The sequence below is a fragment of the Pseudomonas umsongensis genome (genome assembly GCF_012647205.1).
GTDB lineage: Bacteria > Pseudomonadota > Gammaproteobacteria > Pseudomonadales > Pseudomonadaceae > Aquipseudomonas > Aquipseudomonas umsongensis.
In genome coordinates this window covers 761,249-818,919 of the sequence record NZ_CP051487.1, presented here as the reverse complement: position 1 = coordinate 818,919, position 57,671 = coordinate 761,249, and the positions used below count along the sequence as shown (strand labels likewise).

At 61.3% G+C, this 57,671-nt stretch carries 51 protein-coding genes and 2 pseudogenes (1 of these 53 cut by a window edge); 33 read left to right on the top strand and 20 right to left on the bottom strand.

Annotated features, from left to right (window positions below; all coding sequences use genetic code 11):
* The first annotated feature begins 143 nt into the window (after positions 1-143).
* A complete protein-coding gene (locus HGP31_RS03575; protein ID WP_008066222.1) occupies positions 144-314 on the top strand; it encodes a hypothetical protein in 171 nt (56 codons plus the stop codon).
* Positions 315-322: 8 nt separating this feature from the next.
* Here the strand turns inward: HGP31_RS03575 and HGP31_RS03570 are convergent, their stop codons facing one another.
* Together HGP31_RS03570 and HGP31_RS03565 are read right to left on the bottom strand one after the other, a co-directional pair.
* Positions 323-1,519, bottom strand: coding sequence for a multidrug effflux MFS transporter (locus HGP31_RS03570; protein WP_020796344.1), 1,197 nt, complete (start codon positions 1,517-1,519; stop codon positions 323-325).
* A gap of 93 nt (positions 1,520-1,612) precedes the next feature.
* Positions 1,613-1,810, bottom strand: a complete 198-nt coding sequence (locus HGP31_RS03565) for a heavy-metal-associated domain-containing protein (protein ID WP_020796345.1) — start codon at positions 1,808-1,810, stop codon at positions 1,613-1,615.
* A 159-nt stretch (positions 1,811-1,969) separates the two neighbouring features.
* On the opposite strand from HGP31_RS03565, the gene HGP31_RS03560 reads away from it, so the two are divergent.
* The 3 genes from HGP31_RS03560 (at position 1,970) to cueR (ending at position 5,370) form a co-directional block, all read left to right on the top strand.
* On the top strand, positions 1,970-2,353 hold the full coding sequence (locus tag HGP31_RS03560; protein ID WP_020796346.1) for a hypothetical protein: 384 nt from the start codon (positions 1,970-1,972) through the stop codon (positions 2,351-2,353).
* 213 nt (positions 2,354-2,566) lie between these two features.
* Positions 2,567-4,960 (top strand): heavy metal translocating P-type ATPase, encoded by a 2,394-nt coding sequence (locus HGP31_RS03555; RefSeq protein WP_033045079.1) that lies wholly within the window; start codon positions 2,567-2,569, stop codon positions 4,958-4,960.
* Complete coding sequence (gene cueR, locus HGP31_RS03550) at positions 4,957-5,370, top strand: Cu(I)-responsive transcriptional regulator (protein WP_168757186.1); 414 nt, start codon at positions 4,957-4,959, stop codon at positions 5,368-5,370. Before HGP31_RS03555 ends, cueR begins: the two co-directional genes overlap by 4 nt.
* 161 nt (positions 5,371-5,531) lie before the next feature.
* Here cueR and HGP31_RS03545 read toward each other — a convergent pair whose 3' ends face one another.
* Entirely contained in the window at positions 5,532-6,425 is an 894-nt protein-coding gene (locus HGP31_RS03545) for a PA4780 family RIO1-like protein kinase (protein WP_020796349.1), read from the bottom strand.
* A 195-nt stretch (positions 6,426-6,620) separates the two neighbouring features.
* On the opposite strand from HGP31_RS03545, the pseudogene HGP31_RS30890 reads away from it, so the two are divergent.
* Positions 6,621-7,808: pseudogene (locus HGP31_RS30890) on the top strand (cache domain-containing protein); the annotation flags it as partial.
* 90 nt (positions 7,809-7,898) lie between these two features.
* On the top strand, positions 7,899-8,666 hold the full coding sequence (locus tag HGP31_RS30885; protein WP_404821821.1) for a methyl-accepting chemotaxis protein: 768 nt from the start codon (positions 7,899-7,901) through the stop codon (positions 8,664-8,666).
* A 101-nt stretch (positions 8,667-8,767) separates the two neighbouring features.
* Here HGP31_RS30885 and HGP31_RS03535 read toward each other — a convergent pair whose 3' ends face one another.
* Both HGP31_RS03535 and HGP31_RS03530 read right to left on the bottom strand, forming a co-directional pair.
* Positions 8,768-9,559 carry an AraC family transcriptional regulator gene (locus HGP31_RS03535; protein ID WP_168757185.1) on the bottom strand — a complete coding sequence of 264 codons (792 nt, stop codon included), beginning with the start codon at positions 9,557-9,559 and terminating at the stop codon, positions 8,768-8,770.
* Positions 9,560-9,710: 151 nt separating this feature from the next.
* Positions 9,711-10,988, bottom strand: a complete 1,278-nt coding sequence (locus tag HGP31_RS03530) for an acetyl-CoA C-acetyltransferase (RefSeq protein ID WP_020799209.1) — start codon at positions 10,986-10,988, stop codon at positions 9,711-9,713.
* Between the two features lie 119 nt (positions 10,989-11,107).
* On the opposite strand from HGP31_RS03530, the gene HGP31_RS03525 reads away from it, so the two are divergent.
* Positions 11,108-12,460, top strand: a complete 1,353-nt coding sequence (locus HGP31_RS03525; RefSeq protein WP_083350087.1) for a 3-oxoacyl-ACP reductase — start codon at positions 11,108-11,110, stop codon at positions 12,458-12,460.
* Positions 12,461-12,462: 2 nt separating this feature from the next.
* Positions 12,463-13,317 (top strand): MaoC family dehydratase, encoded by an 855-nt coding sequence (locus HGP31_RS03520; protein WP_168757184.1) that lies wholly within the window; start codon positions 12,463-12,465, stop codon positions 13,315-13,317.
* A gap of 132 nt (positions 13,318-13,449) precedes the next feature.
* Here the strand turns inward: HGP31_RS03520 and HGP31_RS03515 are convergent, their stop codons facing one another.
* On the bottom strand, positions 13,450-13,863 hold the full coding sequence (locus tag HGP31_RS03515) for a response regulator (protein ID WP_033044770.1): 414 nt from the start codon (positions 13,861-13,863) through the stop codon (positions 13,450-13,452).
* 70 nt (positions 13,864-13,933) lie between these two features.
* Entirely contained in the window at positions 13,934-14,164 is a 231-nt protein-coding gene (locus HGP31_RS03510; protein WP_168757183.1) for a Flp family type IVb pilin, read from the bottom strand.
* A 326-nt stretch (positions 14,165-14,490) separates the two neighbouring features.
* Between HGP31_RS03510 and cpaB the strand changes: the two genes are divergently transcribed.
* From cpaB to HGP31_RS03470, 8 genes are read left to right on the top strand one after another with little or no spacing between them, the layout of a single operon-like run.
* A complete protein-coding gene (gene cpaB, locus HGP31_RS03505) occupies positions 14,491-15,441 on the top strand; it encodes a Flp pilus assembly protein CpaB (RefSeq protein ID WP_168757182.1) in 951 nt (316 codons plus the stop codon).
* A gap of 21 nt (positions 15,442-15,462) precedes the next feature.
* Positions 15,463-16,725 carry a type II and III secretion system protein family protein gene (locus HGP31_RS03500; RefSeq protein WP_168757181.1) on the top strand — a complete coding sequence of 421 codons (1,263 nt, stop codon included), beginning with the start codon at positions 15,463-15,465 and terminating at the stop codon, positions 16,723-16,725.
* Positions 16,722-17,909: a CpaE/TadZ family protein gene (locus HGP31_RS03495; protein ID WP_020799217.1), complete on the top strand. Its 1,188-nt coding sequence runs from the start codon at positions 16,722-16,724 to the stop codon at positions 17,907-17,909. The genes HGP31_RS03500 and HGP31_RS03495 overlap by 4 nt, the downstream gene beginning before the upstream one ends.
* Positions 17,906-19,186, top strand: a complete 1,281-nt coding sequence (locus HGP31_RS03490) for a TadA family conjugal transfer-associated ATPase (RefSeq protein WP_020799218.1) — start codon at positions 17,906-17,908, stop codon at positions 19,184-19,186. Before HGP31_RS03495 ends, HGP31_RS03490 begins: the two co-directional genes overlap by 4 nt.
* Before the next feature lie 10 nt (positions 19,187-19,196).
* Positions 19,197-20,081, top strand: coding sequence for a type II secretion system F family protein (locus tag HGP31_RS03485; protein WP_020799219.1), 885 nt, complete (start codon positions 19,197-19,199; stop codon positions 20,079-20,081).
* A complete protein-coding gene (locus tag HGP31_RS03480; RefSeq protein WP_033044767.1) occupies positions 20,078-20,968 on the top strand; it encodes a type II secretion system F family protein in 891 nt (296 codons plus the stop codon). Before HGP31_RS03485 ends, HGP31_RS03480 begins: the two co-directional genes overlap by 4 nt.
* A 10-nt stretch (positions 20,969-20,978) precedes the next feature.
* Positions 20,979-21,674, top strand: a complete 696-nt coding sequence (locus tag HGP31_RS03475) for a tetratricopeptide repeat protein (RefSeq protein ID WP_168757180.1) — start codon at positions 20,979-20,981, stop codon at positions 21,672-21,674.
* 10 nt (positions 21,675-21,684) lie between these two features.
* On the top strand, positions 21,685-21,960 hold the full coding sequence (locus tag HGP31_RS03470; protein ID WP_168757179.1) for a DUF3613 domain-containing protein: 276 nt from the start codon (positions 21,685-21,687) through the stop codon (positions 21,958-21,960).
* 443 nt (positions 21,961-22,403) lie between these two features.
* Here HGP31_RS03470 and HGP31_RS03465 read toward each other — a convergent pair whose 3' ends face one another.
* Positions 22,404-23,177, bottom strand: coding sequence for a response regulator transcription factor (locus HGP31_RS03465; RefSeq protein WP_020797535.1), 774 nt, complete (start codon positions 23,175-23,177; stop codon positions 22,404-22,406).
* A 91-nt stretch (positions 23,178-23,268) separates the two neighbouring features.
* Positions 23,269-23,742, bottom strand: coding sequence for an A24 family peptidase (locus tag HGP31_RS03460; protein WP_168757178.1), 474 nt, complete (start codon positions 23,740-23,742; stop codon positions 23,269-23,271).
* A 74-nt stretch (positions 23,743-23,816) separates the two neighbouring features.
* On the opposite strand from HGP31_RS03460, the gene HGP31_RS03455 reads away from it, so the two are divergent.
* Both HGP31_RS03455 and HGP31_RS03450 read left to right on the top strand, forming a co-directional pair.
* A complete protein-coding gene (locus tag HGP31_RS03455; RefSeq protein WP_020797537.1) occupies positions 23,817-24,257 on the top strand; it encodes a TadE/TadG family type IV pilus assembly protein in 441 nt (146 codons plus the stop codon).
* The gene (locus HGP31_RS03450) at positions 24,254-27,016 is read left to right on the top strand and encodes a PAS domain-containing sensor histidine kinase (protein WP_168757177.1); all 2,763 of its coding nucleotides are present in this window, start codon (positions 24,254-24,256) and stop codon (positions 27,014-27,016) included. Before HGP31_RS03455 ends, HGP31_RS03450 begins: the two co-directional genes overlap by 4 nt.
* On the opposite strand, the gene HGP31_RS03445 is transcribed toward HGP31_RS03450, so the two are convergent.
* From HGP31_RS03445 to HGP31_RS03425, 5 genes are all read right to left on the bottom strand, one after another.
* Positions 26,986-28,953, bottom strand: coding sequence for a pilus assembly protein TadG-related protein (locus tag HGP31_RS03445; protein WP_168757176.1), 1,968 nt, complete (start codon positions 28,951-28,953; stop codon positions 26,986-26,988). The genes HGP31_RS03450 and HGP31_RS03445 overlap by 31 nt on opposite strands.
* Positions 28,954-29,076: 123 nt before the next feature.
* The gene (locus HGP31_RS03440) at positions 29,077-29,637 is read right to left on the bottom strand and encodes a DUF4136 domain-containing protein (protein ID WP_020797541.1); all 561 of its coding nucleotides are present in this window, start codon (positions 29,635-29,637) and stop codon (positions 29,077-29,079) included.
* Between the two features lie 55 nt (positions 29,638-29,692).
* Positions 29,693-30,310, bottom strand: coding sequence for a DUF4136 domain-containing protein (locus HGP31_RS03435; protein WP_033044797.1), 618 nt, complete (start codon positions 30,308-30,310; stop codon positions 29,693-29,695).
* Positions 30,311-30,322: 12 nt separating this feature from the next.
* On the bottom strand, positions 30,323-31,072 hold the full coding sequence (locus tag HGP31_RS03430; RefSeq protein WP_020797543.1) for a methyltransferase domain-containing protein: 750 nt from the start codon (positions 31,070-31,072) through the stop codon (positions 30,323-30,325).
* On the bottom strand, positions 31,072-31,374 hold the full coding sequence (locus tag HGP31_RS03425) for a MazG-like family protein (protein WP_020797544.1): 303 nt from the start codon (positions 31,372-31,374) through the stop codon (positions 31,072-31,074). Before HGP31_RS03425 ends, HGP31_RS03430 begins: the two co-directional genes overlap by 1 nt.
* Positions 31,375-31,548: 174 nt before the next feature.
* On the opposite strand from HGP31_RS03425, the gene HGP31_RS03420 reads away from it, so the two are divergent.
* Together HGP31_RS03420 and HGP31_RS03415 are read left to right on the top strand one after the other, a co-directional pair.
* A complete protein-coding gene (locus HGP31_RS03420; RefSeq protein WP_020797545.1) occupies positions 31,549-31,842 on the top strand; it encodes a hypothetical protein in 294 nt (97 codons plus the stop codon).
* Positions 31,843-32,001: 159 nt separating this feature from the next.
* Entirely contained in the window at positions 32,002-33,348 is a 1,347-nt protein-coding gene (locus HGP31_RS03415; protein ID WP_020797546.1) for an MATE family efflux transporter, read from the top strand.
* 24 nt (positions 33,349-33,372) lie between these two features.
* Here the strand turns inward: HGP31_RS03415 and HGP31_RS03410 are convergent, their stop codons facing one another.
* The 6 genes from HGP31_RS03410 to HGP31_RS03385 form a co-directional block, all read right to left on the bottom strand.
* Positions 33,373-34,170: a DUF4123 domain-containing protein gene (locus HGP31_RS03410; RefSeq protein WP_020797547.1), complete on the bottom strand. Its 798-nt coding sequence runs from the start codon at positions 34,168-34,170 to the stop codon at positions 33,373-33,375.
* Positions 34,167-35,495, bottom strand: a complete 1,329-nt coding sequence (locus HGP31_RS03405; protein ID WP_168757175.1) for a type VI secretion system Vgr family protein — start codon at positions 35,493-35,495, stop codon at positions 34,167-34,169. The genes HGP31_RS03410 and HGP31_RS03405 overlap by 4 nt, the downstream gene beginning before the upstream one ends.
* 231 nt (positions 35,496-35,726) lie before the next feature.
* Positions 35,727-37,640, bottom strand: a complete 1,914-nt coding sequence (speA, locus tag HGP31_RS03400; protein ID WP_020797549.1) for an arginine decarboxylase — start codon at positions 37,638-37,640, stop codon at positions 35,727-35,729.
* A 219-nt stretch (positions 37,641-37,859) separates the two neighbouring features.
* Positions 37,860-38,231, bottom strand: coding sequence for a translation initiation factor Sui1 (locus HGP31_RS03395; RefSeq protein ID WP_007914613.1), 372 nt, complete (start codon positions 38,229-38,231; stop codon positions 37,860-37,862).
* A 282-nt stretch (positions 38,232-38,513) separates the two neighbouring features.
* Positions 38,514-39,083, bottom strand: coding sequence for an NUDIX hydrolase (locus tag HGP31_RS03390; protein WP_020797550.1), 570 nt, complete (start codon positions 39,081-39,083; stop codon positions 38,514-38,516).
* A gap of 3 nt (positions 39,084-39,086) precedes the next feature.
* Complete coding sequence (locus tag HGP31_RS03385; protein ID WP_020797552.1) at positions 39,087-40,154, bottom strand: DUF2333 family protein; 1,068 nt, start codon at positions 40,152-40,154, stop codon at positions 39,087-39,089.
* A 411-nt stretch (positions 40,155-40,565) separates the two neighbouring features.
* On the opposite strand from HGP31_RS03385, the gene HGP31_RS03380 reads away from it, so the two are divergent.
* The 13 genes and pseudogenes from HGP31_RS03380 to HGP31_RS03320 all read left to right on the top strand — a co-directional run.
* On the top strand, positions 40,566-42,236 hold the full coding sequence (locus HGP31_RS03380) for a response regulator (RefSeq protein WP_033039401.1): 1,671 nt from the start codon (positions 40,566-40,568) through the stop codon (positions 42,234-42,236).
* Positions 42,237-43,727: 1,491 nt separating this feature from the next.
* A pseudogene (locus HGP31_RS30880) lies at positions 43,728-44,234 on the top strand (methyl-accepting chemotaxis protein); the annotation flags it as partial.
* Positions 44,235-44,332: 98 nt separating this feature from the next.
* Entirely contained in the window at positions 44,333-46,075 is a 1,743-nt protein-coding gene (locus tag HGP31_RS03370) for a protein-disulfide reductase DsbD (RefSeq protein ID WP_020797555.1), read from the top strand.
* A gap of 132 nt (positions 46,076-46,207) precedes the next feature.
* The gene (gene aroQ, locus HGP31_RS03365; protein WP_020797556.1) at positions 46,208-46,660 is read left to right on the top strand and encodes a type II 3-dehydroquinate dehydratase; all 453 of its coding nucleotides are present in this window, start codon (positions 46,208-46,210) and stop codon (positions 46,658-46,660) included.
* Positions 46,661-46,708: 48 nt separating this feature from the next.
* Positions 46,709-47,173 carry an acetyl-CoA carboxylase biotin carboxyl carrier protein gene (gene accB / locus HGP31_RS03360; RefSeq protein WP_007971363.1) on the top strand — a complete coding sequence of 155 codons (465 nt, stop codon included), beginning with the start codon at positions 46,709-46,711 and terminating at the stop codon, positions 47,171-47,173.
* A gap of 17 nt (positions 47,174-47,190) precedes the next feature.
* Entirely contained in the window at positions 47,191-48,549 is a 1,359-nt protein-coding gene (gene accC, locus HGP31_RS03355) for an acetyl-CoA carboxylase biotin carboxylase subunit (protein WP_020797557.1), read from the top strand.
* A gap of 286 nt (positions 48,550-48,835) precedes the next feature.
* Complete coding sequence (gene prmA, locus HGP31_RS03350) at positions 48,836-49,714, top strand: 50S ribosomal protein L11 methyltransferase (RefSeq protein WP_020797558.1); 879 nt, start codon at positions 48,836-48,838, stop codon at positions 49,712-49,714.
* Between the two features lie 30 nt (positions 49,715-49,744).
* Positions 49,745-50,977, top strand: coding sequence for a DUF3426 domain-containing protein (locus HGP31_RS03345; RefSeq protein WP_020797559.1), 1,233 nt, complete (start codon positions 49,745-49,747; stop codon positions 50,975-50,977).
* Between the two features lie 185 nt (positions 50,978-51,162).
* Positions 51,163-52,173 carry a tRNA dihydrouridine synthase DusB gene (gene dusB, locus HGP31_RS03340; protein WP_020797560.1) on the top strand — a complete coding sequence of 337 codons (1,011 nt, stop codon included), beginning with the start codon at positions 51,163-51,165 and terminating at the stop codon, positions 52,171-52,173.
* On the top strand, positions 52,170-52,490 hold the full coding sequence (gene fis / locus HGP31_RS03335) for a DNA-binding transcriptional regulator Fis (RefSeq protein WP_015093301.1): 321 nt from the start codon (positions 52,170-52,172) through the stop codon (positions 52,488-52,490). Before dusB ends, fis begins: the two co-directional genes overlap by 4 nt.
* A gap of 81 nt (positions 52,491-52,571) precedes the next feature.
* On the top strand, positions 52,572-54,179 hold the full coding sequence (gene purH / locus HGP31_RS03330; protein WP_020797561.1) for a bifunctional phosphoribosylaminoimidazolecarboxamide formyltransferase/IMP cyclohydrolase: 1,608 nt from the start codon (positions 52,572-52,574) through the stop codon (positions 54,177-54,179).
* 151 nt (positions 54,180-54,330) lie between these two features.
* Positions 54,331-55,623 carry a phosphoribosylamine--glycine ligase gene (purD, locus tag HGP31_RS03325; protein WP_020797562.1) on the top strand — a complete coding sequence of 431 codons (1,293 nt, stop codon included), beginning with the start codon at positions 54,331-54,333 and terminating at the stop codon, positions 55,621-55,623.
* 99 nt (positions 55,624-55,722) lie between these two features.
* Positions 55,723-57,671 carry the 5' portion of a hybrid sensor histidine kinase/response regulator gene (locus HGP31_RS03320; RefSeq protein WP_168757173.1) on the top strand. It continues 829 nt past the right edge of the window, so the window shows 1,949 of its 2,778 coding nt (coding positions 1-1,949); its start codon is at positions 55,723-55,725; its stop codon lies off the right edge, out of view.

The window sequence follows — 57,671 nt, the reverse complement described above, 5'->3', positions numbered from 1 at the left end:
GAGCTGCCGAAGGCTGCTCTCGGACTGCGATGTTTTTTGTTACAAACCGTCAGTCCGAGAGTTGAGCCTTGTCACAATCGCGCTCGTATTCAGGACTACAATCGAAGCCTCTGCGAGAAATCTTTTACTTGAGGAGGTCAGTAATGAAGATCCTGATAAAAGAATTGGCAAAGTCCCAGTGGCAGGTCCGCCTGGATCAACATGCCGTCACCTTCCGCAGCGAAGCCGAAGCCCGCGCCTTCACCAATACCCTTGAAGCGCGCCTACACGCCCCGCACCAGATACCCGACCGCCAACAGCGCGCTGTTGGCTGAGTCAGTCCTCAAACCTGGACTTGCACCAACGCCCGGGCATTTTGTATACGTCGGGTGAGCAGCGCCGCGCTCACCACCAGAATCCCGCACAGGCTGATGACCATGGCCATCGGCATGGCGGTGCCGTCGTGCAACACACCGACCAGCGCCGCAGCGCCTGCTGCGACACTGAATTGCAGGCACCCGAGCATGGCCGAAGCACTGCCGGCGCGGGCACCCTGGCCGTTCATCGCGCAGGCCGAGGCATTGGGAAGAATGCAACCGAGGCTGGCGATACAGACGAATAATGGAATCAGCAGCGGCCAAAGCTGTGCGGTGTGCAGCGCACTGACGGCGAGCAACGCCAAGCCGGCTCCGAGGTAGATCCACACTGTGCGTGTCAGCAGGAACGCCGGACCACGCTTGGCCAACAGTCGCGCGTTGACTTGGGCCACGAGGATGAACCCCGCCGCGTTGGCACCGAAGAACCAGCCAAAATGTTCAGCCGGAACGCCATAGAGCTTGATGAAGATGAACGGCGACCCGGCGATGTAGGAGAACATGCCGGCGATGGCGATACCGCCCGTCAGGGCATGGCCGAGGTATACCGGGTCCTTGAGCAAACGTGCGTACTGGCGCAACGCCCCCGCCAAGGGTTGGCGTGGCAAATGGGCGGGCATGCTTTCTGGCAGGCCCAGTGCCACGGCCAGCCCTGCCAGGGCACTGAAACCAGTCAGCGCGAGGAAGATCGACTGCCAGCCAGTGGTGTTGACCAGCAAACCGCCGAGCATCGGTGCAAGAATCGGCGCCAACCCCATCACCAGCATCAATTGCGAAAAGACTTTTGCCGAGCCCACCGCATCGCATTTGTCGCTGACCACAGCCCTCGAGATCACCATCCCTGCGCAACCACCCAGTGCCTGGATGAACCGCGCACCGATCAGCCACTCCAGGCTCGGTGCATACGCGCACGCCAACGAAGCGGCGGTAAACAGCCCGACCCCAATCAGCAACGGCATGCGTCGCCCGAACCGATCAGCCACCGGGCCGTAAGCCAGCTGACCAATGGACAAGCCGAGGAAATAGGCGGCCAATGTCAGCTGAACGTGTTTTTCGTCGGTGCCGAAGGCGAGCGCCATTGCCGGGAACGCCGGCAGATAAAAATCGATCGCCAGCGGACCGAAAGCGCTCAAGGCGCCAAGAATCAGGATTGTGCGAAAATTCATCAGGCATCCAATGGGACAGAAGTCGGCAGCCCGACAGTCTAGCCGCGCATGGACGCCTTGAACATTAAGTTAGCTCGCTAACTATTAAAAAATTCAGGCCAGCTTCACGCGGTAGCCTTCTTCACTGATGAGCTCGATCACTTGCTCGGCGCTCAATGCACTCTCGACGCCGACTTCCCTGGCCGCCAGGTCGACCCGCACACTCGCGGCCGGGTCCTTGGCCTGCACAGCCTGGGTGATCGCCTTGACGCAGTGACCGCAGGACATGCCTTCAACGTTAAACACTTGCATGGATGACTCCTTTACTGAGGTGTTTGAATGAGGTGAGCTACAGTCTCGAGCTTGCCCCCATGGCAAGGTCAAGTTCCGAAGTAACCTGCCGGGCTGGCAATCGGCTTCGCGCTCGGCCAAGCTGCGTGCATCTACGTCTTGATCCTAGGAGATTCAGCCATGCGCTGGTCAGCTTTCAGCCTGTTAGGCCTGCTCAGCCTTTTCACCGCCACAGCCCCGGTCAATGCCGCCGGTGAGGATTATGGCGTGCTGATCATTTCCCGCGAGCGCCTGGAAGTCGCAACCAGCTGCGAAATCGGCGTGTACATCCAGGACCAGCTGGCGGCGCGGCTGTTCCAGGAGCAGAGCACCTCGTTCAACTTGCCACCGGGCAATGTGTCGCTGCGCTTGAAGTTGCTGCCGGGCCAGGCGCCGGGGTGTAACCCGGGCATGTTGGCGCCGGGTTCGCAAGACATCCAGCTCAGGGCCGGTGATATGTTGAAATACCGGATTGCGATGACACAGGATGGGATGTATCTCAAGCGCGCAGGCCTCGGATACTGAAACATCCCCCTGTAGGAGCGAGCATGCTCCGGGCGGCGTTCCGACGAAGGTCGTCAACGATAACGCTGGAAACCTGACACCCCGCGGCGCTCTCGGGTTCATCGCGAGCAGGCTCGCTCCTACAAGGTTGATATCGCACTTTGATCTTGGTGCTTGACCTTGCCAGCATGGCAAGGTTGATCCTGTAGGCAACTACTACAGGGAGCGTGACCGATGTCCGAATCCATTACTTTCGATCTGCCAATTGCCGGCATGACCTGTGCCAGCTGCGCCGGGCGTGTCGAGCGCGCCTTGAGCAAAGTCGTCGGCGCCAGTGCCGTCAGCGTCAACCTGGCCACCGAGCAGGCCCGGGTTCAAGCGCCGGTCGACAGCCTCCCGGCCTTGATGGAGGCCGTGCAAAAAGCCGGTTATAGCGTGCCGCAGCAGCGCCTGGAATTGAGCATCGACGGCATGACCTGCGCCTCCTGTGTCGGCCGGGTCGAACGGGCACTGAGCAAGGTGGCGGGGGTCAAGAGCGTCAGCGTTAACCTGGCCAATGAACGCGCTCATGTGGAACTGTTCGGGCAAGTCGATCCGCAAGCCCTGATCGGTGCCGTGACCAAGGCCGGTTACGTCGCCAGCGTCTGGCAAGACGATCAGCCACATATCGACACGCAGCAAACCCGACTGTACCGCGAGCGCTGGGCCTTGATCGCAGCCATCGCCCTCGCCTTGCCCCTGGTTTTGCCGATGTTGCTGCAACCGTTCGGCGTGCACTGGATGCTTCCGGCCTGGGCGCAGTTCGCCTTGGCCACGCCGGTGCAATTCATCTTTGGCGCACGGTTTTATGTAGCCGCCTGGAAAGCCGTGCGTGCCGGCGCTGGCAACATGGATCTGCTGGTCGCGCTGGGCACCAGTGCCGGTTATGGCTTGAGCGTGTACGAATGGGCCACCGCCGCCGGGCGCATGCCGCACCTGTATTTCGAAGCCTCGGCTGTAGTGATTGCCCTGGTGTTGTTGGGCAAGTACCTGGAAAGCCGCGCCAAACGCCAGACTGCCAGCGCCATTCGCGCCCTGGAAGCGCTTCGCCCGGAGCGGGCGATCCAGGTCGTCGACGGCCGTGAGCAGGAAGTCGCCATCAGCGCCTTGCGCCTCAATGACCTGGTACTGGTCAAACCCGGCGAACGCTTTCCGGTGGACGGTGAAGTGGTCGACGGCCAGAGCCATGCCGACGAAGCGCTGATCAGCGGCGAAAGCCTGCCGGTGCCCAAGCAACCCGGTGACAAGGTCACGGGCGGCGCGATCAATGGTGAAGGTCGCCTGCTGGTACGCACTCAGGCACTTGGCGCGGAAACGGTGCTGGCTCGCATCATTCGACTGGTTGAGGACGCTCAGGCGGCCAAGGCCCCGATCCAGAAACTGGTGGATAAAGTCAGCCAGATCTTCGTGCCGGTTGTGCTGCTGCTGGCACTCGCTACCCTGATTGGCTGGTGGCTGTACGGTGCGCCACTGGAAACCGCGCTGATCAATGCCGTGGCGGTGCTGGTAATCGCCTGCCCTTGTGCCCTGGGCTTGGCCACGCCGACGGCGATCATGGCCGGCACCGGGGTGGCGGCGCGGCATGGGATTCTGATCAAGGACGCCGAAGCGCTGGAACGTGCCCATGAAGTCAGTGCAGTGGTGTTCGACAAAACCGGAACCCTGACCTCTGGCACCCCGCGCATCGCCCACTTGAGCGCCATCGACGGTGACGAAACCGCCCTGCTGCAACTGGCCGGCGCCTTGCAACGTGGCAGTGAGCATCCGCTGGCCAAGGCTGTGCTGGATGAGTGCGCACAACGCGGTCTGATCGTGGCCGATGTCAGCGACAGTCAGTCCCTGACAGGGCGCGGCATTGCCGGCAGTCTTGAGGGCCGTAGGCTGGCACTGGGTAATCGACGTCTATTGGAAGAAAGCGGATTGCGCGCAGGTGAATTGGCCGATTCGGCAACTGCCTGGGAAGCCGAAGGCCGGACCCTGTCCTGGCTGATCGAGCAAAGCCCGGCACCGCGAGTACTGGGATTGTTCGCTTTCGGTGACACGCTCAAGCCTGGCGCGCTGCAAGCCGTGCAACAACTCAGCGCACGCCATATCAGCAGCCACTTGCTGACCGGCGACAACCGAGGCAGCGCCAAAGTGGTCGCCGATGCACTGGGCATCACGAATGTACACGCCGAAGTGCTGCCGGCAGACAAAGCCGCCGAAGTCGCCATGCTGAAGAAAACCGGTGTGGTGGCGATGGTTGGCGACGGCATCAACGATGCGCCGGCACTGGCCGCGGCGGATATCGGCATTGCCATGGGAGGCGGTACCGACGTGGCCATGCACGCCGCCGGGATCACCCTGATGCGCGGCGATCCGCGATTGGTGCCCGCGGCGCTGGAAATCAGCCGCAAGACCTACGCGAAGATCCGCCAGAATCTGTTCTGGGCCTTTGTCTATAACCTGATCGGCATTCCGCTGGCGGCCTTCGGATTCCTCAACCCAGTACTCGCCGGTGCGGCAATGGCGTTGTCGAGTGTGAGCGTGGTGAGCAATGCGCTACTGTTGAAAACCTGGAAACCCGAGGATCTGGAGGACAAGCGATGAACATCGGCCAAGCGGCCCGCCATAGCGGCCTGAGCGCAAAGATGATCCGTTACTACGAGTCCATTGGCTTGCTCAAGGCGGCGCATCGCACCGACAGCGGTTATCGGGTCTACAGCGACGACGACCTGCATACGCTGGCGTTCATCAAGCGCTCTCGGGACCTGGGGTTTTCCCTGGAAGAAGTCTGCAAGCTGCTGACCCTCTGGCAGGATCGCCAGCGGGCCAGTGCCGATGTGAAGGCCCTGGCCCGCCAGCATATCGACGAGTTGAACCAGAAAATCCGCGAGTTGGGGCAGCTGCGCGATACGTTGCAGGATCTGGTCGAGCATTGTCAGGGCGATCATCGGCCGGATTGTCCGATTCTCAAGAGCCTGGAGTCGGGGTGTTGTGCAGAACCGTCGAATATTTAAGCGCCTGTGACACACCGTATCGCCCACGATCGTTCCCACGCTCTGCGTGGGAATGCATCCCGTGACGCTCTGCGTCACATTCAGAAGCGGAACGCGGAGCGTCCCTGGCGGCATTCCCACGCAGAGCGTGGGAACGATCATGTGCACCTACAAAAAACCGATCACTGCATCCAGGGCGGAGGCGGCTCTTCGGTTTTGCCCGGTGGCGTGTCGTCTGCGGCACGCGCCGCTTGCTTGCGCTCTTCATCCAGGCGCGCGGCCTCGATCTCGCGCATGATGCCGCCGACGTCGGCCAGCTCTTCCGGCTCGTCGAATTCGCCAGTCAGGACGCTGGCCGGGTGCAAAGTGCCCGCCTCGTACAAAGCCCACATTTCCTTGGCGTACCGAGTCTTTTTCAACTCTGGCGCAAACCGTCCGAAATAGGACGCCATGTTGCCCACGTCCCGCTCCAGCATGCTGAACGCGTGGTTGTTGCCCGCCGCGTCAACCGCTTGCGGCAAGTCGATGATCACCGGGCCGGTCGGGGTCAACAGCACGTTGAACTCGGACAGGTCACCGTGCACCAGGCCGGTACACAGCATCAGCACGATCTGCGAAATCAGGAACGCGTGATACTCGCGCGCCTGGTCCGGCTCCAGCACCACGTCGTTCAGGCGCGGTGCCGCATCGCCGTACTCGTCGGCCACCAGTTCCATGAGCAGCACGCCCTCAAGGAAGTCATAGGGCTTGGGTACCCGCACACCGGCATTGGCCAGGCGAAACAGCGCCGCCACTTCGGCGTTCTGCCAAGCGTCTTCGGTTTCCTTGCGACCGAACTTGGAGCCCTTGGCCATGGCCCGGGCCTGTCGGCTGTTGCGCACCTTGCGGCCTTCCTGATACTCGGCCGCCTGACGAAAACTGCGTTTATTCGCCTCCTTGTAGACTTTCGCGCAACGTAACTGGTTGCCGCAGCGCACCACATAAACAGCTGCTTCTTTACCACTCATGAGTGGGCGCAGCACCTCGTCGACCAGACCGTCCTCGATCAGGGGTTCAATGCGTTTTGGAGTCTTCATCAGCTTTTATTGTGGGTCCTTTATTACCAAACACGCGAAAGTCCTTCGTTATACGGCAATCCATCCATTCGGGGGAGGGGGTGCCGACGTACCGTTCGTGTCATTTTTCAAAACAGCCCTCAATTTCCGCAGGCAACAGCCGAAGTCCTAAGTGACAAAGTGATTTGTCCGACAATCGTTTTTACAACAATAACGATGCCGCATTCAGGGAACAGGGATCCATTACGTTTACGGCTGCCAAAAAACCGCGAGTCATCTGCACTGCGTGGGCCTACAAGAAAATCTGGAGCGCGGATGAACATCAAACAGAAACTGACCTGGGCGTTTGCAATCATCGCCTGCTTGCCGGTGGTGCTGGTCGCCACCCTCGTCGTGCTGAACTTGCGCAGCGATGCCAAGGACGAATTCGTCGACAACAGCGGTCGCGAAATCCGTCAGGTCAGCAATGCGATGCAACTGTTTTTCGACGGCATCAGCCAGAACGTCGAATACCTGGCCAGGCAACCGCTGATCACGAACTCCGACGACAGCCTCAAGACCTACATGAACGCCAACGCCGCCAGCATTCCCCAAGGGGAAATGGACAAAAAAGTCTTCGGCTTCCTGCAGGACCTGGGCAACGCCCATCCGTCATACGCCTACGCCATCCTCGGCACCGCGGCCGGTGGTTACGTGTCGTGGCCGGACGATGCCAAACTGGCCAACTACGACCCACGCCAGCGCCCCTGGTACAAGGCCGCCCAAGCCAAACCGGGCAAGCCATTCCGTACCGAAGCCTATTACTGGGCCGAAAACGATACGTCCTACGTCAGCACCGTGCGCACCATCGACAACAAGCTGGGCACCAACGGTGGCGTCGTCAGCATCGACGTGTCGCTCAAACAGCTCACCGAACTGGTCAAGCAGATCAAGCTCGGCGAGACCGGCTACCTGATGCTGCTGGAAAATTCCGGCACCGTGCTGGTCGACCCGAAACAACCGGAACATAACTTCAAAGCCCTGGGCAGCCTCGGCGAGGGCTACGCGCAACTGGCCAAGGCCGGCAAAGGCCTGGTCGAGGTTGAACTCAATGGCGAGCGCTACATGGCCAACGTCTGGCCGTCCGAGCAGTTGGGCTGGACCTTCATCGGCTTGATCAAGCAGAGCGATGTGATGAGCACCGCCACCCAACTGACCTGGTTGATCGCCATCATCGCCGCGGTACTGGCCGTGGTTTTCGCCGTTGTCGGCGCCAGTTTCGCCAGCGTCATCGTGCGACCGATCCGCAGCGTGGCCGACGGTCTGGAAGGCATCGCCCAGGGCGAAGGCGACCTGACCAAGAGCCTGCAAATCCGCGGCAGCGACGAAACCGCGCAACTGGCCAACTGGTTCAACCAGTTCCTGACCGCGATTCGCAACCTGATCCAGAGCATCGGTGGAGCCGCGACCAGCATCCTGGCCACCTCCAAGAGCTCGACCCAGGTCTCCAGCGACATGGCCGAAGCCGCTGGGCGCCAGCGTGAGGCGGTGGACATGGTGTCCACGGCATTCCATGAAATGGTCGCCACCGCCAACGAAGTGGCGCGCTCCTGCAGCCAGGCGGCCGAGTCCGCCGACAGCGGGCAGCGCCAGGCCCGCGAAGGCCAGCAACAGATTGACGCGGCCGTCAGCAGTGTCGATCGCCTGAGCCAGGAAATCGAACAGTCGGCGCAGTCGATGCAACAGCTGGAACGCGACAGCAATGATATCCAGTCGATCCTGGGGACCATTCGCTCAATCGCCGAGCAAACCAACCTGCTGGCACTGAACGCGGCCATCGAAGCGGCGCGGGCCGGTGAACAGGGTCGTGGTTTTGCGGTAGTAGCCGACGAAGTACGCGCGCTGGCCAAGCGCACGGCCGACTCCACCGCAGAAATCGACGGGCTGCTGGGCAACCTGGCCAAGCGCACCAGCCAGGTGACCCAGCAGATGCATGCGAGCCTGGAGGTGTCCCAGCAATCGGTGACGCGCATCGGCGAAGCGCGCAACAGTTTCGGGCAGATCCGCGAGTCGGTGGATGTGATCCGCGACATGAACACCCAGATTGCCACGGCGGCGGAACAACAGCATCAAGTGGCCGAAGACATCAACCGGCACATCAGCCAGATCCATGGCGATGCGCAATTGGTGGCGGAACTGGCGAACTCGGCGCGCCTGGATTCCCAGAGCCTGGCCGGGTTGTCGAATGAGCTGGATGGGTTGGTGCGCCGCTTCCGTACCTGATTGAAATCCCGGTGCCCGCTTCGCGACCATTCGCGAGCAGGCTCGCTCCCACAGGGTTTTGCACTGCCCTTGTGGGAGCGAGCCTGCTCGCGAAGCGGCCCTCACTGTCGGAACAGCTCTCCCGGGGTAAATCCGAACAGGCTTTTGAACGCCGCAATAAACGCTGACGTCGAGTCATACCCACAGGCCAGCGCGGCATTGGTCACGCTGTCTCCCTCCTCCAGCAGACTCAACGACGACAACAAACGCATACGCTGGCGCCAGCCACGAAAACTCAACCCGGTTTCCCGCTGGAACAGGCGCATCAGGGTTTTCTCCGATGTACCCAGGCGCTCGGCCCATTCGTGCAAGGTCACATTGCGCTCGGGATTTTCGATCAGCTCGTTGCACAACCCCAACAACCGTTCATGACGGGGCAACGGCAGGGAAAACCCGACTTCCGGCAACGTCGCCAACTGATCGAGCAATACACTCACCAGCCGCGCTTGCGGGCTGTCGCCCTGTGGATATTCCACTGGCAGCAGGCAGAAACTCTTGATCAGCTCCCGGGCCAGCGGCGTCACTTCCAGTACCCGGCAACGCCCGTCCGCCCACTCGCAATCTTCCCGACGCACATACAGGCTGCGCATCTCGGCGCGCATCGAGGTCACGACCTGATGATCGAGATCCGCCGGAATCCAGATTCCCCACTGGGGCGGCGCGAAGAAACTGCCCTCGGCGGTGTGCACGCCGAGCACACCACTGATGGCATAGGAAAACTGCACCCAGTCGTGTCGATGGGACGGCGTCCACGACCCGGCATTGAGGCTCTCCACCCGGGCATACAGCGGACGTGGCAGTGTGATGAGCGGTGGAATGCTGCGTTCGAGGGAAACCTGTCCGTTAGTCGGCATTGAACGGCCTTGTGTTGCGAGATGGCTGATGGGGCGACGTTAGGCCATGCCTCGGATCTATTCAACACTAAACCTATCTGTAGGAGCCGGCTTGCTGGCGATGGCGTCCGAGGGATCGCCATCGCCAGCAAGCCGGCTCCTACAGGTATCGTTAACGTTCGATGATGGCGGTTACCCCCTGGCCGCCTGCGGCGCAGATCGAGATAAGCCCACGCCCCTTCCCCGCCGCATCAAGCAACTTGGCCAGGTTGGCGAGGATGCGACCGCCCGTGGCCGCAAACGGGTGCCCGGCCGCCAGTGAACTGCCTTTGACATTGAGCTTGCTGCGGTCGATGGCCCCCAGCGGCGCGTCGAGGCCCAGGCGGGTCTTGCAGTACTCGGGGTCTTCCCAGGCCTTCAAGGTGCAGAGCACTTGCGCGGCGAACGCTTCATGGATTTCGTAGTAATCGAAGTCCTGCAAGGTCAGGCCATTGCGCGCCAGCAACCTTGGCACGGCATACACCGGCGCCATCAACAAGCCCTCGGCGCCATTGACGAAATCCACTGCCGCTGTCTCGCCATCGCGCAGGTAGGCCAGGATCGGCAAGCCACGTGCTTGCGCCCATTCCTCACTGCCTAGCAGCACTAGCGAGGCGCCATCGGTCAGCGGCGTGGAGTTACCGGGAGTCAGGGTGCCTTTTGCGCTTTTTTCGAAAACGGGCTTGAGCGAGGCGAGTTTTTCCAGCGTCAGGTCCGGGCGTAAATTGTTGTCGCGGGTGAGGCCAAGAAACGGCGTCATCAAATCATTTTGCCAACCTTCGGCATAGGACGCGTCAAGATTCTGATGGCTCAGCAGCGTCAGCTGATCCTGCTCTTCGCGAGGAATGTTCCAGGTCTGCGCCATCAACTCGCAATGCTCGCCCATGGACATTCCGGTGCGCGGCTCGCCATTGCGCGGGAACTCCGGGATCAGGTGCCAGGGGCGCAACTGCAGGAAGGGCTTGAGTTTTTCAATGGTCGTGTTGGCCCGATAGGCTTGCAGCAGAATCTTACGCAACCCGTCGCTGACACTGATCGGCGCGTCCGAGGTGGTATCGACGCCACCGGCAATGGCGCTGTCGATTTGTCCCAAGGCAATTTTGTTAGCCACCAGCAGCGCCGCTTCAAGTCCGGTGCCACAAGCTTGCTGGATGTCGTAGGCCGGAGTAGCGGGCGACAGTCGCGAACCAAGCACGCACTCACGCGTCAGGGCCATGTCCCGCGGCAACTTGAGGACGGCCCCGGTGACCACTTCGCCAAGGCGCAGGCCATGCAGGTTGTAGCGTTCGATCAGGCCTTCGAGCGTGGCCGTGAGCATGGCCTGGTTACTGGCGGTGGCGTACGGCCCGTTGGATCGAGCGAAGGGTATCCGGTTACCGCCGATAATCGCGACGCGACGCAGCTGAGTCATGAAAAGCTTCCTATTCTGTGAAGGCCATTACCCGCAAGCGTAGGCCTTTTCCAGTGAATCGAACGACTGATTGCCATTCATGGTCCACACTTTGAACCTCATCTGCTGGAGCGCGTTCCATGTCCGACCGCTATATCGACTTCGCCAATTCGTCCATCGGCCATCGACTGGTCGGTGCCATGGGCCTGCCTTCACCGGTACGCCTGGAACGCTGGCAAGCGGGCCGATTGCGCCCTGTCGAAGGCGCTTTGCTGATTGGCGGCGGCCCATTGGCGGAAAAGGTCAGCGCCTTCGCCAACCGCCTGACGGACGCGATCTACACCTACGGCACCGATCCCTCGATGGCGGCCGCGTGGATTCCCGGACACGGCCCGAAACTAAAGGCGGTGGTATTCGATGCCAGTGATCTTGTGCAAACCGACCAGCTCAAGCAACTGCGCGAATTCTTCCAGCCACTGATGAAAAATCTCGACCACAGTGCACACCTGGTGATCCTGGGGCGTGACCCGCGGACCTTGAGCGACCCATTCGCCGCCAGCACCCAGCGCGCCCTCGAAGGTTTCAGTCGCTCGCTGGCCAAGGAACTGCGCAGCGGTGGCACTTTGCAGCTGATCCACGTTGGCGAGGGTGCCGAGGATCAACTGGAAGGACCGCTACGGTTTTTCCTCTCACCGAAAAGCGCCTTCGTGTCCGGGCAAGTGATTGGCCTGCAGGCCTGCGACACCCAGGTGACGGACTGGACGCGGCCGCTGGCCGGGCGCAAGGCGCTGGTCACCGGCGCTGCGCGTGGCATCGGCGCCGCCATCGCCGAAACCCTGGCCCGTGACGGTGCCGAAGTCATCCTGCTCGACGTGCCCCCGGCCAGGACCGATCTCGACGCCCTCGCCGCACGCCTCGGCGGGCGTGGTATCACGCTGGACATCTGCGCCGAGAATGCGGCGACGGAGTTGGTGGAACAGTTGCCCGACGGCATCGACATCGTGGTGCACAACGCCGGCATCACCCGGGACAAAACCCTGGCCAACATGACGCCGGAGTTCTGGGACGCAGTGCTCGCCGTCAACCTCAACGCCCCGCAAGTGCTGACCAAGGCCCTGCTCGATAGCGGCACCCTGCGCGACAATGGCCGGGTGATCCTGCTGGCGTCGATCAGCGGCATCGCGGGCAATCGCGGACAAACCAACTACGCGGCGAGCAAGGCCGGGCTGATTGGCCTGGCACAGGCCTGGGCGCCGCTGTTGCATGGGCGGGGCATCAGCATCAACGCCGTAGCCCCGGGTTTCATCGAAACGCAAATGACCGCGCACATTCCATTCGGCCTGCGCGAAGCCGGGCGACGCATGAGCTCACTGGGCCAGGGTGGCCTGCCGCAAGACGTCGCCGAAGCAGTGGCCTGGCTCGCGCAACCCGGCACGGGCGCATTCACCGGCCAGGCATTGCGTGTCTGCGGGCAAAGCGTTCTGGGGGCCTAGGCATGATCATCGACTGGCACACACTCAACCGCGAACCCAGCCTGCCGGGGCTGTATGTGCAGGCGGCGACGCGGCGCAAAATCACCGGCACCACCCTGCCCCATTCGGGTTTGCGCTGCTGGCTCGATGTCGACCCAAAGCGCCTGGCGGCCTATCGCAAGGTCTGCGGCTTCGCCGACAACAGCCTGCTGCCACCCACCTACCCGCACATCCTTGCATTCGCCTTGCAGATGCAATTGCTCACCGCCCGGGACTTTCCGTTCCCGCTGCTGGGGCTGATTCACCTGAGCAATCGCATCCGCGTGTTGCGGCCCATGGGCGGAGTCCATCGGGTGCGGGCCGGCGTGTGCCTGGAGAACCTGCAACCCCATGCGAAGGGCGCGACCTTCGATCTGGTGACGACGCTGGATGATCAATTGGGACCGCTCTGGGAGGCGCAAAGCCAGATGCTGTGCCGGGGCGTGAAGCTTGAAGGCGAGCCCGTCGAGGAGGTACTGGCCTCGACGCTGGCACTGACGCAAGTTGCCCAATGGACAGCGCCCGCGGACATCGGCCGGCAATACGCCAAGGTATCGGGCGACTACAACCCGATTCACTTGAGTGCTGCCAGCGCCAAAATGTTCGGTTTTCCATCGGCGATTGCCCATGGTTTATGGAACAAGGCCCGCACCCTGGCCGCCCTCGCCGAGCATCTGCCGGCCGCGAACGTCGAGATCGTGGTGCAATTCAAAAAGCCGGTGCGCCTGCCCAGCGAGGTGACATTACTGGCCAGCGCCGCAGGTTCCAGCGGGGATCTGCAACTGGTCGGGGCTGGTGATCTGGAGCACATGGTTGGCCACTGGCGGCCGATTGCCTGACCCTGGCGAATGTATCTCGCTCCTGTAGGAGCTGCCGCAGGCTGCGATCTTTTGATCTTGTTTTGCCCCCGGGAAGATCAAAAGATCGCAGCCTGCGGCAGCTCCTACAGGGCAATGCGTTTACCAAGCTACTTAGTGCCTGCCAAACTCCCCCAGCGGCTGCGGGAACAGGTTATTGAGCGTCTCCAGCAACCGCACGTGATAGATCGGCTTGCGAAACAGGTCCAGAACCTGCAACCGCAGCATGTCACTGACATCCTCCATGTCGGCATGCCCGGACATCACGATCACCGGCAAATGCTGGCGCGCCGTGTGCTCGCGCAAGCGCTTGATCAACGACATCCCGCTCTCCTCCGGCATGCGCAGGTCGGTGATGACCAGCGCTATATCCGGATTGCGCGTCAGGTGCTGCAGCGCCAGCTTGACCGAGGTCGCGGTGAAACAATTGAAACCTTCACCCTCCAGCAATTCCGCCAGCTCAAGCAACGCATCCTCTTCGTCATCGACCAAGAGAAGCTGTTGGCGCGGCAGTGCGGAAACGTTCATAGGCAACACCTGGAATAGACTAAGCGCTGACATTAGAACCCACCTTGTGCATTAGCAAGTGACGGTCACCTTAACTTCCGCCGCCACCACCGGTGGGGGCACCCACCATTGCAGAGGTGATTTTTCCAAAGATTGTGGTGATCGTCGTACCCATACCGCCACTGAGCCCGGCAATCACCACCGCGACCATGGCAGCGACGATGGCGTACTCGATACCCGACGCTCCCTCGGTATCCTTGGCCAGCCCTTTGTAAAAAGCGATTTCGGATTTGACCTTCTGAACCAGCTTGGCGAAAGACATGACGTTCTCCTCGACGACACCGAGTGTTGCACCGACGCAACATGATTCCCCTGTGCCAGCATCAGCATTGTCGGCATTCCTCCACCAAACAACTGTAAAAACGCATTAACACGAAAGTATTAATCGCTTTGTTGACGTCAAAAAACCTTTGAATTGAGCTGGTCGTCGATTTTTCGTTAGAAAATTTTCCCCGGGTAATGGCGTTTTGCTCTAGCTGCGCTACCTTCCAATAGCGAAATAGTTCCATGTTCATAGCTACCTGATTGCGAAGTTGTCTCGTTGCGGAACGAGTTCTTTGTGCAGCAGGAAAGAAGGGAAGCGCCGTCATGAACAGTCGTGTCATTCTTGGCCTAGCGGGACTGTCCCTGGCGGGTGCGGTCATTGCCGGTTACTGGGGCTTCACCTTGACGCGTGAACCGACCGCCACTCCCGTTGCGCAAGCCGCCATCGCCCCCACGTCCCTCAGCAACCCTGCACCTGTTGTCCAACCAGAAGAGGACACGCGCCAACCGATCGTGGTGTTGCTGCATGACATCGCGCCGTTTGTGCAAATCACTGCCGCCGACGTGGTCGTGGAAAAACTGCGAACCGTCCCGGCCGGCAGCCTGACCCGCCTCGATCAAGCCATCGGCCGTACGCCCTGGCGCGCCCTGAGCGCCGGCAGCTGGCTCAACGACGAGAGTTTCGAAGGCGGCGGCAAGCTGGCGCGGATGATTCGGCCCGATGAGCGCGCGCTCGCCGTTGCCGTGGATGAAGTGATCAACGCTGGCGGTCAATTGACCCCGGGGGACTATGTCGACGTGCTGCTGTTCTTGCGCATGGACACCCTTAATCTCCAGCCCTCGGCCCAGCTCGCGGTCCCGGCCTTGCGTGTACTGGCGGTGGGCGAGCAAATGGGCCTGACCAACGACGGCCAGCCCTCCAGCCCGGCCCAGGGCAACGATGAAAAACTCCGGCAGGAGCAACAGCGCGCCAGTGCCCGTACCGTGCTGCTCGCCGTTCCCGAACCACTGGTGAGCCGCTTGATGCTCGCCACCCAGGCCGGGGTGCTGCGCCTGGCGGTGCGCAGCGCCGAGGAAAAACGCCTGGCGCGTTACTGGGCCGGTGAGCGCGATTCCGCAGCCAACCTCGCCAACGCCAATCGCGACTTGATCCAGTTCAACCAGCTGGCCATGACAGCGCCGCCCAAACAGCTGGTTGCCAGTAACGCAGTCGCGCCGCGCCGGTCGGGTGTGGAAGTCATCCGCGGCAACGAAACCACGCCAAAGTCCCCCTGAATCGAGCAAGGAAACGCTTTAATGCGCAGACGTAGTACGCCGTTTTTGAACGGCTTGATCTGGGCCACCTTGCTGAGCGGCATGCCGGTGACGACAGTCATGGCTGCCAACGGTAATTGTGCAGCGCTGGGCCCCTTGCCAGCGGTGCTGGAAGTGGGCGAAGGCCTGCAACAGGAAGTGCAATCGCCCGTGGCAATCACCCGGATCGCAGTGGGTGACCCGAAAATCGCCGACGTGCGAGTCAATGGCAACCAGGCATTCCTGCTCACCGGCATGGGCGCCGGTGCCACCAGCCTGATGGTCTGGACCGCCTGTGCCAGCGCGCCGCGCCAAAGCATGGTGTTCGTCCAGGGCCGGGCGACGGCAGCCATGACCAGCGCCAGACAGTCACCCTCCGATGACCCGCTGCTGCCATCGCAAGTGCAGACCGACATCCGCTTCGTCGAAGTCAGTCGTACCAAGCTGAAGGAAGCCAGTACTTCGATCTACGGCAAAAATTCGAATTTCCTGTTCGGCTCTCCCGGTACCGTCCCCAATACTGCAGTGACACCGCGGGTGTTCCCGCTGCGCAACCTTGACCCGCGGATTGCCGTGCCGAGCATTCCGCTGGCCAACGACATGTTCAACATCGTCGCCGGCGGCGGCAACTTCCTGGCCATCATCAATGCCATGGAAAGCAGTGGTTTTGCCTACACCCTGGCGCGACCGAGCCTGGTGGCGATCAGCGGACAAAGCGCAAGCTTCCTGGCGGGCGGTGAAATCCCTATCCCGATTCCCAGCGCCAACAGCAACAGCTACTCCATCGAATACAAGGAATTCGGCATCCGCCTGACGCTCACGCCAACGGTGGTCAGTAACGACCAGATCGCCCTCAAGGTCGCTCCGGAAGTCAGCGAACTGGATTACAACAACGCCGTGACCATCGGCGGCACCACAGTGCCGGCGTTCACCATTCGCCGTACCGACACCAGCATCTCCCTGGCCGATGGCGAAAGCTTCGTCATCAGTGGCCTGATCAGTACACAAAACACCTCGCAGGTGGACAAGTTTCCGGGACTGGGCGATATCCCGATCCTCGGCGCGTTCTTTCGCAGCTCCTCGATCAATCGCGAAGAACGGGAACTGCTGATGATCGTCACGCCGCACCTGGTGCAGCCGTTGGCGGCGAATGCGCAACTGCCGTCGCTGCCGGGGGAAAAGCTGCGCAATTACGACCCCAACTGGTACCGCCTGTACTTCCTCGAAAACGGCGACTTCGATAAACGCAGCGGGCTATCGCAATGAGCCAGAACCTGAGCCAGACCTTCCTCGCGATCACGCGTAACAGCACCGACCTTGAATGGTTGCAAGGCGCGCTCGCCCCCTTGGGCCAAGTGGTCAGCGCCGGTGGCGGCAGCCTCGACGAACTGCTGGCGCTGGTGGACGTGACACTGGCCAGCCTGGTGTTCGTGGGCCTGGACCGTGAGCATGTGGTGGCCCAGTGCGCACTGATTGAAGGCGCTCTGGAAGCCAAGCCAAGGCTGGCTATCGTCGCGCTGGGCGACGGCATGGACAACCAGCTCGTACTCAATGCCATGCGCGCCGGGGCCCGGGACTTCGTGGCCTATGGCTCGCGCTCCAGTGAAGTCGCCGGGCTGGTGCGGCGCCAGAGTAAACGCCTGCCACCGGTGGTGCCCAATACTCACCTGGGCGGCCTCACCGTCCTGTACGGCGTGCAGAGCAATGCCGACGGCGCACTGTTGGCCAACCACATGGCACAGGTGGTGCAAAAAAGCGGTCAGCAAACGCTGCTGCTCGACCTCGGCCTGCCCCGGGGGGACAGCCTGGCCTTGCTGGGCCTGGAGAGTTCGTTTCATTTCGGCGATGCCCTGCGCAACTTGCGCCGTCTCGACGCCACCCTGATCGACAGCGCCTTCACCCGTTGCGAAGCCGGGCTGCGGATCCTTGCCTATGCCACCCAGGATGAACCGCTGGAACACACCAGCGCCGCCGAGCTGTACATGCTGCTCAGCGCGCTGCGCCAGCACTTCCAGCACATCGTCGTGAACCTCACCGGCCAGCCCGACAGCGAAGCCTTGCGCACCTTCGTCAGCCATTGCGACAAGCTGCTGTGGTACACCGACCAGAACGTGCTCGACTGCCGCCGCAACCTGGCGGTACTGAATCTGTGGCGCGAAAAAGGCATGAAACTCGATCACGCCACGCTGCTGGTGGATCGCTACCTGCGTAGCGTCGCGCCAGACTCCGAGGCCTTGAGCAAAAGCTTCGGCATGGAAATCATCGCCACCCTCGCCTACAGCCCCGAAGTCCGTTTGAACGCCAAGAACCAGGGCGTCACCCTGTTCGAACTGGCCCCCCGGGAAGTGCTCACCCAAAGCCTGCGCAACCTCGGCGAACGCTTGGCCAAACGCTCCGAAAGCCTGGCCAAGCCCAAGTCCTGGTTCAGCCGTTTGAGAGGTACGCCATGAGCGGCGAAAAACTGTTCGGCGCAACGCACCGCGGGGTGGCCGGCAATACCGACCACGACGGCCTTAAACTGGTGCTGCACCGCTACATCATCGATGCCATCGAGGAGTCCGGGAAAAACCTGCTGGAGGGCTCGCGCCAGGTGCTGGCGCAGTTCGTCATCGACAAAGTGGCCGAATACATCGCGCGCTTGCACCTGGCGATTTCGCGCTACGAGATGGAGCGCCTGGCCGAAGAAATCGTCGACGAACTCACAGGCTTCGGCCCGCTGGAAGTGTTGCTGCGCGATTCGGCCGTCACCGAAATCCTGGTCAACGGCCCGCACCGCGTGTTCATCGAGCGCGATGGCGTCCTGCATCAAAGCGACTTGCGTTTTATCGATGCGCACCATGTCGAGCGCGTCATCCAGCGCATCCTCGCGCCCCTGGGCCGGCGGCTCGACGAGTCTTCGCCGATGGTCGACGCGCGCCTGCCCGACGGCAGCCGGGTCAATGCGATCATTCCACCGATTGCGCTCGACGGCCCGTGCCTGTCGATTCGAAAATTCCGCCAGGACATGCTCAACAGCACCGACCTGATGGCCATGCAAACCATCGACCAGGCGATCTACGAATTCCTCCAGGAGGCCGTGGGCAAGCGTTGCAACATCCTGATCAGCGGCGGCACCGGCACCGGCAAGACCACGCTGCTGAATATTCTCAGCCAGTTGATCGACCCCCACCAACGGTTGGTGACCATCGAAGACGTCGCCGAATTGCAACTGGGCCACCCCCACGTGGTGCGTCTGGAAACCCGACCGCCGAATGCCGAAGGCCATGGCGAGGTGAAAGCCAGCGACCTGATTCGCAACGCCCTGCGGATGCGCCCGGACCGGATCATCCTCGGCGAAATCCGCGGTGTCGAAGTGGTCGACGTACTGACCGCGATGAACACCGGCCACGACGGCTCCATGAGCACCGTGCACGCCAACAACGCGCAAGATGCGTTGTTGCGCCTGGAAACCCTGGTCGGCCTGACCGGTCGCAGCATTGCCGAACGGACCTTGCGCCAGATGATCTGCGCGGCGCTGGACGTGGTGATCCAGTTGACGCGCATGCCCGATGGCCGCCGCTGTGTCAGCGAAGTAGTCGAGGTGATCGGCATTCGTGAAGACGTGTACGTCACCAATACCCTGTTTCGCCTCGACCGCCGCAGCGGTTTCGGTTTCATGCGCGAGGCGGTCAACCCCGCGGGTGACAAACTGCGCCGCGAATCGGCGCTCTCTTCCTCGGTGTATTGAAGGCCACGGCATGCTCAAACCGCTGCTGCTTATCTTTGTTTGCCTGGCGTTGCTGGGGCTCTCGGCCCACTTGTTCACTCGCGGCTTACGCGAGCCCGGCACCCGGCGCGTGCTGGAACGCCTGAGCCAGGGGCAACCGGAGCGGGTGGTGCGCAAAACATCCTGGACGGGACTGGATCGCGCCTTTTTGCGCGCTGGCCTCGGGCGGCCCACCGAACGCCTGGGTGTGTGGCTGACGCTGTGGGGCTTGAGTATCCTGCTCGGGTTTTTCGGCGGCGGCTGGCCGGGGTTGCTCGCCCTGTTGCTGTTGCCTCCCCTGCTCCTGCGCCTGTATGTCAACTGGCGTTACCAGCGTCGGCTCAAGCGCATGATCGAACAATTGCCCGCATTGCTCGATCACAGCGTGCGCAGCCTGAAGTCCGGGCGCACCTTGGCCGACGCGGTATTGGGCGCCATCGACGCCGCCGAAGATCCGCTGAAAGATGCCTTGGGCCGCGTGAAGCGCCAGGTGCACATGGGCATCAGTCTGCCGGACGCCACCTCGGACTTCGCAGAACTCTACGACAAAGACGAACTTCGCCTGTTTGCCCTCGGCTTGAAGGTCAACCACCGCTACGGTGGCAACGCCAGTGAACTGCTGGAAAACCTGATCAAGATCATCCGCGAACGGGAACAGGCTGCTCGCCAACTGAGCGCCATGACCGGTGAAACCCGAGTCACGGCGGTTGTCCTGGCGCTACTGCCGGTCACAGTCGCCGGCTATCTCCTGGTGTCCAATCCAAAGTACCTGATGACCATGTGGGACGACAGTTCAGGGCAATCGATGCTGATGGGAGCGCTCGCCCTGCAGGTGTTCGGCTGCCTGGCACTGTGGCGGATGTTGCGCAGCCTATGAACGCGTCCATGCTGCTGAGCTCGCTATTGTTCCTGCTGGCATCGGGATTGTTTATCTGCGTCATGGTGCAACTGCGTCATCGTGCTCGCCAGGTGGTGCAGCGCCTGGACGGCAAGGCGCCGGGCGAAAGCCGCTTGAGCCAATGGCTGCAGGCGCTGGGCACCAGCCGGGTCGGCCAGCAGTCGGTCAAGCTCGACAACGAAACCCAGACCCTGCTCAATTGCCTGGGCTGGCGTACCGCGCGGCAACGGGCGTTATTTGCCGCCTTGCAGGTTGGCGTCCCGGTACTGGCGCTGGCGTTGAGTGCATTGGTGCAGGGTCTGTTCTTCCCCCAGGTCATTCACCCATGGCTAGTCCCGGCGTTCGCCCTGGGTATCGGTTATCTGCTGCCCAAGCGTCTGCTGGCCGCTGCTGCGCACCATCGGCAGAAAAAACTGGCGATGGAAATCTCCACCTTCATTCCGCTGCTGCGCATCCTGTTCGAATCAGGCATGGCCGTGGAGCAATCGCTGCGAGTCTTGAGCAATGAAGGCAAACAACTGATGCCCACATTGACCCAGGAGTTGCGCCTGGTGCTGGCCCGTGTCGATTCGGGCCTGGAGCTGGGCGATGAACTGCACAAGGTCACCCGCTTGCTGGCGGTCGACGAGTTCACTGACACCTGCGTGATCCTGCAACAGCTGATCCACCAGGGCGGCGGTGCGATGAAATCCCTGCTGGCGCTCAAGTTGTTGCTCGATGACAAGCGCCTGGCGCGCCTTCAGGAATACATCTCCAAGATGTCCGCAAAAATGTCCGTCGTGATGATGCTGTTCCTCTTCCCGGCGTTGTTGATCGTACTGGCGGGCCCGGGCTTCACCGCCCTCGCCCGGGCTTTTGCTTCTTAGGGGAATCGTGATGAAAGCAATGTTTGCAGGTTTTTGTCTGCTGATGCTGGGGGGTTGCGCGAGCAACGGACAGACACCCTGGAGTGCCCTGACCCCCGTCAGTTGCGGAAAATTGAACGCCGAACAACAGTTGTCGCTGAACCTGGCCGATGACATGGCCAATAACGGCAAGTTGCACGCCAGCCTCGCCAACCTGCAGAGCCTGCCGGACAATGTTGCCGACGTGCGCCTGCGCAAGGCCAAGGTGTATCGTCTGCTGGACCGCAGTGAAGCCGAACCGCTGTACCGCAGCCTGCTCGGCGGCTGCCTGGCCGCCGAAGCCGAACACGGCCTGGGCCAACTCGCCGCCGCCCGAGGCGACCATGGCCTGGCCCAGGCGCACCTGCAACGGGCCGCCCGGCTGGCGCCCACCGACGAAAAAATCCGCAACGACCTGGGTGTGGTGTACCTCAATCAATTGCGCATTGAAGACGCAAAATTCGAATTCCTCACCGCCATCGAGCTCAAGCAAAGCGACCAACTGGCCGCCGTGAACCTGGTGACCCTGTTGATCTACCAGGACGACTGGAACCGCGCCGCCGAGCTGGTCAGCCGCCTTGGCCTGAAACCGGCACAAGTCACCCAGGCCCAAGCCCGCGCCGAGAAGCTCAAGCAGCCCACCAAGCCTGGCTCGACCATCGCCGCGCAAGTCGCCGCCGTTCAGTAGGGAGCCCCTGATGAAATCGACCACCTTTTTTTGCCTCGGCTTGCTGACCCTGCCACTGGCCGCCCACGCCATCGACGCAGGCCCCGCTTCGGCACAACAACAGGAAACCGAAGGCTGGCTGCAACTGCAAAGCAACAACACCGCCGCCTCCACCAAGCCGCAAACCGCCAGTGCCACCGAGCGCGAACTGGCAATGCAGCGCTGGCTGAAAAGCTTTCAGCATGAGATTCCGGAGTTCTTTGATCAGGATGTAGGTGGATCGGTGGACAGCGGATCGCAAGAATAGCGCTAAACCACATCCCCCTCTGTAGGAGCGAGCATGCTCGCGATGGTCGTGAACGATGACGCTGGGCACCTGACACCCCTCGGTGTTCTCAGGTTCATCGCGAGCATGCTCGCTCCTACAGGGCGGGGGTAGGCGCCATCACTGCGACCAAGCCAGTGGGTGGCGAACCGTACGCAGGTTGCGTCGACCAGGGAATGGAAAACCGGGTGACCAAACCTGGTCACTGATTTTGCAGTGACAGGCAAAGGCTAGTGATCAGGCGTCCGACGGACAACCTGTAAAGAGTGTCGGATGTTTCCGAGGGATTTGAGGGATTCTGCACGAGATTTGTCGGTTGTCCGGCCGTCTGCGCGAGCAGGCTCGCTCCCACAGGTGGACCCAGTACGTCCGCCAGATGCAGGTCGGCTGGCGGGCTGGATATGTACACCAGCCTAAAGCGCAGATCAGCTCGTCGACGCCCGATGCCGCAGCCCTGAATGATTCGGCGTCATCGCCAACGCCAATTGCGTGCGGTTATGCATATGCGTCAACCGCAGCACCTGCGACACGTACAACTTCACCGTGTTCTCGGTAATGCCCAACTCGCAGGCAATCTGATAATTGGTTTTCCCCTTGCCCACCAACCGCGCCACCTCCAGTTGGCGTGGCGACAGCTGATTGAAGATGGCCGGGATCTCGGTTCGCTCGGTATCGCTGGCATCCCCTCCCGAGGCATTCGGTGTACGCCGAACCCGGTCCAGGTCCTGGTACAGATCATCAAGCGACTCGGACAGGTATTGCAGCTTCTGGTTCAGATGCCCCAACTGCAGCGTCTTATGCCGCTCCTGCAGTGCCACTTCCTGGCGCTGTACGCCTTCGAGCAATTCACCCAGGTCAATCGGCTTCTGGTAGTAATCGGCAACGCCGGCGCGCAATGCCTTGATCACATCCTGCTTGTCCGCCTGCCCGGTGAGCATGATGGCTTCGAAGGCCCGGTGTTTACCACTCAGGCGTTGCAGCTCCTGGACCATTTGAATGCCGTCCAGGCCAGGCATGTGCAAATCGCAGAGGACCAGGCCAATGTCCATGTCTTGTTGGAAACGTTCGATCGCCTGATGGCCGGATTCGCAGGGAACGCAGCGGTAGCCGTTGCTCTCAAGAAATTCGCAAAGTTCTGTGACGATCAAGGACTGATCGTCGACCACGAGGACTTTTATTGCCGAAGTACGCTTGTTCACGTGCAACTCCCTGCAAGGCCAAGGACTGACCGTCCTATTACTGAAACCCCTGTATGAAAGTAGTCGCTCTTTCGCCGCTGTACAAAACGGATCACATGCCGAGCCAGGCGAATGTCAGCACCAGCCCCACCAACAAGAAAGGGGCAAAGGGCTGTTTCCTTGACAGACCGGGCTCCAGATAACACAGGCGACTTCTAAGCCCTTGACTGATATGAAGCCAGACTCTTGGCGCCAGCAGTATCCAACACACACTGGCCAGGCCGGCACCGATAAACACGCCCAGCACGTGCCGACCATCGGTCGCCAGCCCCAGGGCGGTCATGAGCTTGACGTCCCCACCACCGAGGCGACGCATCGCATAGCCGGGCAAGGTGAAGGCCATGGCCAGCAACGCAGCCCAGCCACCCTGCGTGGCTGGGGCGCCGACCCAGGTGGTTCCGCTCCATAGCAGATACGCCAGCGCCAGCGCCCCCACGCCCAGGGTCAGGCGGTTGGCGATGTGCCGTTGCCGGGCATCTTGCGCTGCGCATAGCGTCAGCCAGATCAGTAGGACAAAGCTCTGCATCCGGTAAAAAACGTCCGTTATGGCGGAATGATTCTATGCTGACATTACCTCGTGATGTCAGGGTAGTCGCACTCATGAAAAGCAACCTCCCACGTAAGCAAAAAGGTGCCGTAGCGATTGAATTTGCCTTGGTGTTCGTGATCTTTTTTGCCGTGTTCTACGCGATTGTCACGTATAGCCTGCCGCTGTTGCTGATGCAGTCGTTCAACCAGTCGACCGCCGAAGCCGTGCGCCGTAGCGTGGCCCTGGACCCGAACACGCCCGGCTATGAGGCTGCGCTGAAAAACGTCGTCAAGCTGGAACTGACCCGGCAGTTGGCCTGGATTCCCGCCGGGCTGAATTTCGATGTCGCCACCGACACGACCACGACTTATACGGGCGGCGTGTTGAAGGTGGCCATCCACTATCCCTCGCAAAAGTTAAACGCGGTGATTCCGTTTCTGAACCTGCCGGGGATTGGCCCCATACCGAATTTGCCGGCGACGCTCACCGCCAGTTCGAGCCTGCAATTTTGAGTGCCGGGGATAAACTCTTCGGGCGCCTGCTCAATCGCCACCCGCCGGCACACCAGGAAATCGTGGAGCCCCCAAGCGTACTCAGTGTCGGCCTGCAGATACAGCTCGACGCCCAGGGTCGGGTGTTGCACCTGAGCGGCCCACTGCGGCATCTGCTGGCCCAGCAAGCCCCGGCGGCACAGCTTGCACATCTGCTGGATTTTCTCTTGCCCCATTGCAGCCTCGCCATCGAGGGCCCTCCCGCCGATTGGCGGGGTCAGCTTCTGGACCTGGACTTCTACAGCCTCAGCGGCTCGCCCCTGCACCTGCGTGGCTGGGTCCAGCCAATGGCCGACACTTGGTTGCTGCAGTTGCTGGACATCGGCGACTTGCTGCTTGAACGCCGACAAGCGCGCCTGCGCGAGCAGTGCCAGTTGCTCGCGGCGCAAATCGGTGAACAGTTGCGCCTGTGCAGCCTGATGCGCTTGCCCGACGTGCTGGTGGACCAACTGCAATCGCTGGCCCAACGCTTTCACATCCCCTGTATCGCCCTGGCGCTGCTCGATGAGCAGGAGGGCTGGCAGATTCACCAGCACTATGCCGGCTTTGACACGCCCAGCCTGTGGCACAACGGCCAGCGCCTGGGCACCGGCCTCGACAGTCTGGACGGCTCCACGCCGCATCACCTGAACCTGGCCGAGCACCCGCGCCTGCAAGGCACCTTTGGCAACACCGAGGGTTTCGCCGTGCCCTATCACGACGCTCAAGGCGTGGTCGCCTGGTTGCTCTGTGGCTGTTACACGGCCCATCAACAGGCCCCGGACGTCAGCGAGCGCGACTGGCTGCAGTTTGCCGCCGCCCTCGCCGGCCCCTTGCTTGCGCGCTTGCGCGAACATCGCCATCACCTGCAGCTGGAGCGCCTGGAGTCGTTGCAGGCGTTGCTCGGCACCGGCTGGTGGGAAATGTTCAACGACAGCGAGGTGCAATTGGCCCCCTCCCTGGCCCGCGCCCTGCATCTTGACCAGGAACGTCTGCCGCTGCAGGACTGGCTCGCCCAAGTGCACCCTGCCGATCGTGAAGAATTGCACAGCCGCCTGCAGGACTTGCGACTCGACGGCGCACCCCTGCTGTTGTGCGTGCGCCTGCACCGTGCCGACGGCGACACTCCACCGACCTGGTATCGCTTGCAAGGCCAGGCCCTGGGCGTCGGCAACCAACGGCGCCTGGTAGGATTCATGCTCGACATCAGCGACATCAAGAACCAGGAGCAACTCGTCGCTGCCGCGCATGCCCGGCTGGACAATCTGATCGCCAGTTCACCTGCGGTGATTTATGTGCAGCGCTATGTCGAAGGTGCGCTGCAACCGACCTTTTTCAGCGACAGCCTGCAACCCTTGCTGGGCTGGACGCTCGCTGACTGTACCGGAGCGGCGTTGGTCGATCGCGTTCACCCCGAGGATCGCGAGCGTTATTTCGAACGCACCCGCCTGCTGTTGCGCGAAGGCTCGGTACGTGCACGTTATCGGCTGCGCGACAGTCGCGGCAATTACCACTGGCTGCTCGACGAAGCCAGGTTGCTGCGCGATGACCTGGGTTTGCCGGTGGAAGCCGTCGGCCTGTGGCTGGACGTCACCGATGCGACGCTGGCGGCCGAACACGTCAAGCAGAGCGAGGAGCGTTACCGGATGCTGGTGGAGGACTCGCCGGCCATGATCTGCCGTTACCGTCCGGACCTGACCCTGACCTTCGGCAACCGGCCGCTGGCGACCTACCTGGAATGTTCGCCCGAGGGTTTGCCGGGGGTTAACCTGGGCAGCTGGATGTCGGCGCAGCAGCGCGAGTCCTTCCTCCAGCGCCTGAGCCAATTGAGCCCGGAATTCCCGGTGAGCACGGCGGAAATCAATCTGCAATTACCCGGCCGGGAACACGCCTGGTGGGTCTGGTCGGATCGCGGAGTGTTCGACGAGCAAGGCCGCTTGCTGGAAGTGCAGGCCGTGGGTCGCGACAACACCGAAGTCCGGCGCGCCCAGCAACAGCTGACCCAAAGCGCGAAAATGGCCACATTGGGCGAGATGGCCACCGGCCTGGCCCATGAAATCAACCAGCCGCTGAACGTGATGCGCATGGCGATCATCAATGTGCTCAAGCGCCTGGGCAATGGCGACCTACAGATCGATTACCTGACCGACAAGCTCAACCGCATCGACGCTCAGGTCCAGCGCGCAGCGCGGGTGGTGGACCACATGCGCGTGTTCGGCCGCCGCTCGGACATCGAACAGCAACCGTTCAACCCGGCCCAGGCTATCGACGGCACCTTGTCGCTATTGGCCGAGGGGATGCGTGGCAAAGGGGTGGAACTGCGGGTCAGCGAGTGCGCTTTTGCGGTTCAGGTACGTGGGTATGTCGATCAGCTGGAACAAGTGTTGATCAACTTGATGGTCAACGCCCGGGATGCACTGCTCGGCAAGCGTGAGGCCGACGGTCAATTCAAACCGTGGATAGCGGTGTATACCGAACGCGATGAACACGCGGTGCGGCTGTGGGTGGAAGACAACGGCGGCGGCATCGATCCGCGCTTGCTGGAACGCATCTTCGAACCCTTCTTCACCACCAAGCCGGTGGGCGTCGGCACTGGGCTGGGGTTGTCTGTGAGCTACGGCATCGTGCAGAACATGGGGGGAACACTCAGCGTCAGAAACTCGGCCGAGGGCGCGCGGTTTTGCATCGAGCTGCCGATCGTGCCCGATGCTCAGATCACCAGCGATGCTCGGCCGGCGTGACAGCTGAGGTTGGCGCCGACTTCGACCTTGTTCAAGTCGATGCCCAGGCTCGCCAGCAGCGTGTTGATCAGGGTATCCAGCAACGGGCTGAGCACGGTGTTGATCGCATTGACCAGCGCGGTGGTGACGTCGTTCAAGAGGCTGCCCAGGCCACCGATGATGCTGCCCGACAGCCCATACATGTTCACGCCGAGGTCGCTGACGGTGGTGCTCAGGCTGTTGACGATGTTGTTGGTGGTGTAGGCGTAGAAAAACGGTGGCTGGTTGATTTCCGGCAGGTTGGCGGCAGCTGGTGCGGAATACACGTGGGGGATGTTGGCGTTTTGCGCTACCGCGGTATTGACCTGGATGCCGATGCCACCGCTCGGCCGATGGTTGTAGCAGACCGCCGGCAAAAACAGCAGTCGGTTGCAGGTTTGCACACCGACATAAATGACTTGTAGCGGGTTGACGATATTGGTCGGCGGGACCGTGGCGGAACCAAACACATCCTCCGGGGTGATCTGTCCGATTTTCAGCCCGATCAGCTTGGTCGTGGTGCTGGTGGTCAGGCTTTTATTCGTCGAGCTTATGCAGCTGTAAGCCGTGACATAACTCCAGGCACCGCCCGCTTCCAGAGCAACATCGAGCCGTATCGGCGGAGGCAGAAGCTTGACTTCCGTCGTGTCACACGGTGCACCCAAGCCGCACGTCAGCAACTTGTGCAGTTGCAGGCCCAGCAAGTCTTTCAGAAAGTCGGTCAGCGACGTAGCAAGGTCAAGTACGGCATTGACCAATGGCGTGATGGCGTCCAGTACCGGCAGGTCAATGGACAACAACGTCTTGACCTGGGCGGTTCGAACATAAATGCGGTCAGGCCCCAAAGGTGCCTGGGCCGCCTTTTTCGGATTGCCCACGGCCGACAATTGCGGTGGCTGCATCACCTGCACCCGCGCAGTGATCTGCGCCAGGCCCGCGAGGTTGATCGGCAGGGTCGCCACCAGGCCGTTCTGCTTGTTGGCCAACTGCACGACGCCTTCAATCAGGTCGAAAGCCTTGAGGTTCACTGCCAGGGCCGAGATGTCACTGCCACTTTCGACGTGCAGCAAGTCGCCCAGCACCACGCTGGTCGCACCGGCAGCCAGTTTCAGCGCCTTCAGGCTGACGATCGTGGCACTCGCTGCCAGAGTGCCATTGGGGTCCAGGACATTGATGGCGGCCTGGATCAACTGGCTGACGGTGATGCTGTTGGACAGCACCTGGTCGTAGCCTACGGCGGTCAGGCCGAGGTCGACTTTCAGGCGATTGAGGTAGCTGAGCAGGCTGATGTTGCTGTTGACCAAGCCATTCCAGCCTGCGGCATTGATCGTCACGTTGCCTCCCAGCAAGCCACCGAACAGCAAACTGGTAATGGCTGCCTTGCTGGTATCGAATGTCAGCACAGTGCTGCGGATGGTCAGTGCTGCCAGCGGCGGCGGGAGCGCGGCGACCGCTGTGGCCTTCAGGTTCAGGGTCGAGCCAGCAGGGGCACCGCCAAACAGAGCACCAATGCCGCCCGCAAAACTTTGCGGCACGACGTGGCTGGCGATGACCTGGATCGCTTCACTTTTGCCAGGGTCGACGGAAAATATCCGCAGGCTGTTGGCATCCAGGGTCAGCGCACCGCAGCTAACCACCAGTGCACGCCCGTCGCTGGGCAGAGTGAAGCCGTTGCGCTGGGCACTGGCGGTGGCATAGCTGGTCGCGGTCGCACCCGTGGAACAATCACCACCCCGCGTGGCGGCTTCAAGTGCGGCCATGTCGGCGATGCGCTGCAGGTTGCGCTTTTCCAGGTAGAGCCGGCCGCTGTCGATCACCAGCAACATGAACGCCAAGGCCAGCGCCAAGGTAACGGCCGCCATCAAGCCAATGGCCCCTGTTTGTCGGGCAGGGCCGCGAAACTGCATGCGGGGCGACATCGCGCACTCCTTTGCCGGCGCACGGCCGAACGTAACCTCCGTGGGTGTAAGGCAGTGTAGACAAGGGATGGCGTGACTGCTGGCAACTCGCCACCGCCTGTAGGGGGTGTTAATTGGGTGTTTTCACCGGCGGGGTGGGTAGTTGGCCAGAATCCTCGTGACCGTTTCGTGTATCGCATTACTGCGGTCTGTCGGATTCGGCGTGCGGCTGAGCATCTGTTCGTCACTGCCGCGCCAGACCAGCTTGCCGTCCTTGCCGTCGAGCAGGTCGATCTGGATCGTCGCGACCTTGTAGGACACCAGGCGGGTTTCGTTGTACATCGGTGCGCCATAGTAGCCGTACCAAGGGTAACCCCAACCGCCGCCGTAGTTGGTCGTCACCTGTTGCTGGCGATCCTCGACTATCAGGTAAGCCTGCACATTCACATCCCCCCTGGCGCCGGCGCCCGCCTGACGCAGGCCACGTTGCTCGAGCTGATCGGCCACCGAATCGCGCACACGCTGTTCGGTCAGGTCGCTCTTGATCCTGGGGTCATCGGGACGGTATTGCAGCGCCGGTTCTTTCCAGCTCCAGCTGTGATACGCGGCAAAATCGCGGCTGGCATCGAAGTCATGATTGACCTGGTTGGCGGCGCAGGCACTGAGCAGCACGGCCACTGCCAGTAAAGCGAGACGGCGGAACATGGCGATTCTCCGGTAGAAGACATGAACCTGCGAAATGCTTCTGGACTACAGGAAGCTAACTAGGAGGATACGCCGACATTGCCTTTTCTACAGCCTCCCGTATGGCATCGACACGCTCGCCCTCGCTGCCCCGGTTGCTGGTTTCAGCGCTCGAACTCCAAACCGGTTCACCGTTTTGCGCGTCGTACAGGTCAACGTGAACCACCACGACCTGTTCCTCATAAGTGCGCACAATCGGAATGCTGCCGTACATGCCGTAACCCGGGCCATAACCATAGCGGTTATAGCCGCCGTAACCGCCGTAGTAGCCGTAATCGTCCTGGACCTGACGCAAGCGTGTTTCCAAACGCAGGTCTGCGCTGACGAACAGATCCGCCGGCCGGTTGTCACGCAGGGGCCGCAGGCCGCGTTGATCCAGCGCACTGCTGACGGCATCGGCGACCTGCGCCGAGTCCGCCCACGCGGTGCCCGGCGGCATTTGCCCGTTGAGCCAGGCCCAGCTGCGATAACGCCCGTAGTCTCGCGGTGGCGCCGGGTAGGCGCTGCGATCAAAGGTACTGGCCGCCTGAGGTGGCGCTGGCGGCAAAGGCCTGGAACTTGCCACGTACGGATTGCTGCCCTGGCAGGCCGCCAGGCCCAGGCAGATCAACAGCAACCCTGCACGACTTTTCATTTCGAACTCCGATCAGACCGGCCGACAGATCCAGTGCAAGTAACGCCCCAGCCCGGCAAAGGCTGGATGGCGCCGATGGGCCAGCTCCATTTCGAGCAGGTCCGACAGCTCAGCGCGGGCCTGGAACTCCACCGGCATGTAATCGTGAAAAACCCGAACGCCACTCTGGCTTTCGACCTGCCACAGCCCCTCAAGTTGCGCTGCCAACTCTCGTGGGTCCAGGGGCTGTTGCGGAGTCAGGCTCTGCTTCTCGCCGGCCATGTCATTCTTGCGCATCTTGCGGAAATGGCCCTTGAGCAAGTTGCGATAAATCAGTGCGTCGCGGTTGTAGAAGGCCAGGGATAGCCAACCATCGGCCTTGGTCAACTGGTGCAGTACCGGCAGGATGGCGTGCGGTTCGGCCAGCCATTCAAGCACGGCATGACACAACACCAGGTCGTAGCGTTCGGTGAGCTGACCGGGCAGTTCCTGCCAGGGCGCCTGGATAAAGGTCGCATTCTGTTCCGCATCGGCAAAGCGCTGGCGGGCGCCCTCGAGCATCGGTTCGGCGGGCTCGGCCAGGGTCACCTGATGACCACGCTGGGCCAGCCACAACGACATGTGGCCCAGGCCCGCGCCAATATCCAGGACCCGCAGTGGCCGATCCGGCAGGGCTTCGGCCAGATCGGCCTGCAGCACCGCCAGGCGAATCGCGCCTTTGGCGCCGCCGTAGATTTTTTCGGCGAAACGCGTCGCCAGTTGATCGAAATGACGGTCGCTCATCAGCCGAACCTCCGCTCGCTGTCCGCCAGCTTGCTGCGTACAACGTCATTCATGTCCAGCCCCAGTTCGCTGCACAGCAACAACAGGTAGAGCACGATATCGCCGATTTCCTGCCCGGCATGGGCCAGCTTGTCAGCCGGCAGCTGCCGTGACTGGTCTTCGCTCAGCCACTGGAAAATCTCCACCAGCTCGGACATTTCGACACTCGCGGCCATGGCCAGGTTTTTCGGGCTGTGAAATTGCCGCCAGTCATTGCGATCACGGATAGCGTGCAGGCGTTCGGTCAGTTCAACAAGGTTCATCGGGCTCTCCTGAAGACGTATAGCTTCGGGGGGATGACGGGGGAAGGCAAGTGCCTGGCAGCATTGTCGGTCTTTGCACCATAATCATTCGATGGCGTGATTCGTGGCGCCTGTGAAAATTCGCGGCAAGTCGAACCGTCGCTCCGCAGCTCCTACAGACAGGACGTTCATTTCATGCAGGTAGAAGGTTTTTTCGAATGGCTTGGCCAGGTCCTCGGCTCAATCATCCGCTTCATCGTTGATGGCCTCAGCGGTCTGTTCCAACTGGTGAGTCGCGCGAGCAGCCATTTTGTCGAGGGCTTGTCCGAGGCACTGGGCATGGACACGTCGATCATCAGCATCATCACCCTGATCGTCGGGTTGGTGTTGTTATGGTCGGCCATTCGCGCGTTCATGAACGCCGCGTTTATCATGGGGATCATCTGGTTGATGCTGGGGTTGTGGTTGCTCAGCTGGATCATGCACTGACCCCACCCCCCCTGTGGGAGCGAGCCTGCTCGCGAAGATGGCGCGACATTCGACATTGATGTAGTTCAAAGACCGCCTTCGCGAGCAGGCTCGCCCCTGCAATGGATCGCGGCAGATTCCAAATGTGTCGCTACAATGCCTGCTCCCCAAGGAGCCTGCATGTCCAACCTGATCGCCGACTGGCGCGACCGCCCAACCCATCGTCGGGTCTGGGCGCTGGCTGCGCCGATGATTCTCTCGAACATTTCCGTACCGCTGGTGGCGCTGGTCGACAGCACCGTCATTGGCCATCTGCCTCACGCCCATCAACTCGGGGCCGTGGCGGTCGGGGCCAGCCTCTATACCTTCCTCGCCTGGGCGATGGGTTTTCTGCGCATGGGCTCCACCGGGTTTGCCGCCCAGGCCGCAGGGCGCGGGGATGGCGCGGCGCTGCGGCAGATTCTGTTGCAGGGCCTGCTGCTGGCCATGGGGCTGGCGGTGGTGCTGGGTGCCTTGGGCGTGCCGTTGAGCGGGGTTGCGTTGCACTTCATGCAACCGTCGGCGGAACTGGACCAGATGACCCGCGAGTTTTTCCACACTCGCTTGTTCGGCCTGCCGGCGGCACTGGCCAGCTATGCGCTGGTCGGCTGGTTTCTCGGCACGCAGAACGCCCGCGCGCCGCTGGCGATCCTGTTGAGCACCAATCTGGTCAACATTGCCCTTAACCTGTGGTTTGTCCTTGGCCTGGAATGGGGGGTGGTGGGCGCGGCCCGGGCTTCGGTGATCGCCGAATGGACCGGCGCGCTGATCGGCCTGATGATGACGCGCCAGGCCCTGCGCGCTTATCCCGGCCATATCGTCTGGGCCACCCTGGCACTCTGGCAGAGTTGGCGACCGCTGTTGGCGGTCAACCGAGACATTTTCATCCGCAGCCTGGCGCTACAGTCGGTGTTTTTCCTGATCACCGTGCAAGGCGCCCGGCTGGGCGATGCGACCGTTGCCGCCAACGCCCTGCTGCTCAACGGCTTGCTGCTGACCGCCCACGCACTCGACGGACTGGCACATGCCGTGGAAGCCCTGTGCGGACACGCCATCGGCGCGCGCGACCGCAATGCCCTGCGCCGCTCCCTGGTGGTGGCCTGCGGTTGGTCCTTGTTGGCGAGCCTGGGCTTTGCCGGCTTGTTCCTGTTTGCCGGACACCTGTTCATCCAGATGCAAACCGACATAACCAGCGTGCGCGACACTGCTTTCCTGTACCTGCCCTATCTTGCAGTGCTACCGCTGATCGCCGTCTGGAGCTACCTGCTCGATGGGTTATTCATCGGCGCCACCCGTGCCAGGGAAATGCGCAACGGCATGCTGCTGACAGTGGTACTGCTGCTGCCGTTCGCCTGGGCGCTGCAGGGTTATGGCAACCATGGCTTGTGGATAACCTTTCTGCTGTTCATGTTGCTGCGCAGCCTGACGCTCGGCTTGATTGCCTGGCGCCTGCGCCAGAACGATGGCTGGTTCGCCCGCGCTCACTGAGCCAGTGGCATCTACAGCATCGGCTCAGGTTGAGCCGTCCTGCCATAGCTTGCGGACACTATCGAGGCGCTCCTGTTGGGTACCGCCCGATAATGGTTGCACCAGCCAGGCGTCGGGGTATTGCAGGCGCAGCCATATCCAGTCGTCGAGCACCGGGCGCTCGCTGAAGCCCAATGCCAGCCCCTCTTCCAGATGGTCCCACAGACGCGTGAAATCAGCGCCCGTGGACCGATTCCAGCGCCAGGCATGGTGTTCCAGCAGGCACGTCTGCAGTTTTTCCCGCTGCCGTGGGCTCAGATCCTCATCGACCTCCAGAGGGCGCACATCAAGCCCCGGGTTGAGCAACTGCTGCCAGCCCTGACAGCCGAGCGCGCGGTCTGCCCAGGTTCCGCCGAACCAGCGCAATTGACTGATAGGCCCTAACCAGCGACTGAGTTCCTCGGCATCGCAGGCATCAAAAAAATAACTGGCGGTGTTCGGGTTGAAGTAACTCAACAAGGCGCGGTGATGCAGGTTGAACGAGACGCTGAGCATGCGCCGCAGATGCGCCAGCAATGTCGACGCCGTCGCCTCGCTGAACATCAGCAACCCAGGCCAGCGCTGCCCATCGACGCGGTACAGATCGGCCAGGGCCGGGCAGCTCTGCAGATCGATGAGTACCGGCCCCTGCTCCTGCAGTGCCTGCCACTCGGTGTCTTCGAACAACCAGAACCTACCGGCCTGAGCAAACGTTTCCTGCAGGGTCACGCCCACCTGCGGTGCGCCCGGCATGTCCAGTAACAACCATTGCGGGTTCGCAACGGTTGCCTGTACCGCGCTCATGCCGCACCGCTCTGGCCAAGGCGCGGCGCCGTGCGACAGATGCAGAGCGCCTGGGCGCAATAATTGAAACTGCCACCACCGGGCAACAGGCACAGCAACATCAGGGGCTCGCCCGAACACAACCACTGTTGCACTCCGTCGAGCGGGCAATCTTCGAGAACAGATGTGGCAGGATCCTGCACCTCGTTTACTTCGACACTGGCGGGGCCGTGCAGAAACCCGGTGATCAACGGTCGATCCGGATCACCTTCGGTGAAGCTCACCACCACCTCCGTGCCTTCAGCCAACCGTGGGCTGGCCGCAACGTTCAGTGGCGCAGCCAATGGCAGCCAGCAGTGGCTGGATGCCGCGCCCTCCCCCTGGTAAACCCAGTCAAACTGCACCGCCACAGGCCTGGATGGATCAGGTTGCGGCTCATCGACATCGACCACCCATGCCCGTTGCAGGCTGTGCATCCTGGGCTTCAGCGCCACCTGTGGCGTTTCAAGGGGCAACACCCACTGCTCCGCCCGCAGCGTATTGCTATAGGTCTGGCTCGCCGCCTGTTCGCCTTGATGCTCGATATGGGTCACCAACCATGGTTGATTCCATTCGGGAACCGGGTGCCCGGACAGCGGCATGAGCTGGCCGCTGCGCAGCGTCGTCAGGTCAGAACCACACTCCACGCGCTGCGCCGCGCCATCGGTACAGCGCATGACCTCGAAACGACGAACTGCCGGTTGCCCGCCCATCGCACGGAAGACCGCCGCCTCAGCGACCTGAAAATTCCCTGGCCCCTCGCCGATCACCACGCAATGTCCATCCGCCCGGTGTTCGAAGTGATAGTGCAACCGCTCATGGGCGCAAAGGCGCTGAAGAAACTGCAGGTCCGATTCCCGGTACTGCGTGCAGAAATCACGGGGTGGGTAATCGCCAGCCAATTCGAGGCGTCGATCCTGATCGACAATGCCGTGCTCCCTGAGCACCTGATCAAGTATCTGCGGCACTGAGCGACCGCTGAAAATGCGCTGGCTGTAGCGCCGGGCCAGACAGGCGAGTTTCGGCCCCAGCCGAACCTGACAGAGCCTGACCCCCAAACCATGTTCACGCTGGACCAGTTCGTGCAGCTGCCCATGGATGACGTTTCCCTCCGGCCCGAATAGCAAGGAGGCCGAACGGTACAGCAAGCCGGCGAGATCGAGCGTCGGGTCTTCGATCAGCAGGTCCACGTCGAACACGAAAGGCTCGCTGATGGATTCTCTACCGGCAAAGGACAGAACCTCGAAGGCATTGGACAGACCTGCTACGTCCAGACGAAATGACGATTCGTTGGCTGGATCGACCATGGGCATTTCTCTACAGGAGGGACAGCCGGGGATTCTCGCCGAGAGAGATGGCCGAGTAGAGAGGCGAAGTACAACTTAGGAAAAGACCTACGCGAAAAGAGGACGAAATCCCTTGGACGGCCGATACGCGATCTTTTTCGCAGGAAAAAAGAGAAATGCCCCACCGGGTTATCTGAAATTTCCTCAGCAAAAGGTAAATTTTCAGACAACCCGATGAGCGCAGTACTTACCTCAGGAAGACAGGTAAGAGGAACGGGTCAGGCCCAGACGCAAGGCATCGAGGAACTGGGTGCGCTCGCTGGCACTGATGCGAGCACTGGCGCACTTGTCGCGGTAGTGGGTCATCAGTTCTTCTGGCGACAAGTGCACGTAGCGCAGCATGTCTTCGATGGTGTCGTGGGTCTCGATACCGGCGTGGTACACGCTGCCGTCAGCGTTCTGGTAGATGTTCACCGAGTCGGTGTCACCGAACAGGTTGTGCATGTCGCCGAGGATTTCCTGGTAGGCGCCGACCAGGAACACACCCAGCAGGTAGTCCTCGCCTTCGTTCAGGGCATGCACCGGCAAGCTGGTTTCGATGCTCTGCTCGTCGACGTACTGGTTGATCTTGCCGTCGGAGTCGCAGGTCAGGTCCTGCAGTACGGCGCGACGCAGTGGCTCTTCGTCCAGGCGATGCAGCGGGATGATCGGCAGTACCTGGTCGATGGCCCAGGTGTCCGGCAGGCTCTGGAACACCGAGAAGTTGCAGATGTACTTGTCGGCCAGCTTGTCGTTGAGCTCGTCGAGCACCTGACGGTGGGAACGCTGACGCGCCTTCAACGAGTTGTGCAGGCGACGGCACACGGCGAAGTAGCACTGCTCGGCCAGGGCTTTTTCGGCCAGGGTCAGCTTGCCGTCGGCGTACTGGGCGGCGACATCGCTCATGTAGTGCGTGGCGCGCCAGTAGGTTTCGGTGACCATCTCGATGTCGGTCGGGCCCAGCAGGTCCACCAGCCACTGCACGGTTTCCGGCAGTGCTTCCTTGTTCTCGATCTGTGGCACGTCGTCGTTGTGCTTCTCGACGTCCGTCACCTGGATCACCAGCATGGCATGGTGGGCAGTCAGGGAACGGCCGCTTTCGGAGAAAATGTTCGGGTGCGGCAGGCTCTGCGCATCGCAGAATTCCTTGAGCATGCCGACCACGACACCGGCGTAATCGTCCATGTCGTAGTTGATCGAGCTGGCGTTACGCGAGTGCGTACCGTCGTAGTCCACGCCCAGGCCACCACCGACGTCGATGTGATCCACCGGCAGGCCGAGGTTACGCAATTCGCCGTAGTAACGAATCGCTTCCTTGAAACCATGTTGGTAGTCGGCCAGGTTGGCGATCTGCGAGCCCATGTGGAAATGCAGCAGGCGGATGCCCTGGTCCAGGCCCGCGGCGCGGAAACGCTCGACCACCGACAGCAATTGCGCCGCCGACAGGCCGAACTTGGATTTCTCGCCACCGGTGTCTGCCCACTTGGACGAGGCCAGGGACGACAGGCGCACGCGCAGGCCAACCTGTGGCTTGACCTTGAGCGAGGCGGCTTCTTCGATCACCAGGCCGACTTCGGATTCTTTCTCGATCACGATGAACACGTTGTGGCCGAGCTTCTGGCCCATCAGCGCCAGACGGATGAACTCGCGGTCCTTGTAGCCGTTGCAAACGATGGTGCCACCCTTCGGCGCCAGCGCCAGCACTGCCAACAGCTCAGGCTTGGAGCCGGCTTCCAGGCCGATGGAGACGTTCTGGGTGGCGATGATGTTCTCGATCACCGCTTCCTGCTGGTTGACCTTGATAGGGTACAGCGCGGTGTACTTGCTCTGGTATTCCAGGCGCTCGATGTTGGCGTCGAACGCACCGGTGAGCTGACGCACGCGGTCTTGCAGGATGTCCGGGAACCGAACCAGCAATGGCAAGGACAAGCCGCTCTTGCGCAACTGGTCGACTTGCTCGAACAGATCGATTGGTGAACTGCTCGGACCGTTGGGACGAACTTCGACGCGACCGGCGTCATTGATCGCGAAATACCCGGCCCCCCAATGGCGAATCCCGTAAACACTGCGGCTGTCCGCAACTGTCCATTGGCTGCCATCGTCTTTGCGTGTGCGTCTTACGGACATTGAAGTCCCCTATAAAGAAGTCATAGTGCGTCGCCTGGTGTCAGGCCGGCGCAGTCTAAAGAATGAAAATGACGGTTCGTCAACGAAGGGATAGACCTCGCCGACCGCAGTGAGTTTAGAAACCGGTCATGAACAGGCTCTGTGAAAACCATGGTGACGACGCCAGGCCTGCAGTCAGGCAGGTCTGGATCAAGCCGCGGGTGGTTTTCACAGAAGCTGCTAGCCGCCGGACTTCTTTGCCTTGAATCCGTGCTTGATCAGCTCTGCCAAGAGTAGCTCGACATGATCGCCCTGGATTTCAATGATCCCGTCTTTCAACGCTCCACCGGTACCACAGCGTTTTTTCAACGTGGTCGCCAGTTCCTTGAGTGCGTCTTCGGCCAAGGGCACGCCGGTGATGGTGGTCACCGTCTTGCCGCCACGGCCCTTGCTTTCGCGGCGCACGCGAGCAATGCCGTCGCCGGCCGGGATAACGGTCTGTTTGCAGATGCAGGCGTCTACCGGTTTACTGCATTCCGGGCAATGACGACCTGCGTCGGTGGAAAATACCAAGCCACCAAGGGCGGCGAAGGATGCGGCTTTTTTGGCCACCGGCAATCCTCTTGGGAGGACAAAGACTGGTCGCGGCAACCTGGGCAGGTGCCATCGACCGCGAAGCCCCACTCAGGCAGGGGCAGCGCTACTGAAACGGTAAGCTTCTTGTAGGAGCTGACGAGTGCAACGAGGCTGCGATCTTTTGATGTTGAATTAAAAGCAACGTCAAAAGATCGCAGCCTGCGGCAGCTCCTACAAACAGCAATACCGGTTCAGTTTGAAAAGGTCGCGCAGTGTAACGGCAAAAACGCCGATTGCTAAGAGCCAATCGGCGCCAATTTATGCCTCTTTTGCGACGTCTTCGCCACGGGCACGGAGATAGCGTTTCAACGCCGCCAAAGAGTCCGGGCAGTAAGGCTTTTGCTCGATATCCCGTAGCACCTGCTCGATGGGCATGAAGCACGCTTCCAGCACCTCTTCCGGCTGCAGGATCAGCGGGCCGTCCCACACTGCCGAAAATGCCGAACACCAGAGGCGATTGCCAGTGTCCTCGAAGAAAAAATGGTCATGAACGGTCAACTCCACCCCGCTCACTCCCAGCTCCTCTTCCAGTTCCCGGGCGGCCGACTCGGCATAGGTTTCACTGGCGAGCACCATGCCGCCCGCCGCCACGTCCCAATAACCGGGATAGATCGCCTTGCTCAGGGTGCGCCGGTGCACGCAAAGCTCTCCGGCGGAGTTGAACAACATGATGTAGGTACCGCGCCCGATAAGCCCGCGCTCGCGCAAGTCGGACCGGACCAGGGCGCCGAGCAGATTGTCCTGCTCGTCGACCCAGGCGATCTCTTCGGCATCCGAGGCCGCTCGATGGGCGGCCTCGCGCAGGTTATCGATGGAGCTATCGGCCATGGCTCAGCCCTGATTCAGCAATTGACGCAAATCGATGACCGCCGCGTTGGCCCGCGAGATGTAGTTGGCCATCACCAGCGAGTGGTTGGCCAGCACGCCGAAACCGCTGCCATTGAGGATCATCGGGCTCCAGACCGCTTCCTGCGACGCTTCCAGTTCCCGAATGATCTGGCGCACGCTGACCGTGGCATTCTTCTTGGCCAGCACATCGGCGAAGTCCACTTCAATGGCACGCAGCAAATGCGACAAAGCCCAGGCCTGGCCGCGGGCTTCGTAGAACACGTTGTCGATCTGCAGCCACGGGGTTTCGACGATCTCTTCATCAACCTGCGGCACCTGCCCAGGGGCCACCACTTCGGTCTTCAGCGCAGTGTTGAGCTTGACCCGGCCAACACTGGCCGACAGGCGTTGCGACAGCGAACCCAGGCGGGTACCGACATCACCCAGCCAGTTGTTCAGGTTATCGGCACGGGCATAGAACAGTGCGCTCTTCTGGTTCGGATCGGACAGGCGAGTCTGATAGCGAGTCAGGGAGTTGATGCCTTCCTGGAACTCAGACTCACTGGATGGCAGCACCCAGCTTTTATTGTCGAAGTTGAAGCGCGGCTCGGCCTTGGCCAGGTCGGCGTCTTCGGTGGACTGCGATTGCGAACGGGCAAAGTCTTTGCGCAGCGCCCGGCTCAGATCGCGCACCTGCACCAGCACGCCGTATTCCCAGCTTGGCATGTTGTCCATCCACAGGCCTGGCGGCAGGCGGTCGTTGGAAATATAGCCGCCTGGTTTGTTCAGCAGGGTCCCGGCGACACTCTTGAGGGTTTCCACCGTGGTGTAGCCGACCACCATCTGCTTGCCGTCTCTTTCAGCGGCCAACTGCGCATTCTGCTGCACCGGAAACAGGGCAGGTTCCGCGCTCCAGTACCAACCCAGAGCAATCGTCACCAGCAGGTAGATGCCAATCAACGTGGCCAGCGCCCGGCTGAACACCAGGCCGCCCAAATAACTGCGGGTGGCCGACTTCGGTTCAGCGGCACGTTCAGGCGCGCTACCGGCGCGGTTCTTCCAGTCCAGCATGGCGATATCCTTTCAATTACTTGAGTTCATCGATTCGACCACAACCATACAACAACGTGCCTTTTCCCGGCACCCGCCGTTGGCTTTACAGCGAAATTTATCTCACTACGACTAAGGGAATCCCCTAGCTCGCCAAGACTGGAAATTTGTCCGGCTTCCAGCAACGAACTATCGATCATTGCAGCCCTGCGTGCTGGCCCCCAAGGACCTCAGGATCGGACTCGAGGCTCGCCAGCCCCCGCATTGCAGGGACCTTCGCAAGAACCGGCAGGCAATTGACGACTGATTGGCCGGAAACTGAATGGGTGGGTGTCACAGATTATTAACGTACAACACTCATGTAATGGAAAAGAGATGCTAGCATAGAGCCACCAGTCGTCCTCAGCGTACCCCCTAACCAGTAGTCAGGATATGACCGAGCCAGAAGACCCCAGCCGCGAGCGCCTCAAGCATCACTTTGCCCAGCGGGTAATTCATCAAGCACGTCAGATTCTTGAGATATGGCAACGCCTGCAACGCAATGAATGGTCGACCCAGGAGCTGGCGGAACTGAGCGAGGCCAACCTGCGACTGTTACGCTTCGCTGAACGCTTCGAACAACCGGAGCATTCGCAACTGGCGCGTCACATCGGCTTGTCGCTGGAGGCTGTCGACGCCAATCGCGGTCGCCTCAGCAGCAGCCTGATCAGCGACCTCAATCGACTGATGCAACGCCTGTCGCGCACCGGCCTGCGCCATGGTGATCAGCTGGACCAAACGTTCCTGCCGCCCTTGCGCAAACCCGTCTATGTGATGCTGCAGGATCATGACCGTGCCGAGCGACTGGCCAAGCAGCTGGAGTTTTTCGGGCTCAGTGCCCAGTCCCTGGAGAGCGTGCCGGCATTCCGCTCATCAATGGTCGAGCGCCTACCAGCCGCCATCGTCATGGACGTTGACTTCAGCGGCCCTGGCGTCGGCCTGAAATTGGCGGCCGAAGCCCAGGAAGGTCTCGACCAGCGTTTGCCGCTGCTGTTTTTCAGCCTGCATGAAACCGACACCCCGACCCGCCTCGCCGCTGTGCGCGCCGGCGGCCAGGAGTTCCTCACCGGCACCCTTGAAGCGTCGAGCCTGCTGGAAAAAATTGAAGTACTGACCTGCGTCGCCCAGTACGAGCCCTATAAAGTGCTGATCATCGACGACTCGCGCGCCCAAGCCTTGCACACCGAGCGCCTGCTCAACAGCGCAGGGATCATCACCCGGACACTGATCGAGCCGATCCAGGCCATGGCCGAACTGGCGGACTTTCAACCGGACCTGATCATCCTCGACATGTACATGCCGGCCTGCACCGGTACGGAACTGGCCAAGGTGATCCGCCATAACGACCGCTATGTCAGCGTACCGATCATTTACCTGTCGGCCGAGGACGACCTGGACAAGCAACTCGATGCCATGAGCGAGGGCGGCGACGACTTCCTGACCAAACCCATCAAGCCCCGGCACCTGATCACCACCGTGCGTAACCGGGCGGCACGGGCACGCAACCTCAAGGCGCGGATGGTGCGCGACAGCCTCACCGGCCTGTACAACCACACGCACATCCTGCAATTGCTCGAAGACTGCTGCTTTCGCGCTCGCCGCGAGGGCAAGCCGCTGAGCTTTGCGATGCTCGACATCGACCACTTCAAACGCGTCAACGACAGCCACGGCCATCCCATGGGCGATCGGGTGATCAAGAGCCTCGCGCTGTTCCTCAAACAGCGCTTGCGCAAGACCGACTTCATTGGCCGTTACGGTGGCGAAGAGTTCGCCATTGTCATGCCCGATACCGACCTTGAAGCTGCCGTCAAAGTGCTCGATGACATCCGCAAGCGTTTTGCCGAGATTCATTATCCCGCGCAACCACAGGACCTTTGGTGCACGTTCAGCGCCGGCGTGGTGGACCTCGGCGAACACTCCGACAGCCTGTTGATGGCCAGCCAGGCGGACGAGGCGCTGTACCGTGCCAAAGGCGCGGGGCGCAACCGGGTGCAGGCCTCCCGGACATCAAAGCAAAGTGCCACCTTTTCATCGGAACAGACCGAGACAGTCATAACCCTGTAACAGAAACGCAATAACTTCAGGCACTTACCATTCTGCCGTTGGTAGTCCTTGATGCGCCTGAAACTGCTAACCAATCTCAATACCCTTCTTTTAGTTGCCGTCTGCGTAGCGCTTGGCGCCACACTCTGGTGGTCGCAAAAAGCCCTCGAACGCCCCTATCTATTAATGGAGCGCTACCTGGGCTTGTCCCAGCAATTCCAGAGTGACGTGGCGCGCAACATCGAGGATTACCTCGCCAGTGGCGATGCGCTGCGCTTGAGCAGCGCCAGCCAGGCCATCGACAAACTGCACAAGGAACTCGGCGAGTTTCCACCGGCCCTGGCTGAAACCTTGCAGCCGAGCCTGACGAACCTGGATGAATTCAGCAAAACCGATCTGCTGGCCGCCGGCAAGCTCGCCGCTGACCCACAGGCCCTGCTCCTGCAAGCCGAACGCGAGCTGGGGGCCAGCCTTGATCAACTCAGCCAGTACGCCAGTGGCAACGCGAGCTACCTGACTCCGCTGCTCAGCGCCTCCCAGCACCTGGGCAAACTGTCACTGGCCCGGGACAAATTGGTCAGCAGCGGCCGCAGCGAACTGGCCGCCGATGTCGAGCGCGAAATCACCGACATCCGCGCACAGGCCGAACAGCTGGATGCCCTGCCGTTATTGGGCGTGGCGGCCAGCAGTGAATCGAATACCGATGATTTCGCCGCGATGATGGGTCTGGAGAACACCGAGAAAGCCGCCGCCGAAGACGCCGGCGTGGGGATCAAGCGTGAGCTCAACAGCCTGCTCGGCCGCTACCCTGCGGAACTTTCGCGCACCCGCGAGCAAATCCACAAACGCGCCGAACTCAGTGCCGCGACGCACCTGAAAATCGCCGCCGTGCAACAAGCCATCGCCGGGCTGGAGCCGGTGGTACGCGCCCAACATGGGGAGATCCAGAGTGAGGTGCGATTGATACAAGGGGTAATGATCGGCTTGATCCTGTTGATCGCCCTGCTGATCGACACCCTGCAACGACGCCTGGCCCGGACCCTGACCAACCTCGCACCAGCCTTGTCGACCTGGGCGGAAGGCGACTTCAGCCGGGACATCCAACTGGGTAACACCAATCGCGAACTGCATGACATCGAAGCCTCGCTGAACCGCTTGCGCGCCTACCTGGTGGACCTGGTGGGGACCATTCGTCGCAACGCCGAACAGGTCGCCGGCAGCAGTCGAACCCTGGCGGAACTGAGCAATGACCTGCACAGCGGCGCCGAACACCAGGCCGGCGACACGGCAATGATTCGAGACTCCCTTGGCGAACTGGAGGCGACCATCCAGCAAGTCGCCGGCGACGCCAGCCAGGCCGCCGAGGCCAGTCGCCATGCTGGCCAGGCGGTCGAACATGGCCAGAAAGTCATTGGCCTGAGTCTTACCGGCCTGCATGCCCTGGTAGGAGAAGTGCAAGGCAATGCGCAGATGATCGAGCACCTGGCTGAAGAGTCCGCGACCATCGGTGGCGTGCTGACGGTGATCCGCTCGATTGCCGACCAGACGAATCTGCTGGCGTTGAACGCCGCCATCGAAGCGGCCCGGGCCGGTGAGATGGGCCGTGGCTTTGCTGTAGTGGCCGAAGAAGTGCGCTCGCTGGCACAACGCACCGCTGGGGCCACGGCCGAAATCCAGAGCCTGATCGCCGGCCTGCAAACCGCGGCGCGCCAATCGGTCGAAGGCATGCGCGCGCAGGTCGAGCATGCCGAAGCCACCGCCAACCAGGCGCAGGCGGCGGACGGTGCGCTGGATAGAATCGTCGGGGCAATCCAGACCATTTCCGATACCGCGGTACGCATCGCCGATGTCACTGCCCAGCAGAGCGGTGCCGTCAGTGAAATCCGCGATCACAGCGAGCGTATTCACCAGTTGGGTGGGGACAATTTGCTGCGTATCGGCCAGGGGCGTGAGCAGGGGGAGAATTTGATGGTGTTGGGTGGGCGCTTGCACACTGCCGTTCAGGCCTTCCGCGTCTGACTGCCCCCTCCTGATCGTTCCCATGCTCTGCGTGGGAACGATCACCTTGTCTCGCGCACTCGGCTATCATCCCCCCAATTCCGATACGCGAGATCGTCATGCGCCGTTTGCTTTACCTGCTGCTTTTAGTACTCGCCCTGCCTGCCACCGCCGGCGGTTTGCTGGAGAGTCGCCCCAGTTCGACCCTGGGCTCGATCAATAACAGTGCCGATTTCTTGCCGGTGCGCGAAGCCTTTCAGTTGAGCCTGGTAGAAAGCACGCCGCAATCGATCAAACTGCGCTTCGTCGCCACCGAGGGTTATTACCTTTACCGGCATCGTTTCCAGTTCCGCGCCGACCCGGCCGATGTCACCCTCGGCCCGGCGCAATTGCCCAAGGGCGAACAAAAGCACGATGAGTACTTCGGCGATGTCGAGGTTTACCGTGGCGTACTCGATGTAGAACTGCCGCGCACCGATCAACGCGCCTTCACGTTGATCGTGACCTACCAGGGCTGCGCCGACAAAGGCCTGTGCTATCCACCGGAAACCGAGCGCCTGGGCATCGACGGCAACGGCCCGACGACAACCCACGCCTGGAACTGGCGCGAGCTGGCGCTATTTTTCCTGGCGGGCCTGGGACTGACTTTTACCCCGTGCGTGCTGCCAATGCTGCCAATCCTTTCCGGCGTGGTGTTGCGTGGCCAAGTCGGCGGCTGGCGTGGTTTCAACCTGTCGTTGGCCTATGTGCTGCCGATGGCCGCCTGTTTTGCATTGTTGGGCGCGCTCATGGGCTTGTTCGGCGCCCAACTGAATCTGCAGGCACGCTTGCAATCGGCCTGGGTGCTGGTGCCGTTCGCAATGTTTTTTGCGCTGTTTGCCCTGGCGATGTTTGGCGTTTTCGAACTCAAGTTGCCGCACGCCATCAGCAGTCGACTGGACCGTATTGCCGGCCGCACCGAAGGCGGTTCGCTGTGGGGCGCCGCGGTATTGGGCGTGGTTTCCAGCCTGTTGGTTTCGCCCTGTGTCTCCGCGCCGTTGGCCGGTGCGCTGCTGTATATCAGCGCCAGCGGCGATGCGCTGGGCGGCGGCCTGAAACTGTTCATGCTCGGCCTGGGCATGGGCGCACCGCTTTTGCTGGTGGCCACCGGTGGTGCCACCTGGTTGCCGAAAAGCGGACCGTGGCTGATCTACGTGAAAAACGCGATTGGCGTGTTGTTGCTGGGCCTGGCGATTGCCCTGCTCAGCCGAGTGCTGCCGGGGCAAATCACCTTGCTGCTGATCGGCCTGCTGGCCGCTGGCGTCGGGTTGTTCCTCGGGGCACTGGAGTTCGTCTACAAACCGCCGCGAAAACGCCTGGGCCAATTGCTCGGAATGTTCCTGCTGTTTTATGCGCTGGCCTGTTGGTACGGCGGTTTTAGCGGCCAGACCGATCCGTTCAACCCAATCGGCCAGTCATCCGTGGTGGTTGGCGAGGTGTCTACGCAAAAAAATAGCGCCTGGCAAACCGTCACCACCGCGACAGACCTCGACCGGGTGCTCGCCGAAGCCCGGGCGTCCGGCACGCCGGTACTGCTCGACTGGTACGCCGACTGGTGCATCAGCTGCAAAGTCATCGAACACCAGGTGCTTGACGATGCGATCGTCATCGAACGCCTGAAGGGTTATCGGCTGATCCGCTTTGACATCACGGCCAGCAACGCCGAACAACGCGCCCTCCTCGACCGCTACCAACTGTTCGGCCCTCCAGCCTTGATGTTTTTCGGCAAGGACGGTGTCGAACGTGTCGATGTGCGGGTTATCGGCGAGATCACTGCCAGGGATTTCGCCGATCGTGTCGCCAAGGCGAATGACCGGATTTAATCAGGCAGTCATATATCTCGCGCAAACATCGGTCATCGTGCTGCCTATTGCAGAGAACTGGACAGTCACAAAGGCTTTGCGGCATAGTCGCCGGGTTCTGACAAATGCACACGGATAACCAAGGAACAGCCGATGGCGACGCTACTTGTATTGCACGGACCCAACCTGAACCTGCTCGGCACCCGCGAACCGGGCACCTATGGCGCTACCACGCTGGCGCAGATCAACCAGGACCTGGAGCGCCGCGCCCGCGAAGCCGGCCATCATTTGCTGCACCTGCAAAGCAATGCCGAGTACGAATTGATCGACCGCATCCATGCCGCCCGCAGCGAAGGCGTGGACTTCATTCTGATCAATCCAGCAGCTTTTACGCATACAAGTGTCGCATTACGTGACGCGCTGCTGGCGGTGAGCATCCCATTCATCGAAGTGCATTTGTCTAACGTGCACAAACGCGAACCTTTCCGCCATCACTCTTACTTCTCCGACGTAGCGGTGGGAGTGATCTGCGGCCTTGGCGCCAGCGGTTACCGACTGGCCCTGGAGGCCGCCCTAGAGCAGCTTGAAAGACCGGCAACAGCTTGAACAACAAGCGTTAAGCGCCCCTGACCGACCCTTGGGAGTTGATGATTCATGGATATCCGTAAAGTTAAGAAACTGATCGAATTGCTGGAAGAGTCCGGCATCGACGAGCTCGAGATCAAGGAAGGCGAAGAGTCCGTACGCATCAGCCGTCATAGCAAGACCCCGGCCCAGCAGTACTACGCGCCGGCTCCTATGCCTGCTCCGGCTGCCGCGCCTGTCGCTGCCGCCGCTCCGGCTGCTGCTGCCGCACCTGCGGCTGCCGCCGCGCCAGCACTGAACGGCACTGTTGCCCGTTCGCCGATGGTCGGTACGTTCTACCGCAAGTCTTCGCCAACCTCGCCGTCCTTCGTGGAAGTCGGCCAGACCGTGAAGAAAGGCGACACCCTGTGCATCGTTGAAGCCATGAAGATGATGAACCACATCGAAGCTGAAACCAGCGGTGTGATCGAATCCATCCTCGTCGAAGACGGCCAGCCGGTTGAGTACGACCAACCGCTGTTCACCATCGTTTGAACCGCGGAGCGCCTTTGATGACTGCGAAGTTGGAAAAAGTTCTGATCGCCAACCGCGGTGAGATTGCACTGCGGATTCTGCGCGCCTGCAAAGAGATGGGCATCAAGACCGTCGCCGTTTATTCCAAGGCGGACAAGGAACTGATGCACCTGGGCCTGGCAGACGAATCCGTCTGCATCGGTCCGGCATCGGCGGCCCACTCTTACCTGCACATCCCGGCCATCATCGCCGCGGCCGAAGTGACTGGCGCCACCGCCATTCACCCGGGCTACGGTTTCCTTGCAGAAAACGCTGATTTTGCTGAGCAGGTCGAGAACTCCGGCTTCGCCTTCATCGGCCCGAAAGCTGAAACCATCCGCCTGATGGGCGACAAGGTTTCGGCCAAGCACGCGATGATCGCCGCCGGCGTTCCAACCGTTCCGGGCTCCGACGGCCCGCTGCCGGAAGACGAAGAAACCGCCCTGCGCATTGGTCGCGAAGTCGGTTATCCGGTGATCATCAAGGCCGCTGGCGGCGGCGGTGGTCGCGGCATGCGCGTGGTACACAAGGAAGAAGACCTGATTTCCTCGGCGAAACTGACCCGCTCCGAAGCGGGCGCAGCGTTCGGCAACCCGATGGTCTACCTGGAAAAGTTCCTGACCAACCCCCGTCACGTGGAAGTTCAGGTTCTGTCCGACGGCCAGGGCCAGGCTATCCATCTGGGCGACCGCGACTGCTCGCTGCAACGCCGTCACCAGAAGGTGCTTGAAGAGGCGCCGGCACCGGGCATCGACGAACAGGCTCGCCAGGAAGTTCTCGCCCGCTGCGTCAAGGCGTGCATCGACATCGGTTACCGTGGTGCAGGCACTTTCGAGTTCCTGTACGAGAACGGCCGCTTCTACTTCATCGAGATGAACACTCGTGTCCAGGTAGAGCACCCGGTTTCGGAAATGGTCACTGGCATCGACATCGTCAAGGAGATGCTCAGCATCGCCGCCGGCAACAAGCTGTCGTTCACCCAGGATGACGTGGTCATCCGCGGTCACGCGCTGGAATGCCGGATCAACGCCGAAGACCCGAAGACCTTCATGCCAAGCCCTGGCACGGTCAAGCATTTCCACGCACCAGGCGGCAATGGCGTTCGCGTCGATTCGCACCTGTACAGTGGTTATGCCGTTCCGCCGAACTACGATTCGTTGATCGGCAAGCTGATCACCTACGGCGCAACCCGTGACGAAGCCATGGCGCGCATGCGCAATGCGCTGGACGAGATCGTGGTCGACGGGATCAAGACCAACATCCCGCTGCACCGCGACCTGACCCGCGATGCTGGTTTCTGCGAAGGGGGCGTGAACATTCACTACCTCGAGCACAAGCTGGCTGGCGAGAAGCACTAAGCTTCGACCCGATCAACAAAGCCGCCTTCGGGCGGCTTTGTTGTTTCTGGACATTTCATCCGAACCACAACACATTCCCTGTTGGAGCGAGCCTGCTCGCGAAGAGGCCAGCACATTCAACATCAATGCTGACTGGCATGCCGTCTTCGCGAGCAGGCTCGCTCCCACAGGGCATGCATTGATGCTTGGGACCAAGCCACTCCCACAAAACCTCCGCGCTCGCGTAAACTTGCGCGCTTCTCGCAGACCGCTAGGCTGCAATCAATATTTTTCAAAGGTGCCCGCCATGCCTTGGCTGCAAGTCCGTCTCGCCATCAGCCCAGAACAAGCCGAAACCTACGAAGACGCGTTCCTTGAAGTGGGCGCCGTGTCGGTGACTTTCATGGACGCCGAAGACCAGCCGATCTTCGAGCCCGAACTCAACACCACGCCGCTGTGGTCCCACACTCACCTGCTGGCGCTGTTCGAAGGCGGCACCGAGCCAGGCCCGGTCCTGGCCCACCTTGAGTTGCTGACTGGCAGCCCGCTGCCCGAGCATCACAGCGAAGTCATCGAAGATCAGGACTGGGAGCGCAGCTGGATGGATAACTTCCAGCCCATGCGTTTCGGTCAGCGCCTGTGGATCGTGCCGAGCTGGCACGCAGCTCCCGAGCCAGACGCCGTGAACCTGTTGCTGGATCCGGGCCTGGCCTTCGGCACCGGCACTCACCCGACCACCGCCTTGTGCCTGGAATGGCTCGACGGTCAGGACCTCAAAGACTGCAACGTGCTGGACTTCGGCTGCGGTTCGGGGATTCTGGCGATTGCCGCGCTGCTGCTGGGCGCCAAGCAGGCCGTGGGCACCGATATCGACGTGCAGGCGCTGGAAGCCTCTCGTGACAACGCCGGGCGCAACGGCATCGCAGACGAGCTGTTCCCGCTGTACCTGCCTGAAGATCTGCCGCAGGTTCAGGCCGATGTGCTGGTGGCCAATATTCTGGCCGGACCGCTGGTTTCGCTGGCGCCGCAGTTGTCGGGCCTGGTCCGGCAGGGCGGTCGCCTGGCGCTTTCGGGCATTCTTGCCGAGCAAGGCGATGAAGTGGCCGCAGCCTATGCCAAGGATTTCGATCTGGACCCGATCGCCAATCGCGATGGCTGGGTGCGCATCACTGGCCGTCGGCGCTAGAATGGACGCCTGCATCTACCGGATCGCCGCATGACCGACAGCTTCGTCACCCAGTGCCCGCATTGCCAAACCAGCTTCCGCGTCAACCATGCCCAGTTGAGCGTGGCGCGCGGGGTTGTTCGTTGTGGCTCATGCTTGCAGGTGTTCAACGCCGCCAAGCAACTGCTGGAGCAGGCCGGCAAGGAAGCACCCGCGCCGACGCCAGCCCCATTGGAAACCGTCGAACCGCCGCCGCAGCGCGCCATCAGCCAGAAACAATGGAGCGCTGCCGAGCTGGATCTGGACAGTCTCGACCTGGACGAAGAACTCGCCCGGCTTGAACAGCGGGAAATCCAGCCGACCACCGAGTTCGGCCGACACCGCGAAGACACGCTCAGCGCTCGCCGCGATAGCGCCGAGCACGACGAAGCCCCATGGCCCGACAGCCTGTTCAGCGAATCGGCTGCCGATCGCGCCCAAGCGGCCGACACGCTTGACGCGCTTGACGTGCTTGATACACCGCAGCCACCGAACGAACCGTCGCGTACTGAACCGTCGCTATCACTGGAACCGGTGGATCTGGACGACGAACCGCAGCCCCCGCAGCTGCGCCTGAACGATCCGCTCGTCGCCCCGGTACATCACGAACGCATGACGGCGACCGCAGAGATCGATGACGACCTGCCTTCGATCGAGCCGCCGCGCAAGCGTCGCGAACGCAGCGAACCAGGGGTTCGTGCCGAAGTACTGCAGGACCTGACCGACGATCCGCTGCAACTGGATTGGCAGAAACGTCGCTCACCATGGGGTCGTCGACTGTTTTGGCTGTTGTTGATCCTGCTGGGGGCCGGCGCACTCGCAGGCCAATACGTCGCCTACCATTTCGACGAACTGGCGCGCCAGGACCAGTACCGCCCCTGGTTCCAGCAACTGTGCCCGCAAATCGGCTGCACGGTGCCCTCCAAGGTCGACATCGCGAAAATCAAGAGCAGCAACCTGGTGGTCCGCAGCCATCCTGAGTTCAGCGGCGCCCTGGTGGTCGATGCGATCATCTATAACCGCGCACCATTCTCGCAGCCTTTCCCGCTGCTGGAGCTACGCTTTGCCGATCTCAACGGCCACCTGATTGCCAGCCGCCGCTTCAAACCCGGCGAATACCTCAATGGCGATCTTGAAGGCAAGGTGGAAATGCCTCCGCAAACGCCAATCCACATCGCCCTCGACATCCTCGATCCTGGTGCCAAGGCGGTAAATTACAGCCTGAGTTTCCACTCGCCCGAGTGAAACGCTTCACTGACCGACAATTGACGACGACTTCCTGTCTTTGCCCGCCCGGACCAAACCGCTGGCAATAACAGAATAACTGTTCAGATTTTGTTCAATTCAGCCTTTATCCAGTCATCGAGAGCGGGTATCATGCCAACCCTTTTTCGAACTCTCATGATCCGGCCCCACACCAGGGAAGTCCTATGTCGGCGGTACGCATCGGTCCATATACATTACACAACGGCTTGATTCTCGCCCCGATGGCGGGTGTCACCGACCAACCCTTTCGCCAGCTGTGCAAGCGATTGGGCGCGGGGCTGGTCGTCTCGGAGATGGTCACCAGCGACATGAGTCTGTGGAACACCCGCAAGTCGCGCATGCGCATGATCCATGCAGGTGATCCCGAGCCACGCTCGGTGCAGATCGCCGGTGGTGACGCACAGATGCTGGCGGATGCCGCCCGGGCCAACGTCGAGCTGGGCGCACAGATTATTGATATCAACATGGGTTGTCCGGCCAAGAAAGTCTGCAACAAGGCAGCAGGCTCGGCACTGTTGAAAGATGAAGCATTGGTAACCGAGATCCTGCAGGCCGTGGTGGCCGCGGTCGATGTGCCGGTTACCCTGAAGATCCGGACCGGTTGGGACCGGGACAACAAGAACGGCCTGACGGTGGCGAAGATCGCTGAACAGGCAGGCATTACGGCCCTGGCGGTGCATGGACGCACCCGTGCCGACCTGTACACCGGTGAAGCCGAGTACGACACCATTGCCGCGATCAAGCAGGCCGTGTCGATGCCGGTCTTCGCCAATGGCGATATCGATTCGCCAGAAAAGGCCCGGTACGTGCTCGACGCGACGGGTGCCGATGGCCTGTTGGTAGGCCGGGCTGCCCAGGGGCGGCCATGGATTTTTCGCGAGATCGACCATTTCCTGCGTACCGGCGAGAAGCTCCCGGCGCTGGACCTGATCGAGGTGGAACGCATCCTGCTAGAGCATCTGGCTGCGCTGCACGCCTTCTATGGAGACGTGATGGGCGTACGCATTGCTCGAAAGCATGTGGGCTGGTATCTCGCAACCTTGCCGGGCGCCAGGGAGTTTCGCGCCCACTTCAATCGTTTGGATGGTACGGAAGCACAATGCGCCAACGTTCGGGAGTTCTTTGCCGGGCGTTACAAGAGCCTGACAGGGGACGGAGAGTGGGTGGCCGCATGACGATGATGACCGAGACTTTAGTGAGTGGAACAACGCCCGTGAGCGACAACGTGAATTTGAAACAGCACCTCAATACGCCAAGCGAAGAAGGCCAGACCCTTCGCGGGAGTGTCGAGAAGGCGCTGCACAATTATTTCGCCCACCTTGAGGGCGCTGCCGTCACGGATGTGTACAACCTGGTGCTCTCCGAAGTCGAGGCTCCCCTGCTCGAGTGCGTGATGAACTACGTCAAGGGCAACCAGACCAAGGCCAGCGAAATGCTCGGACTGAACCGGGGCACGCTGCGCAAGAAACTCAAGCAGTACGATTTGCTGTAAGCATTCAATCAAACCAGAAAGGCGCCCGCGTAAGACCGGTCGCCTTTTTTGCTGACTCCTTTGCTTTTGATGGAAATTGAGATGACCGACCAGACTACCCGCCTGCCGATCCGCCGCGCCTTGATCAGTGTTTCCGACAAGACCGGGATCCTCGAATTTGCCAAGGAGCTTGAAGCCCTGGGTGTCGAGATCCTTTCCACCGGCGGGACGTTCAAGCTGCTGCAGGACAACGGCGTTGCCGCAGTGGAAGTCGCGGATTACACCGGCTTCGCCGAAATGATGGACGGCCGGGTGAAAACCCTGCACCCGAAAATCCACGGCGGGATCCTCGGTCGTCGCGGTATCGACGACGCCATCATGAACGAGCACGGCATCAAGCCGATCGACCTGGTAGCGGTCAACCTGTACCCATTCGAAGCAACGATCTCCAAACCAGGTTGCGACCTGCCGACTGCCATCGAGAACATCGACATCGGCGGCCCGACCATGGTTCGTTCGGCAGCCAAGAACCACAAGGACGTGGCCATCGTGGTCAACGCCAGCGATTACGCCAGCGTCCTGGAAAACCTCAAGGCCGGCGGCCTGACCTACGCCCAGCGTTTCGACCTGATGCTCAAGGCCTTCGAACATACCGCCGCCTACGACGGCATGATCGCCAACTACATGGGCACCGTGAACCAGGCTGCTGAGACCCTCAGCACGGAAGGTCGCAGCGAATTCCCGCGCACCTTCAACAGCCAGTTCATCAAGGCCCAGGAAATGCGCTACGGCGAGAACCCGCACCAGAGCGCGGCGTTCTACGTTGAAGCCAAGCCTGCCGAAGTCGGCATCGCCACCGCGACCCAGCTGCAAGGCAAAGAGCTGTCCTACAACAACGTGGCCGATACCGATGCCGCGCTGGAATGCGTGAAGAGCTTCGTCAAGCCAGCCTGCGTGATCGTCAAGCACGCCAACCCGTGCGGCGTGGCCGTCAGCCCGGACGCCGAAGGCGGCATCCGCAAGGCTTACGACCTGGCCTACGCTACTGACACCGAATCGGCATTCGGCGGCATCATTGCCTTCAACCGCGAACTGGACGCCGAGACCGCCAAGGCCATCGTCGAGCGTCAGTTCGTCGAAGTGATCATTGCCCCGAGCGTCAGCGAAGAAGCCCGCGCCATCGTCGCCGCCAAGGCCAACGTGCGCCTGCTGGCCTGTGGCGAGTGGTCGGCCGATCGCGCTGCTGCCTGGGACTACAAGCGCGTCAACGGTGGCCTGCTGGTGCAGAGCCGCGACATCGGCATGATCAGCGCCGATGACCTGAAAGTCGTGACCAAACGTGCGCCGACCGAACAGGAAATCCATGACCTGATCTTTGCCTGGAAAGTTGCCAAGTACGTCAAGTCCAACGCCATCGTCTACGCCAAGAACCGTCAGACCATCGGTGTCGGCGCTGGCCAGATGAGCCGTGTGAACTCTGCGCGCATTGCTGCGATCAAGGCTGAACATGCTGGCTTGCAGGTAGCTGGCTCGGTAATGGCTTCCGATGCATTTTTCCCGTTCCGCGACGGCCTGGACAATGCGGCCAAGGTCGGTATCACGGCGGTGATCCAGCCAGGTGGCTCGATGCGTGATGCTGAAGTGATTGCTGCGGCGGATGAAGCCGGCATCGCCATGGTGTTCACCGGCATGCGCCACTTCCGTCACTGATTTCTTTGCTTGATCGTACCCACGCTCTGCGTGGGCACGCAGCCCGGGACGCTCCGCGTCCCTCGGACGCAGAGCGTCCGTAGAGGCGTTCCCACGCAGAGCGTGGGAACGATCAGTCCCTACAGAATTAGCGTCATCCGAGGTTTTTGAAATGAATGTTTTGATCATTGGCAGCGGTGGCCGTGAACACGCCCTAGCCTGGAAAGTCGCTCAGGATCCTCGAGTGCAGAAGGTGTTCGTGGCACCGGGTAACGCCGGCACTGCCATCGAAGCCAAATGCGAGAACGTCGCCATTGACGTACTGGCCCTTGAGCAACTGGCGGACTTTGCCGAGAAAAACGTTTCCCTGACCATCGTTGGCCCGGAAGTACCGCTGGTCGCAGGTGTTGTGGATCTGTTCCGCAGCCGCGGCCTGGACTGCTTCGGTCCGACCGCAGGCGCTGCTCAGCTTGAAGGTTCGAAAGCCTTCACAAAGGACTTCCTGGCTCGTCACAAGATCCCGACCGCCGACTACCAGAACTTCACCGAGATCGAGCCAGCCCTGGCTTATCTGCGTGAAAAAGGTGCGCCGATCGTGATCAAGGCCGATGGCCTGGCTGCCGGCAAAGGCGTGATCGTCGCCATGACCCTGGCCGAAGCAGAAGACGCCGTGCGTGACATGCTGGCAGGTAATGCCTTCGGCGACGCCGGTTCGCGCGTGGTGATCGAAGAGTTCCTCGACGGCGAGGAAGCCAGCTTCATCGTCATGGTCGACGGCAAGAACGTCCTGCCGATGGCCACCAGCCAGGACCACAAGCGCGTCGGCGACGGCGACACTGGTCCGAACACGGGCGGCATGGGTGCCTACTCCCCTGCCCCGGTTGTCACCAGCGAAGTACACAAGCGCGTCATGGACCTGGTGATCTGGCCGACCGTGCGCGGCATGGCCGAGGAAGGCAATGTCTACACCGGTTTCCTGTATGCGGGCTTGATGATCGACAAGGCCGGCAACCCGAAGGTCATCGAATTCAACTGCCGTTTCGGTGACCCGGAGACCCAACCCGTCATGCTGCGCTTGCAGTCGAGCCTGGTATTGCTGGTCGAAGCAGCCTTGGCGCAGGCGCTGGACAAGGTCGAAGCGCAATGGGATCCACGTCCGAGCGTCGGCATCGTCCTGGCCGCTGGCGGCTATCCTGGTGACTACGCCAAGGGTGTGGCCATCAATGGCCTGGATGCGGCGGCGGCACTGGACGGCAAAGTCTTTCACGCCGGTACCGCGCTCAAGGACGGTCAAGTCGTGACCGCTGGTGGCCGGGTGCTTTGCGCCACGGCCATGGGCGCCAGCGTCGATGAGGCGCAACAACAGGCTTACAAACTGGCGGCCAAAATCGATTGGGAAGGCTGTTTTTATCGCAAGGACATTGGCTACCGCGCCATTGCCCGCGAGCGCGGCGAACAGGAATAAGGCAACAATTGCGACAGGCAGGGGCTTACCCCCCTTGCCTGGCTATTCCGGCGCCGCGCATAGTTATATTCTGGCATTAACCTACGAAGGGATTTCGCCGTGCGCTGGCTCAGGATTGCCATAAGTCTAACCGTCACGTTGCTGACCTTGCTCTGCATGCTCCCGGCCCAGGCCGCGCAAGGCAGTGGTTGGGCGGTATTGCTCGACGAACAGGGTGACCTGCAGCTGAGCGACATCCGCTCCGCCCGCTACACCAACCAATTCAGCCCCATCGAACTCGACCACCTTACGGCGGCCGAGCCCGACGGTGCGCTGTGGCTGCGTTTCCGGCTCGCACCGGGCAAGCATGAACAATTGCTGCGGGTGTTCGCGCCCGATCTGTTGCACTTCAACATGTATGTGCTGGACGGCGACAAGCTGATTGACCAGTCACATACAGGCAACGAACAACCCCTGGCGGACCGTCCCTTGCCCAGCAGCGACTTCATGCTGCCGCTGCCGCAAAGCGACAAGCCCCTGGACGTCTACCTGCGACTGGTTTCCGAACACCAGTTGCGACCCTACATCACCTTGCAATCGGCGGTCATTACCGCAGCCAACCAGAACCAGACGCTGATCTATGGATTGCTACTGGGCTGCATCGGCATGCTGATCCTGCACAACCTCCTCCGCTATGCCTATACGCGTTCGACCAGCAGTGTCTGGTTGGCGGTTTGCGAAGCCTTGTTGGGGCTCAGCCTGGTGCTGTTGCTGAACCTGGCGGGACCCTGGATCCCGGACTGGCAGGCCGTGCAGACGCCCGGCGCCTACCTCGCCTTGCTGCTGACGGCCCCCAGCGGCCTGATATTCGCTTATCGCTTCTTCAAGCCCCTCGGACCGCATCCGCTGAACAAGCTGATCGTGGGCGACATCCTGTTCATCATGATCTGCAGCCTGCTGCTGCTGTTCGTCAACACGCTGCCACTGAACATCATCACCTACGCCCTGGTCGCCCTGGCGGGCCTGACCATGCTGTTTGTCAGCACCTATCACTGGCAAAAAGGCTATCGCCCGGCGCGACTGTTCGTGGCGGCCATGGTGGTGTTCAACCTGGGCACCCTGATCATCCTGCCCGCCTTGCTGGGGCTGACCCTGATCGAACCCCATGACCTGATCACCACCCTGCTGGTGTTCATCTGCATCAGTGGCCTGTTGATGAGCATCGCCCTGAGCGAACGCCAGCGCAGCATCACCGAAGCGCGTTTCAGCATCAGTCGTGACCTGGCGGCCAGCAACGCCGAGATCAATGCCAAGGCCGAGTTCCTGGCGAAAATCAGCCACGAGATCCGCACCCCGATGAATGGTGTGCTGGGCATGACCGAGTTGCTGCTGGGCACGCCACTGTCGGTCAAGCAGCGCGACTATGTGCAGACCATCCATAGCGCAGGCAACGAACTGCTGACGTTGATCAACGAAATTCTCGACATTTCCAAACTCGAGTCCGGTCAGATCGAACTGGACGATGTGCAGTTCGACCTCAACGCACTGATCGAAGACTGCCTGAGCATCTTCCGCGCCAAGGCCGAGCAGCAGAACGTCGAACTGATCAGCTTCATTCAGCCACAAGTACCGCGCGTCATCAGCGGTGATCCGACGCGCCTGCGCCAGACATTGCTGAGCCTGCTGGAAAACGCGCTGAAGAAAACCGACGAAGGCGAGATCCTGATCGTCGTCGCCCTCGACGAACGCAGCAGCCATCCACGCTTGCGCATCGCCGTGCAGGACAGCGGCGAACCGATGGACGTCGAAGAGCGCGACGCGCTGATGCAGGCTGAACTGCACAGCAAGCATTTCCTCTCTACCAACCACCTGGGCGGTAATCTGGGGTTGGTGATCGCCCGTCAGTTGATCCGCTTGATGCAAGGTGAATTCGGCATCAAGAGTGGTAACAGCCAGGGCAGTACCTTGTGGCTGACCTTGCCCCTGGACCCGGACCGACTGGAGCATCCAACCTGCGACCTCGATGGCCCCCTGCAGGGTGCACGGGTGTTGGTGGTGGATGACAACGA

Coding starts and splice junctions, on each gene's coding strand:
- HGP31_RS03575 (WP_008066222.1), top strand. CDS start 144: ATGAAGATCCTGATAAAAGAATTGGCAAAGTCCCAGTGGCAGGTCCGC.
- HGP31_RS03570 (WP_020796344.1), bottom strand. CDS start 1,519: ATGAATTTTCGCACAATCCTGATTCTTGGCGCCTTGAGCGCTTTCGGT.
- HGP31_RS03565 (WP_020796345.1), bottom strand. CDS start 1,810: ATGCAAGTGTTTAACGTTGAAGGCATGTCCTGCGGTCACTGCGTCAAG.
- HGP31_RS03560 (WP_020796346.1), top strand. CDS start 1,970: ATGCGCTGGTCAGCTTTCAGCCTGTTAGGCCTGCTCAGCCTTTTCACC.
- HGP31_RS03555 (WP_033045079.1), top strand. CDS start 2,567: ATGTCCGAATCCATTACTTTCGATCTGCCAATTGCCGGCATGACCTGT.
- cueR (WP_168757186.1), top strand. CDS start 4,957: ATGAACATCGGCCAAGCGGCCCGCCATAGCGGCCTGAGCGCAAAGATG.
- HGP31_RS03545 (WP_020796349.1), bottom strand. CDS start 6,425: ATGAAGACTCCAAAACGCATTGAACCCCTGATCGAGGACGGTCTGGTC.
- HGP31_RS30885 (WP_404821821.1), top strand. CDS start 7,899: ATGGCCGAAGCCGCTGGGCGCCAGCGTGAGGCGGTGGACATGGTGTCC.
- HGP31_RS03535 (WP_168757185.1), bottom strand. CDS start 9,559: ATGCCGACTAACGGACAGGTTTCCCTCGAACGCAGCATTCCACCGCTC.
- HGP31_RS03530 (WP_020799209.1), bottom strand. CDS start 10,988: ATGACTCAGCTGCGTCGCGTCGCGATTATCGGCGGTAACCGGATACCC.
- HGP31_RS03525 (WP_083350087.1), top strand. CDS start 11,108: ATGTCCGACCGCTATATCGACTTCGCCAATTCGTCCATCGGCCATCGA.
- HGP31_RS03520 (WP_168757184.1), top strand. CDS start 12,463: ATGATCATCGACTGGCACACACTCAACCGCGAACCCAGCCTGCCGGGG.
- HGP31_RS03515 (WP_033044770.1), bottom strand. CDS start 13,863: ATGAACGTTTCCGCACTGCCGCGCCAACAGCTTCTCTTGGTCGATGAC.
- HGP31_RS03510 (WP_168757183.1), bottom strand. CDS start 14,164: ATGTCTTTCGCCAAGCTGGTTCAGAAGGTCAAATCCGAAATCGCTTTT.
- cpaB (WP_168757182.1), top strand. CDS start 14,491: ATGAACAGTCGTGTCATTCTTGGCCTAGCGGGACTGTCCCTGGCGGGT.
- HGP31_RS03500 (WP_168757181.1), top strand. CDS start 15,463: ATGCGCAGACGTAGTACGCCGTTTTTGAACGGCTTGATCTGGGCCACC.
- HGP31_RS03495 (WP_020799217.1), top strand. CDS start 16,722: ATGAGCCAGAACCTGAGCCAGACCTTCCTCGCGATCACGCGTAACAGC.
- HGP31_RS03490 (WP_020799218.1), top strand. CDS start 17,906: ATGAGCGGCGAAAAACTGTTCGGCGCAACGCACCGCGGGGTGGCCGGC.
- HGP31_RS03485 (WP_020799219.1), top strand. CDS start 19,197: ATGCTCAAACCGCTGCTGCTTATCTTTGTTTGCCTGGCGTTGCTGGGG.
- HGP31_RS03480 (WP_033044767.1), top strand. CDS start 20,078: ATGAACGCGTCCATGCTGCTGAGCTCGCTATTGTTCCTGCTGGCATCG.
- HGP31_RS03475 (WP_168757180.1), top strand. CDS start 20,979: ATGAAAGCAATGTTTGCAGGTTTTTGTCTGCTGATGCTGGGGGGTTGC.
- HGP31_RS03470 (WP_168757179.1), top strand. CDS start 21,685: ATGAAATCGACCACCTTTTTTTGCCTCGGCTTGCTGACCCTGCCACTG.
- HGP31_RS03460 (WP_168757178.1), bottom strand. CDS start 23,742: ATGCAGAGCTTTGTCCTACTGATCTGGCTGACGCTATGCGCAGCGCAA.
- HGP31_RS03455 (WP_020797537.1), top strand. CDS start 23,817: ATGAAAAGCAACCTCCCACGTAAGCAAAAAGGTGCCGTAGCGATTGAA.
- HGP31_RS03445 (WP_168757176.1), bottom strand. CDS start 28,953: ATGTCGCCCCGCATGCAGTTTCGCGGCCCTGCCCGACAAACAGGGGCC.
- HGP31_RS03440 (WP_020797541.1), bottom strand. CDS start 29,637: ATGTTCCGCCGTCTCGCTTTACTGGCAGTGGCCGTGCTGCTCAGTGCC.
- HGP31_RS03435 (WP_033044797.1), bottom strand. CDS start 30,310: ATGAAAAGTCGTGCAGGGTTGCTGTTGATCTGCCTGGGCCTGGCGGCC.
- HGP31_RS03430 (WP_020797543.1), bottom strand. CDS start 31,072: ATGAGCGACCGTCATTTCGATCAACTGGCGACGCGTTTCGCCGAAAAA.
- HGP31_RS03425 (WP_020797544.1), bottom strand. CDS start 31,374: ATGAACCTTGTTGAACTGACCGAACGCCTGCACGCTATCCGTGATCGC.
- HGP31_RS03420 (WP_020797545.1), top strand. CDS start 31,549: ATGCAGGTAGAAGGTTTTTTCGAATGGCTTGGCCAGGTCCTCGGCTCA.
- HGP31_RS03415 (WP_020797546.1), top strand. CDS start 32,002: ATGTCCAACCTGATCGCCGACTGGCGCGACCGCCCAACCCATCGTCGG.
- HGP31_RS03410 (WP_020797547.1), bottom strand. CDS start 34,170: ATGAGCGCGGTACAGGCAACCGTTGCGAACCCGCAATGGTTGTTACTG.
- HGP31_RS03405 (WP_168757175.1), bottom strand. CDS start 35,495: ATGGTCGATCCAGCCAACGAATCGTCATTTCGTCTGGACGTAGCAGGT.
- speA (WP_020797549.1), bottom strand. CDS start 37,640: ATGTCCGTAAGACGCACACGCAAAGACGATGGCAGCCAATGGACAGTT.
- HGP31_RS03390 (WP_020797550.1), bottom strand. CDS start 39,083: ATGGCCGATAGCTCCATCGATAACCTGCGCGAGGCCGCCCATCGAGCG.
- HGP31_RS03385 (WP_020797552.1), bottom strand. CDS start 40,154: ATGCTGGACTGGAAGAACCGCGCCGGTAGCGCGCCTGAACGTGCCGCT.
- HGP31_RS03380 (WP_033039401.1), top strand. CDS start 40,566: ATGACCGAGCCAGAAGACCCCAGCCGCGAGCGCCTCAAGCATCACTTT.
- HGP31_RS03370 (WP_020797555.1), top strand. CDS start 44,333: ATGCGCCGTTTGCTTTACCTGCTGCTTTTAGTACTCGCCCTGCCTGCC.
- aroQ (WP_020797556.1), top strand. CDS start 46,208: ATGGCGACGCTACTTGTATTGCACGGACCCAACCTGAACCTGCTCGGC.
- accB (WP_007971363.1), top strand. CDS start 46,709: ATGGATATCCGTAAAGTTAAGAAACTGATCGAATTGCTGGAAGAGTCC.
- accC (WP_020797557.1), top strand. CDS start 47,191: ATGACTGCGAAGTTGGAAAAAGTTCTGATCGCCAACCGCGGTGAGATT.
- prmA (WP_020797558.1), top strand. CDS start 48,836: ATGCCTTGGCTGCAAGTCCGTCTCGCCATCAGCCCAGAACAAGCCGAA.
- HGP31_RS03345 (WP_020797559.1), top strand. CDS start 49,745: ATGACCGACAGCTTCGTCACCCAGTGCCCGCATTGCCAAACCAGCTTC.
- dusB (WP_020797560.1), top strand. CDS start 51,163: ATGTCGGCGGTACGCATCGGTCCATATACATTACACAACGGCTTGATT.
- fis (WP_015093301.1), top strand. CDS start 52,170: ATGACGATGATGACCGAGACTTTAGTGAGTGGAACAACGCCCGTGAGC.
- purH (WP_020797561.1), top strand. CDS start 52,572: ATGACCGACCAGACTACCCGCCTGCCGATCCGCCGCGCCTTGATCAGT.
- purD (WP_020797562.1), top strand. CDS start 54,331: ATGAATGTTTTGATCATTGGCAGCGGTGGCCGTGAACACGCCCTAGCC.